The 50,850-nt window shown below is 42.8% G+C and carries 56 protein-coding genes, 2 rRNA genes, 1 pseudogene and 1 other annotated feature (1 of these 60 cut by a window edge); of the genes and pseudogenes, 19 read left to right on the top strand and 40 right to left on the bottom strand.

Annotated features, from left to right (window positions below; genetic code table 11):
• Nucleotides 1-178: the 3' portion of a YtrH family sporulation protein gene (locus ACFQU8_RS07165; RefSeq protein ID WP_382358526.1), read on the top strand. The gene continues 155 nt to the left of window position 1, outside the view; the window shows 178 of its 333 coding nt (coding positions 156-333); the start codon falls outside the window, past its left edge; it ends in the stop codon at nt 176-178.
• Nucleotides 178-678 carry a sporulation membrane protein YtrI gene (ytrI, locus tag ACFQU8_RS07170; protein WP_382358527.1) on the top strand — a complete coding sequence of 167 codons (501 nt, stop codon included), beginning with the start codon at nt 178-180 and terminating at the stop codon, nt 676-678. The genes ACFQU8_RS07165 and ytrI overlap by 1 nt, the downstream gene beginning before the upstream one ends.
• Nucleotides 679-743: 65 nt before the next feature.
• Here the strand turns inward: ytrI and ACFQU8_RS07175 are convergent, their stop codons facing one another.
• Entirely contained in the window at nt 744-1,691 is a 948-nt protein-coding gene (locus ACFQU8_RS07175) for a DHH family phosphoesterase (RefSeq protein WP_382358528.1), read from the bottom strand.
• A gap of 133 nt (nt 1,692-1,824) precedes the next feature.
• On the opposite strand from ACFQU8_RS07175, the gene ACFQU8_RS07180 reads away from it, so the two are divergent.
• Complete coding sequence (locus ACFQU8_RS07180; protein ID WP_382358529.1) at nt 1,825-2,115, top strand: YtpI family protein; 291 nt, start codon at nt 1,825-1,827, stop codon at nt 2,113-2,115.
• A 140-nt stretch (nt 2,116-2,255) separates the two neighbouring features.
• On the opposite strand, the gene ACFQU8_RS07185 is transcribed toward ACFQU8_RS07180, so the two are convergent.
• The 6 genes from ACFQU8_RS07185 to ACFQU8_RS07210 form a co-directional block, all read right to left on the bottom strand.
• A complete protein-coding gene (locus ACFQU8_RS07185) occupies nt 2,256-3,563 on the bottom strand; it encodes a DRTGG domain-containing protein (protein ID WP_382358530.1) in 1,308 nt (435 codons plus the stop codon).
• A gap of 77 nt (nt 3,564-3,640) precedes the next feature.
• Nucleotides 3,641-3,862 carry a hypothetical protein gene (locus tag ACFQU8_RS07190; RefSeq protein WP_382358531.1) on the bottom strand — a complete coding sequence of 74 codons (222 nt, stop codon included), beginning with the start codon at nt 3,860-3,862 and terminating at the stop codon, nt 3,641-3,643.
• Nucleotides 3,863-3,925: 63 nt separating this feature from the next.
• Entirely contained in the window at nt 3,926-4,681 is a 756-nt protein-coding gene (locus tag ACFQU8_RS07195) for a prepilin peptidase (protein ID WP_382358532.1), read from the bottom strand.
• A 137-nt stretch (nt 4,682-4,818) separates the two neighbouring features.
• Nucleotides 4,819-5,499 carry a metal-dependent hydrolase gene (locus tag ACFQU8_RS07200; RefSeq protein WP_382358533.1) on the bottom strand — a complete coding sequence of 227 codons (681 nt, stop codon included), beginning with the start codon at nt 5,497-5,499 and terminating at the stop codon, nt 4,819-4,821.
• Nucleotides 5,500-5,631: 132 nt separating this feature from the next.
• Entirely contained in the window at nt 5,632-6,390 is a 759-nt protein-coding gene (locus ACFQU8_RS07205; RefSeq protein WP_382358534.1) for an SDR family oxidoreductase, read from the bottom strand.
• Nucleotides 6,391-6,528: 138 nt separating this feature from the next.
• On the bottom strand, nt 6,529-6,681 hold the full coding sequence (locus tag ACFQU8_RS07210) for a hypothetical protein (RefSeq protein ID WP_382358535.1): 153 nt from the start codon (nt 6,679-6,681) through the stop codon (nt 6,529-6,531).
• 129 nt (nt 6,682-6,810) lie between these two features.
• Between ACFQU8_RS07210 and ACFQU8_RS07215 the strand changes: the two genes are divergently transcribed.
• The gene (locus tag ACFQU8_RS07215) at nt 6,811-7,245 is read left to right on the top strand and encodes a universal stress protein (RefSeq protein WP_382358536.1); all 435 of its coding nucleotides are present in this window, start codon (nt 6,811-6,813) and stop codon (nt 7,243-7,245) included.
• A 74-nt stretch (nt 7,246-7,319) separates the two neighbouring features.
• Here the strand turns inward: ACFQU8_RS07215 and ACFQU8_RS07220 are convergent, their stop codons facing one another.
• From ACFQU8_RS07220 to ACFQU8_RS07240, 5 genes are all read right to left on the bottom strand, one after another.
• Complete coding sequence (locus ACFQU8_RS07220; protein WP_382358537.1) at nt 7,320-8,501, bottom strand: acetate kinase; 1,182 nt, start codon at nt 8,499-8,501, stop codon at nt 7,320-7,322.
• Between the two features lie 23 nt (nt 8,502-8,524).
• Complete coding sequence (locus tag ACFQU8_RS07225) at nt 8,525-9,502, bottom strand: class I SAM-dependent methyltransferase (RefSeq protein ID WP_382358538.1); 978 nt, start codon at nt 9,500-9,502, stop codon at nt 8,525-8,527.
• 115 nt (nt 9,503-9,617) lie between these two features.
• Nucleotides 9,618-10,118 (bottom strand): thiol peroxidase, encoded by a 501-nt coding sequence (gene tpx, locus ACFQU8_RS07230; RefSeq protein ID WP_382358539.1) that lies wholly within the window; start codon nt 10,116-10,118, stop codon nt 9,618-9,620.
• A 94-nt stretch (nt 10,119-10,212) separates the two neighbouring features.
• Nucleotides 10,213-10,737 (bottom strand): GerW family sporulation protein, encoded by a 525-nt coding sequence (gene ytfJ, locus ACFQU8_RS07235; protein WP_382358540.1) that lies wholly within the window; start codon nt 10,735-10,737, stop codon nt 10,213-10,215.
• A 21-nt stretch (nt 10,738-10,758) separates the two neighbouring features.
• Nucleotides 10,759-11,457 carry a DUF2953 domain-containing protein gene (locus ACFQU8_RS07240; protein ID WP_382358541.1) on the bottom strand — a complete coding sequence of 233 codons (699 nt, stop codon included), beginning with the start codon at nt 11,455-11,457 and terminating at the stop codon, nt 10,759-10,761.
• Here ACFQU8_RS07240 and ACFQU8_RS07245 point away from each other — a divergent pair.
• Entirely contained in the window at nt 11,448-12,248 is an 801-nt protein-coding gene (locus tag ACFQU8_RS07245) for an NAD kinase (protein ID WP_382358542.1), read from the top strand. The genes ACFQU8_RS07240 and ACFQU8_RS07245 overlap by 10 nt on opposite strands.
• Nucleotides 12,249-12,296: 48 nt before the next feature.
• On the opposite strand, the gene ACFQU8_RS07250 is transcribed toward ACFQU8_RS07245, so the two are convergent.
• From ACFQU8_RS07250 to refZ, 5 genes are all read right to left on the bottom strand, one after another.
• The gene (locus ACFQU8_RS07250) at nt 12,297-12,500 is read right to left on the bottom strand and encodes a small, acid-soluble spore protein, alpha/beta type (RefSeq protein WP_382358543.1); all 204 of its coding nucleotides are present in this window, start codon (nt 12,498-12,500) and stop codon (nt 12,297-12,299) included.
• An 80-nt stretch (nt 12,501-12,580) separates the two neighbouring features.
• The gene (gene thiI / locus ACFQU8_RS07255) at nt 12,581-13,783 is read right to left on the bottom strand and encodes a tRNA uracil 4-sulfurtransferase ThiI (protein WP_382358544.1); all 1,203 of its coding nucleotides are present in this window, start codon (nt 13,781-13,783) and stop codon (nt 12,581-12,583) included.
• Nucleotides 13,784-13,789: 6 nt separating this feature from the next.
• Complete coding sequence (locus tag ACFQU8_RS07260; RefSeq protein ID WP_382358545.1) at nt 13,790-14,929, bottom strand: cysteine desulfurase family protein; 1,140 nt, start codon at nt 14,927-14,929, stop codon at nt 13,790-13,792.
• 46 nt (nt 14,930-14,975) lie between these two features.
• Nucleotides 14,976-16,667 (bottom strand): septation ring formation regulator EzrA, encoded by a 1,692-nt coding sequence (gene ezrA / locus ACFQU8_RS07265; RefSeq protein ID WP_382358546.1) that lies wholly within the window; start codon nt 16,665-16,667, stop codon nt 14,976-14,978.
• A gap of 174 nt (nt 16,668-16,841) precedes the next feature.
• On the bottom strand, nt 16,842-17,465 hold the full coding sequence (gene refZ, locus ACFQU8_RS07270) for a forespore capture DNA-binding protein RefZ (RefSeq protein WP_382358547.1): 624 nt from the start codon (nt 17,463-17,465) through the stop codon (nt 16,842-16,844).
• Nucleotides 17,466-17,580: 115 nt separating this feature from the next.
• On the opposite strand from refZ, the gene ACFQU8_RS07275 reads away from it, so the two are divergent.
• Both ACFQU8_RS07275 and rpsD read left to right on the top strand, forming a co-directional pair.
• A complete protein-coding gene (locus tag ACFQU8_RS07275; RefSeq protein ID WP_382358548.1) occupies nt 17,581-18,066 on the top strand; it encodes a GAF domain-containing protein in 486 nt (161 codons plus the stop codon).
• Nucleotides 18,067-18,423: 357 nt separating this feature from the next.
• Nucleotides 18,424-19,029, top strand: coding sequence for a 30S ribosomal protein S4 (gene rpsD / locus ACFQU8_RS07280; protein ID WP_382358549.1), 606 nt, complete (start codon nt 18,424-18,426; stop codon nt 19,027-19,029).
• 136 nt (nt 19,030-19,165) lie between these two features.
• Here the strand turns inward: rpsD and tyrS are convergent, their stop codons facing one another.
• Nucleotides 19,166-20,437 carry a tyrosine--tRNA ligase gene (gene tyrS / locus ACFQU8_RS07285; protein ID WP_382358550.1) on the bottom strand — a complete coding sequence of 424 codons (1,272 nt, stop codon included), beginning with the start codon at nt 20,435-20,437 and terminating at the stop codon, nt 19,166-19,168.
• Nucleotides 20,438-20,497: 60 nt separating this feature from the next.
• Nucleotides 20,498-20,710: a binding site (T-box leader), on the bottom strand.
• Between the two features lie 126 nt (nt 20,711-20,836).
• Here tyrS and ACFQU8_RS07290 point away from each other — a divergent pair.
• The 4 genes from ACFQU8_RS07290 to ACFQU8_RS07305 all read left to right on the top strand — a co-directional run bounded on the left by ACFQU8_RS07290 (nt 20,837) and on the right by ACFQU8_RS07305 (nt 26,253).
• Nucleotides 20,837-23,653 (top strand): transglycosylase domain-containing protein, encoded by a 2,817-nt coding sequence (locus tag ACFQU8_RS07290; RefSeq protein ID WP_382358551.1) that lies wholly within the window; start codon nt 20,837-20,839, stop codon nt 23,651-23,653.
• Nucleotides 23,654-23,785: 132 nt separating this feature from the next.
• On the top strand, nt 23,786-24,406 hold the full coding sequence (locus tag ACFQU8_RS07295; RefSeq protein ID WP_382358552.1) for a GNAT family N-acetyltransferase: 621 nt from the start codon (nt 23,786-23,788) through the stop codon (nt 24,404-24,406).
• A 33-nt stretch (nt 24,407-24,439) separates the two neighbouring features.
• Nucleotides 24,440-25,090, top strand: a complete 651-nt coding sequence (locus ACFQU8_RS07300) for an acetoin utilization AcuB family protein (RefSeq protein WP_382358553.1) — start codon at nt 24,440-24,442, stop codon at nt 25,088-25,090.
• The gene (locus tag ACFQU8_RS07305) at nt 25,087-26,253 is read left to right on the top strand and encodes an acetoin utilization protein AcuC (RefSeq protein ID WP_382358554.1); all 1,167 of its coding nucleotides are present in this window, start codon (nt 25,087-25,089) and stop codon (nt 26,251-26,253) included. Before ACFQU8_RS07300 ends, ACFQU8_RS07305 begins: the two co-directional genes overlap by 4 nt.
• A 61-nt stretch (nt 26,254-26,314) precedes the next feature.
• Here ACFQU8_RS07305 and motS read toward each other — a convergent pair whose 3' ends face one another.
• The 11 genes from motS to ACFQU8_RS07360 form a co-directional block, all read right to left on the bottom strand.
• Nucleotides 26,315-27,085 carry a flagellar motor protein MotS gene (motS, locus tag ACFQU8_RS07310; RefSeq protein WP_382358555.1) on the bottom strand — a complete coding sequence of 257 codons (771 nt, stop codon included), beginning with the start codon at nt 27,083-27,085 and terminating at the stop codon, nt 26,315-26,317.
• Complete coding sequence (gene motP / locus ACFQU8_RS07315; RefSeq protein WP_382358556.1) at nt 27,075-27,893, bottom strand: flagellar motor protein MotP; 819 nt, start codon at nt 27,891-27,893, stop codon at nt 27,075-27,077. Before motP ends, motS begins: the two co-directional genes overlap by 11 nt.
• Before the next feature lie 75 nt (nt 27,894-27,968).
• The gene (ccpA, locus tag ACFQU8_RS07320; RefSeq protein WP_382358557.1) at nt 27,969-28,967 is read right to left on the bottom strand and encodes a catabolite control protein A; all 999 of its coding nucleotides are present in this window, start codon (nt 28,965-28,967) and stop codon (nt 27,969-27,971) included.
• Nucleotides 28,968-29,128: 161 nt separating this feature from the next.
• A complete protein-coding gene (locus ACFQU8_RS07325; RefSeq protein ID WP_382358558.1) occupies nt 29,129-30,214 on the bottom strand; it encodes a bifunctional 3-deoxy-7-phosphoheptulonate synthase/chorismate mutase in 1,086 nt (361 codons plus the stop codon).
• A gap of 145 nt (nt 30,215-30,359) precedes the next feature.
• Nucleotides 30,360-30,785: a YtxH domain-containing protein gene (locus ACFQU8_RS07330; RefSeq protein WP_382358559.1), complete on the bottom strand. Its 426-nt coding sequence runs from the start codon at nt 30,783-30,785 to the stop codon at nt 30,360-30,362.
• 18 nt (nt 30,786-30,803) lie between these two features.
• On the bottom strand, nt 30,804-31,211 hold the full coding sequence (locus ACFQU8_RS07335; protein ID WP_382358560.1) for a DUF948 domain-containing protein: 408 nt from the start codon (nt 31,209-31,211) through the stop codon (nt 30,804-30,806).
• A gap of 335 nt (nt 31,212-31,546) precedes the next feature.
• A complete protein-coding gene (murC, locus tag ACFQU8_RS07340) occupies nt 31,547-32,872 on the bottom strand; it encodes a UDP-N-acetylmuramate--L-alanine ligase (RefSeq protein WP_382358561.1) in 1,326 nt (441 codons plus the stop codon).
• Between the two features lie 250 nt (nt 32,873-33,122).
• Complete coding sequence (locus ACFQU8_RS07345) at nt 33,123-35,372, bottom strand: DNA translocase FtsK (RefSeq protein WP_382358562.1); 2,250 nt, start codon at nt 35,370-35,372, stop codon at nt 33,123-33,125.
• Nucleotides 35,373-35,481: 109 nt separating this feature from the next.
• Entirely contained in the window at nt 35,482-36,081 is a 600-nt protein-coding gene (gene ytpR, locus ACFQU8_RS07350) for a YtpR family tRNA-binding protein (RefSeq protein ID WP_382358563.1), read from the bottom strand.
• Between the two features lie 18 nt (nt 36,082-36,099).
• Nucleotides 36,100-36,903, bottom strand: a complete 804-nt coding sequence (locus ACFQU8_RS07355) for a DUF1444 domain-containing protein (protein WP_382358564.1) — start codon at nt 36,901-36,903, stop codon at nt 36,100-36,102.
• Nucleotides 36,904-36,919: 16 nt separating this feature from the next.
• Nucleotides 36,920-37,237, bottom strand: a complete 318-nt coding sequence (locus ACFQU8_RS07360; RefSeq protein ID WP_382358565.1) for a thioredoxin family protein — start codon at nt 37,235-37,237, stop codon at nt 36,920-36,922.
• A gap of 231 nt (nt 37,238-37,468) precedes the next feature.
• Here ACFQU8_RS07360 and ACFQU8_RS07365 point away from each other — a divergent pair, with 231 nt between their 5' ends.
• Nucleotides 37,469-37,909: a YtoQ family protein gene (locus ACFQU8_RS07365; RefSeq protein ID WP_382358566.1), complete on the top strand. Its 441-nt coding sequence runs from the start codon at nt 37,469-37,471 to the stop codon at nt 37,907-37,909.
• Between the two features lie 207 nt (nt 37,910-38,116).
• Here ACFQU8_RS07365 and ACFQU8_RS07370 read toward each other — a convergent pair whose 3' ends face one another.
• Both ACFQU8_RS07370 and ACFQU8_RS07375 read right to left on the bottom strand, forming a co-directional pair.
• The gene (locus ACFQU8_RS07370) at nt 38,117-38,623 is read right to left on the bottom strand and encodes a DUF84 family protein (protein ID WP_382358567.1); all 507 of its coding nucleotides are present in this window, start codon (nt 38,621-38,623) and stop codon (nt 38,117-38,119) included.
• Between the two features lie 11 nt (nt 38,624-38,634).
• Nucleotides 38,635-39,699 (bottom strand): M42 family metallopeptidase, encoded by a 1,065-nt coding sequence (locus tag ACFQU8_RS07375; RefSeq protein WP_382358568.1) that lies wholly within the window; start codon nt 39,697-39,699, stop codon nt 38,635-38,637.
• A gap of 194 nt (nt 39,700-39,893) precedes the next feature.
• Between ACFQU8_RS07375 and ACFQU8_RS07380 the strand changes: the two genes are divergently transcribed.
• Nucleotides 39,894-40,211, top strand: coding sequence for a PepSY domain-containing protein (locus tag ACFQU8_RS07380; protein WP_382358569.1), 318 nt, complete (start codon nt 39,894-39,896; stop codon nt 40,209-40,211).
• 44 nt (nt 40,212-40,255) lie between these two features.
• On the opposite strand, the gene ACFQU8_RS07385 is transcribed toward ACFQU8_RS07380, so the two are convergent.
• Both ACFQU8_RS07385 and trmB read right to left on the bottom strand, forming a co-directional pair.
• Nucleotides 40,256-41,116, bottom strand: a complete 861-nt coding sequence (locus tag ACFQU8_RS07385) for a YtnP family quorum-quenching lactonase (RefSeq protein WP_382358570.1) — start codon at nt 41,114-41,116, stop codon at nt 40,256-40,258.
• Between the two features lie 139 nt (nt 41,117-41,255).
• A complete protein-coding gene (gene trmB, locus ACFQU8_RS07390; RefSeq protein WP_382358571.1) occupies nt 41,256-41,894 on the bottom strand; it encodes a tRNA (guanosine(46)-N7)-methyltransferase TrmB in 639 nt (212 codons plus the stop codon).
• A gap of 68 nt (nt 41,895-41,962) precedes the next feature.
• Here trmB and ACFQU8_RS07395 point away from each other — a divergent pair, with 68 nt between their 5' ends.
• Complete coding sequence (locus ACFQU8_RS07395; RefSeq protein ID WP_382358572.1) at nt 41,963-42,250, top strand: YtzH-like family protein; 288 nt, start codon at nt 41,963-41,965, stop codon at nt 42,248-42,250.
• Here ACFQU8_RS07395 and ACFQU8_RS07400 read toward each other — a convergent pair.
• The 3 genes from ACFQU8_RS07400 to thpR form a co-directional block, all read right to left on the bottom strand.
• Complete coding sequence (locus ACFQU8_RS07400; RefSeq protein ID WP_382358573.1) at nt 42,225-43,052, bottom strand: phosphotransferase; 828 nt, start codon at nt 43,050-43,052, stop codon at nt 42,225-42,227. The genes ACFQU8_RS07395 and ACFQU8_RS07400 overlap by 26 nt on opposite strands.
• Before the next feature lie 155 nt (nt 43,053-43,207).
• A complete protein-coding gene (locus ACFQU8_RS07405; RefSeq protein WP_382358574.1) occupies nt 43,208-44,128 on the bottom strand; it encodes an NERD domain-containing protein in 921 nt (306 codons plus the stop codon).
• Nucleotide 44,129: 1 nt separating this feature from the next.
• Nucleotides 44,130-44,690 carry an RNA 2',3'-cyclic phosphodiesterase gene (gene thpR / locus ACFQU8_RS07410; protein WP_382358575.1) on the bottom strand — a complete coding sequence of 187 codons (561 nt, stop codon included), beginning with the start codon at nt 44,688-44,690 and terminating at the stop codon, nt 44,130-44,132.
• Between the two features lie 172 nt (nt 44,691-44,862).
• Here thpR and ACFQU8_RS07415 point away from each other — a divergent pair, with 172 nt between their 5' ends.
• Nucleotides 44,863-45,087: an HTH domain-containing protein gene (locus tag ACFQU8_RS07415; RefSeq protein ID WP_382358576.1), complete on the top strand. Its 225-nt coding sequence runs from the start codon at nt 44,863-44,865 to the stop codon at nt 45,085-45,087.
• Between the two features lie 23 nt (nt 45,088-45,110).
• Here the strand turns inward: ACFQU8_RS07415 and ACFQU8_RS07420 are convergent, their stop codons facing one another.
• Both ACFQU8_RS07420 and ACFQU8_RS07425 read right to left on the bottom strand, forming a co-directional pair.
• Entirely contained in the window at nt 45,111-45,836 is a 726-nt protein-coding gene (locus ACFQU8_RS07420; protein WP_382358577.1) for a pseudouridine synthase, read from the bottom strand.
• A 13-nt stretch (nt 45,837-45,849) separates the two neighbouring features.
• The gene (locus ACFQU8_RS07425; RefSeq protein WP_382358578.1) at nt 45,850-47,466 is read right to left on the bottom strand and encodes a putative polysaccharide biosynthesis protein; all 1,617 of its coding nucleotides are present in this window, start codon (nt 47,464-47,466) and stop codon (nt 45,850-45,852) included.
• Nucleotides 47,467-47,617: 151 nt separating this feature from the next.
• On the opposite strand from ACFQU8_RS07425, the gene ACFQU8_RS07430 reads away from it, so the two are divergent.
• The 4 genes and pseudogenes from ACFQU8_RS07430 (at nt 47,618) to ACFQU8_RS07445 (ending at nt 50,070) form a co-directional block, all read left to right on the top strand.
• Entirely contained in the window at nt 47,618-48,889 is a 1,272-nt protein-coding gene (locus ACFQU8_RS07430) for a BaiN/RdsA family NAD(P)/FAD-dependent oxidoreductase (protein ID WP_382358579.1), read from the top strand.
• A gap of 87 nt (nt 48,890-48,976) precedes the next feature.
• Complete coding sequence (locus ACFQU8_RS07435; protein ID WP_382358580.1) at nt 48,977-49,108, top strand: hypothetical protein; 132 nt, start codon at nt 48,977-48,979, stop codon at nt 49,106-49,108.
• A gap of 189 nt (nt 49,109-49,297) precedes the next feature.
• A pseudogene (locus ACFQU8_RS07440) lies at nt 49,298-49,492 on the top strand (transposase); the annotation flags it as partial.
• Between the two features lie 224 nt (nt 49,493-49,716).
• Nucleotides 49,717-50,070, top strand: coding sequence for a hypothetical protein (locus ACFQU8_RS07445; RefSeq protein WP_382358581.1), 354 nt, complete (start codon nt 49,717-49,719; stop codon nt 50,068-50,070).
• A gap of 334 nt (nt 50,071-50,404) precedes the next feature.
• Here ACFQU8_RS07445 and rrf read toward each other — a convergent pair.
• Nucleotides 50,405-50,520 (bottom strand): 5S ribosomal RNA (rrf, locus tag ACFQU8_RS07450).
• A 120-nt stretch (nt 50,521-50,640) separates the two neighbouring features.
• Nucleotides 50,641-50,850, bottom strand: a 23S ribosomal RNA gene (locus ACFQU8_RS07455); the annotation flags it as partial.

Raw genomic sequence — 50,850 nt, forward strand, 5'->3', positions numbered from 1 at the left:
GGCCATTGTAGCTGCCATAGGCGGGACTTTTGATGCCATAGCAAATTTTGAAAAAGGGATCCTGGATGGATCAACATTTGATCTTCTTAAACAAATTCTGTTAATTTTAACAGCTATGGGTGGTGTTAAAGCAGGCCTCGTCCTATTAAGCTGGCTGATTCAGGAGAGTATCCGTTAATGCATATTCCACCATACCACAAAAAAGCCACCTGGCAGCGTTTTTTTGTTGGCACGTTTGTCGGTGCTGTTATTGCTTATTGTTTATTCATCTATATGCACGGGACAATGTATGGCGAACTTCTGGAAGAAAACCGTGATTTAAAAGCGAACGTTTCGGAATTAAAAAATCAGAATGATGCGTTACTCGAGGATAACAAGAACCTTGATGAGCAATCCCAGGAGTCCATCAAAGTGGAAACCATTGAGATTACGATCGCAAATGAAGACGAACTGCCGGACAGTTTAATCATCCATGACATGGAAGAGTTAATCAAACATGAGATTAATCATATTGTAGGAAAAAATGTATCCATCATTTCAGAAAGCGATAGCCTGTTAAAAGCAACGATTGAAGACAGAGATTATACGGTTGATGATTTCACCTACCAATTCAGCGTTGATACCCTTGTTATTCACCAAACTGTAAAAATAACTGTTAATGCTGATATTGCTACTTAAGAGGCCGATTGAAAAAGTGATACAAGCGAGCTATCTCTCGCATGGATAGCTCGCTCTCGCTATATCTATAGATTATAAGACATGCATACGTCATCCAGATCCTTTAGAACCTGCTCTGTTTCCGACCATGTTTTAACCGAAGCTCCCGATGCCATTGGGTGGCCACCGCCATTATATTTAGCAGCTATATCATTAATGACTGGCCCTTTTGAACGGAGCCGCACTCTAATCTCGTCATCTTCCTCAATAAAAAGGACCCATGCCTTAATACCGGCAATATCTCCCAGAACGCCTACAAGCTGACCCGTCTCCATCGGGCTGACATCGTATTCCTGTAAAGTATTTTTCGTTAATTTAATCGAACTCATACCAGACCCAGTGAGCTCAAAATGCTGCAGGATATATCCTTGCAGTCTGGCGATATTGCGGCTGGTACGGTAAAGGCCATCATAAAGACCGGGACGATCAAAGTTATACGCTACAAGTTCCGCAGCATGCTGAAACGTCTTTTTAGTAGCGCTCGGGAATAAAAACCGGCCTGTATCACCTACTATACCGGCGTAAATCAGGCGCGCTGCTTCAGCATTTAATGTGAAGCCCTGATCTTTAGCAAATTGATAAATATCATAAATTATCTCGCAGGATGAACTGGCGCTCGTATCGACATATGATACATCACCATAATCATCCACAATGGGATGGTGATCGATCTTTATCAATTTCTTTCCCATATGATAGCGCTGATCACTAATACGGGCAGTATTGGCTGTATCACAAACAATGACAAGGGCGTTTTGATACATATAATCATCAATAGGATCCATTTCAGCTAAAAATTCGAGTCCTGGACCCGTTTCTCCCGTTAAGTAAACTTGTTTATCCGGAAATGAACCCGAAATTAATTCTTTGAGTCCGGCTTGAGAACCGTACGCATCAGGATCAGGTCTGACATGACGGTGAATAATAATCGTTTGATGTTCTTTAATTGCATCAACAATTGCCTGTATAGTCATAATACTCTCCTATCTGATTCACAAATTTATTACTTTTCTTTTAAAGCAAAACAAGCTACAATTAAATTATGCATTATTTTGGCATTATCATCTAAATTGGCCAATGACTTATTAAGTATAGGAGCAGATTTGCATGATTATTTTTCCTATTATAATTGTTTTGTCAGTCGTTTTCTGGATTTATTACAAAGTAGCTATCCTAAAAAGTGACGATGGGCTGACACAAGCTTACTTTAATGCCAAATCACGTATTTGTCTTGGCAGTCTCCTGTTCTTTTTTGCGATTAATCAATATATCTTTTACCAGACAAAGCTGGCATTATTTATCGGCATCGTTTTTTTATTTTTCGGTGTGGTGCATTTATATTCAGGTATGAAAGAAGCGAAGCACTACCGGAAAGAATGGAGACGTTTGAATACCTGAGAGCAATTATCATTAAGCCATAAGCGCTCTTATGTACCGCGATCTGGCAAAAAGTCCAACCAAACTCTTGCCAGACTTTTCTGCGGGGCAACAATCGATCCTTTCAAATAAACGTGTTGATAGCACATCCGCCACAGCCGTTACCTATCGATCAGGTGAGTCATCAGCAAACCTTTCCCAACCATATTATTACCGCTGAACATTTCCACATCCACTTTAGCATAAATGCGTCCAGCTTCGAGTATTTTTGGCTTAATCGTTACCTTACTGTCAATGGGCACCGGCTTTAAAAAGTATACTGTTAGATTCTCCACAACAAGATCACCTTTTTTTTGACGGCTTAAGGCCCGGCTGCTCGCTTCCGTCATAAGGGATGTGCACACCCCATCCGACAGCGTCCCGATTTGATTCGTCATCTGCGGCGTCACCTGTGTGTGGAAAGCCATTTCATCGCTTTCCGGGGAGGACAGCTGCCGTCCAACAATATCATCGATGGTTTCCCCTACTTGTGGCTGCCGCTGAATTTGCTGCAGAGCTTGCAAAACATCCTGCCGGGAAACAACGCCTTTCAGTTTGCTGGAAGGATCAACAACCGGCACGACTTCAATTCCCTCCCATACCATCATATGAGCCACATACGCGAGCGACGTTTTTTCCTGGACAACGATTGGATTCCGGGACATAATTTTGTCAATACGTATCTGCCTGTCTTTTCCGATAATATCCTTTGAACTAAGCATACCAGCGACGCGCCCTTTGTCATCAACAACAGGATATCTGGTGTGAGTTGATTGCTCGTTTAACGCATACCAGCGTTCTAAGGTATCTGTCATATACAAACGCAACGATTGTTCCTGCGGTGTATAAATATCATCGACAAATATGACTTCCTTTTTAATCAATTGGTCATAAATAGCTCGGTTAATCATAGTTGCTACCGTGAACGTGTCATAACTGGTCGTCATAATCGGCAGCTGCTTTTCATCGGCCAGCTTTTTCATAGTCTCATTTGTATCAAAACCGCCCGTAATTAAAACAGCTGCCCCTTCGTTCAGTGCCATTTCATGAGCTTCTACACGGTTGCCGACAATCAACAATGATCCTGCTTCCGTATAGCGCTTCATGGGATCAAGCTGCATAGCCCCTATAACAAATTTATTCAAGGTCTTATGCAGTCCCTGATGGCCTCCAAGCGCTTGTCCATCGACAATTTTTATAACCTCGGCATACGTCAGTTTATCAAAATTATCTTTACTTTTTCGTTCAATCCGAATAGTTCCCACACGTTCAATGGTGCTGACAATCCCCTGATTTTCTGCCTCTTTAATAGCTCGGTAAGCTGTTCCTTCACTCACGTTCAACGTTTTGGCAATCTGCCTGACTGAAATTTTATAACCAATTTCCAGCGATAAAATATGCTGTAAAATCTGTTCATGCTTTGTTGCCAACTGGACACCTGCTTTCAACTGTACTAATCTTTTTGTCTCATTTCAATTATACAGTTGATACAGCCGAACCTCAATAGTTAAGCCCTTTCTTGGAGAAGCTCCCTATCCTGTTCCATTACAGGTGGGTCGGTTATTTGTAAAAGTGAGGCCAGATTAGATCCAATAACCAATAACAGAAAACCCAGCCATAGCCCCCAAAATAAAATGGCTTCCTGCGTTATCGCCTCTGGAATTGCAGGCCAGGCAATGTAAAGAAAGAAACCTCCTAAAAGTAAACGCAATATGGCATAGTAACGCATAATTCTCACCTCTTTTCATTTCTATTAATTTATGAAAAAGAAAGGTGAAACAGAACGGCCGTTTTAAATCAGATTATGTAAATACCACGCCAATAAAAAATCTCCCTGGAAGTAGCTTATAAGGGATCCCATTACAATAAAAGGCCCAAATGGAATTGGCTGTTTACGATTAATACGTTTCAGCCCCAATAATACACCTCCAATGAGCGCACCTATGACACTGGAAAGAAGCAAAGCCAATAATGTCTTTTGAAAACCTAAAACAATCCCCAGTAAAGCGAACAGCTTCATGTCACCACCTCCCATACCGCCACGACTTATGAGAATAATAAGCGCAATTATTATAACCCCCATCAATGCTCCCACTGCAGAAGACCACCAGGGGTCAAGCGGCTGTATGACACGCGTTATAACCAAAAACGGCAAAAAGAAGCCTAACAGCCGATTGGGAATAAGCATGTACCTGATATCAGAAACAAACACAATGAGAAGGAGAGTTACAGTCAGCAATGCGACTGGTAATTCCCAGCTTAACCCTGTCTTAATGTAACTCAGCGCGAAAAGCAAAGCAGCAGAAAGTTCTATAACAGGATATAAAATCGAGATATGTCTTTGGCATTGATTACATTTCCCCCGCTGAACGGCGTAGGACAACAGAGGTATCAACTCATACCAAGCCAATAGATGTCCGCAATCCGGACACATCGAACGTTCGTTGGCAAAAGGCTGCTTTTGGGGCATGCGCAGACCGACAACATTAAAAAATGAACCGAAGATCAAACCTAAGAGGAAAAATAGCAGGATTAGCACATCATTCATAACGGGGCTCCTTATCGCAGTATACAAAATAGGAAAATGCGAGGTTTTTTCAGATATTTACAATTATAGTATAGCCTGACGGGATTAAAATATCAATTAAAAAAACGTGAGCAAAACACTCACGTTTTTTTAACAGTTTACAACTCTACGGAGTCACCGGCTTTCATGGCCAGACCTTTACCAGTTTTCACTTTGCTGACAAAGGCATCTGGATCCTGTTCAATAACAGGGAATGTGTTGTAATGCACGGGCACGACCGTCTTGGCATTGATCCAGTCTGCGGCAACTAAAGCATCATCAGGCCCCATGGTGAAATTGTCGCCAATTGGCACAAACGCGATATCAATATCGTTCATTTCACCAATCAATTTCAAATCGCTAAATAAGCCAGTATCACCAACGTGATAAATTGTTTTACCATCAATAGTCAGCAGGATCCCTGCAGGCATTCCTGTATAGACAACATTTCCGCCCTCGCTCGTATAAGAGGAACTGTGAAATGCCTGTGTATACTTAACATTGCCAAAGTCAAAATCATGGGAACCGCCAATATTCATTCCATGTGCGCTAAAACCTTTTTCACCTAGATAAACGGCCAGTTCATTTGGAGCTACAATGAATGCATTATTACGCTTAGCAATTTGCTCTGTATCACCGACATGATCATCATGTCCGTGTGTCAGAAGAATTACATCTGTTTCAACTGTATCTGCATCAAGATCACAAATGTCATTTCCCGAAATAAATGGATCGATCAAGATTGTATGTTTATCTGTTTTAACTCGTACTACTGAATGGCCATGGAAAGATACTTGCATGTAAATCGCTCCTTTTCTCAGATTACCTTATACCTTCTATTTTCCATAGATTCCTTTTATAACTTTACCCGTTTTTATCTCTTTTTAATCATCAGAGTTTGTGTTCACAGGTGAATTGGACAGCAGATTCGTTTAGCGATATTGGCTGATAACGTCAATGCCGCCAGTGACGTCTACAACCGCTCCTGTTATCATATCGGAATCCTGATCACATAAGTATAAAATTGTCCGAGCAATATCCTCACCTGTTCCTGGTCGGCCAATCGGCGTTTCATCATTAGGCCTGTGCCGGCTTTCTTCAATACTTGCTTCTTTCATTTCGCCAGCAATATTGCCCGGACATACCATATTAGATGTAATATGATGATTCGCCTCTTCAAAGGCTATCGTCTTAGTCAGTGAAACAAGACCGCTTTTAGCGGCAGCGAACGCCGAGCGATACATCCAGCCGGGGGCACTGTCGGCTCCCTGGTAGCCATAGTTAATAATACGGCCAAACTGCTGCTCCCGCATATGTGGAATTGTCTGTTTCAGTAAATAAAAAGCAGCGTTCAGATTGCCATTTATCAGATTATGCCACTCATCATCAGAATAGTCGAGTAACTTTTTGCGTTCAAAAACAAATGGACCAGCATTATTAATCAGATAATCAACACCTCCAAAATGTTTCACAGCGCTATCTACCAGTCTGGAGATATCTTGTTTATTGGTAATATCTGCTTGTTCAGTATGTAATAGGTGCTTATATAGAGACAGTTCTTCCTCCGTTTGGCGTGCTTTCTCAGGATGATTGTGATAAGTAGTCGTAACACAATGCCCAGCTTCCAAAAATTTTTGCACCACTTGTCTGCCTAATCCGGACGTCCCAGCTGTTATAAGAGCATGACCCATCGCTTCATCCTCCTTTCCTTATAGTTACCATAACATGAGATGCCAGCCAAGTCAGTTTTGAAATCGTCTCATACATACAGGGACTGGGACAAAAGAGACGCTTATTAGGCGTCTTTTGTCCCAGCCTCTGTTTATTTGTTAATTCTTTTGGTTATTATACGTGTGAATACCGCGGTTATTGGCCAGCTTGTCCTGGTCTTCAATAACACCTTTTTGATAACTTTCAACTAATTGATTTTTGACTGCATCGATGCCTTTTTCTTCTTCTGATTTGTTGTCTTTTTTAGCCATTCTTATCACCTCCACGTTTAGTATGTTCACATTTAAGCTTCAAACAACCGCAGACTATTTCCAATTCTGTTGGAAAACGATTGCAACAGTGTTAAAAATGGTGTTAGATTTAAAAAAGGAGGAGATAAAATGGACGCGGATTATAAGCAAATTGTGGTTGCCGTGGATGGATCGGAAGCTTCTGAAAAAGCATTCAACAAAGCAGTGGCTATTGTTAAGCGCAACGATGCCAGGATGGTTTTGGCACATGTGGTCGATTCTAAAACATTCGCTACCGCTGAAGCCTATGACAGAACGCTGGCAGAACGCTCAGAGGAATATGCCAAAGATCTCGTCGACGGCTATGCACAAACGGCGAAAAAAGCAGGATTAACGGATATAGAGAGATCTATTGAATTCGGCTCGCCGAAAGTTAAAATTGCAAAAGATATTGCAGAAACATTCCAAGCTGATTTAATTATTTGCGGGGCAACAGGAATGGGCGCTGTTGAACGTTTTCTGATCGGAAGTGTATCCGAGAATATTACCAGATACGCAACGTGCGATGTCCTCGTTGTACGCTGATACATCTAAAACGGCCGGGCAAGCAGCGGGGCCTGCCTGGCTTCCATTTAGATTCCCTTTGACGCTTAAACGCACTAGCCGATGAGACGAACCGTATCGCGCGCTATCATCACTTCTTCGTTGGTTGGAATGACCATAACCTTCACCGGCGAATACGGATAATTGATAAATGCCTCTTCACCACGTATACGATTTCGGGCAGGATCCCAATAAATCCCCATAAATTCCAGCCCGGACAGCACCTTTTCCCGGATAACATCACTGTTCTCGCCGACACCTGCTGTAAAAATAATGGCATCAACACCGGACATTCGTGCTGCATACGACCCCAAATACTTATGGATCCGTTCTGCAAAGACTTCCAAAGCTAATTCGGCCCGGTCATCGCTATCAGCGTTCTGCTCAATATCCCGGAGGTCACTGGAAAATCCGGACAGTGCCAGCATGCCGCTTTCTTTATTCAGCACGTTAATAACCTCATCAGCATCTTTGCCCGTTTTATCCATAAGGTAAGGTATGAGGGCCGGGTCTATATTGCCTGACCGCGTTCCCATTGTCACACCAGCAAGGGGCGTAAAACCCATGGATGTATCAATCGATTCACCTTTATCAATCGCGGTAATACTGGCACCATTACCTAAATGACATGAAATGAGACGCAGCTGGTCAAGCGGGAGATCAAGCATTTCCGATGCTCGATGGGCAACATACTTATGCGATGTCCCGTGAAAACCATATTTCCGAATACCATAGTCCTCATAATACGAATACGGGAGACTATATAAATAGGATTTTTCCGGCATTGTCTGATGAAAAGCCGTATCGAATACAGCAACCATCGGCACATCAGGCAAAATTTCCCGAAACACCCGGATACCTGTCAGGTTAGCCGGGTTATGCAATGGTGCCAGCTCCGAAACTTCTTCTATCGCTTTAATCACGTCATCTGTAATAAGAACTGAATCATCAAACTTTTCTCCGCCATGGACGACCCGATGACCGACCCCATCGATGTCACTCATAGACTGGATCACACCGCTTGATAAGAGCTTCTCCAGCAAGTGATTAACCGCCGTTTCATGATCCGGTATCTCCAGAACGCTTTTCTCTTTATTATTAACTTCAAACGACAACACCGATTCGGGCAGTCCGATTCGTTCCATAAGTCCTTTTGCCAGAACTGTCTCGTCGGGCATACGAAACAGTTGAAATTTTAACGAAGAACTGCCGGCATTGATTGCCAGTACATTCGACATGCTGTTCAACCCCCTTCATGCTGTTATTTAGTCATATTCTCGGAAAACCAGCTATTTATTTGTGACAAAATATCACTCATAGCTCGTGTATTCTTAAATGACGGAACTTGAGCAAGCAGCGGCTGTTTGACAGCAGTTGTGTCCGGTCCCTTCTTTTGCAGAATCATAATGCTTTTATGATTTTTTTCTGACTTGAACACGGTTTCCGGCAATTGCAGAACACCTACAATATGGACCTGTTCCTGAAGATAGGCATGCAATTTATCAGATTGATCGCTGTCAAAAAGAAATTCAGGAATAACAAAGATTAAATAGCCGCCTGCCTTTGTATATTTTATACTCTGTTCAATAAACAGATGGTGTGAATAAGAATGACCCTCATCAGCCTTTAATTCAAAATCGTCAGCTTGAATATCATCGGGATAGTAACCGACTGGTAAATCACTGACAACAAGATCAACCGGATCCAGTAAAAATGGCCCTAGACTGTCCTGATGGAAAAACTCAATTTCCTTCTGCTGCAAGTTGGCATTTAAAGCAGCCAGCCTAATAAGGGTTGGATCAACTTCACTTGCAAACACAGCCTCAAGTTTCTCGAGCTGTTCCGTAACGGTCGTCAACAAGTTCCCTGTGCCGCTCGCCGGATCAAACAGGCGTATATGTTCCCGGCCTTCGGTCACTTTTGAAGCCAGATACCCGACAAACAACGCAATCGCTTCAGGCGTCATTAGATGCTGTTCTTGTGTAGCACCTTTCATGCCTTTTAAAGTTGCCATCTGAACAGCTTTGCGGATATCCTCAATTTCATAAGCAGATGCATCCGGAATAGCCGGGAGATTTTGTTTGATACTTTCATCGAGCTCTTCTGGCAGACTTGCGTTAAATACAGCCTCCATTGTGGTAATCAAACTATCCAGATACGTTTGATTCGTAGACTGCTGCAGACTTTCCGTCAACTTATCGATTGGTTCATACAATAATTCCACATTTGATTGATCCATGTCACAATCCTCCGATCAATGGTCTCAGAACGTCTATATTGTAACAGACAGCACATATTCCCTAAAACAAAAAATCTCCTGTCAGGGTAACCCTGACAGGAGAGCTTCTGTTGATCTACTCGGCTTTGCGTGCAGCCTCAAGTGCTTGTTGATAGTCGGGTTCATTCGTTACCTCACTTACGTATTCCACATAAGTAACGTTATCATTAGAATCAACAACAAAAATTGACCGTGCCAACAAACGAAGTTCCTGCATTAAAACGCCATATTTTTCACCGAAATCAGCATCGCGGTGATCTGATAACGTATCCAGATTTTCAATGCCATTAGCGGCGCACCAGCGCTGCTGAGCAAATGGCAGATCCATGCTGATGGTCAGGACTTGTACATTGTCCAATTGCGCAGCCTCTTCGTTGAATCGCCGCGTTTCCTGTGAACAGACATCTGTATCAACAGACGGCACAGCAGCAATCAATTTGACTTTACCTTTATAATCGTCCAAGGAGACTTCCTGAAGGTCATTTGACAAAACTGTGAAATTCGGCGCTTTGTCCCCGACTTTCATTTCCTGCCCCTTCAGTGTGACTGGATCCTGATTAAATGTCACTTGTACCATTGAATCATCCTCCCATAGCAATCATTTTCCTTTAATTCATTATGAAGGAAGGCGCAGGTTGTGTCCAATGATTCGGCCTGCAATACAAACAGGGCTAGTCAGACTCATCTTCATCGTCTGATTCGTCATCCTGATCCTGTTTTGACCGGCGTTTCTTTTCCTGACGGCTGTTCTGGTTTTCTTGATTGCCGCTTTGTTTTGTTTGCTGCTTCATCATTTCCGGCAAACCCGATTCCTTAAGCAATTGCTGAATTTTTTCGACCGCTTTAGGAGCAAAGTCCATCATTTTTTCATAAATATGGGTACTCTCATCTAAATGAATCATTTTCACGCCTTTAGAATTAATGATTAAAAAGGCGATTGGCGTAACGGATACACCACCACCGCTGCCGCCCCCGAAAGGGTATGAATCACTGCTGCTGGAATCACTGGATTGCTGACCGCCGGTAAACTCACTCCCGCCGGCAGCAAATCCGAAACCTAATTTCGATACAGGGATGATCATGCTGCCGTCTGGTGATTCAACAGGATCACCAATAATCGTATTAACATCTATCATATCCTGTAAATTTTCCATTGCTGTTGTCATTAAACCTTGTATTGGATGGTCATCATTCATGTATAATCCTCCTTTAAAATATTAAATAGCAGCTTGCCGTCTGGCAGGCAGTTTCCATATGATTTTGAGTAATGCATAAATAGCTTGCCCCAGCCTTATCGCTATCATGCAGTCAGCCACTGAATTAAGCTGCTTTTGGTTAAAAGAGGGTGTAACAGCAAGTGATGGCTCGCATTGGAACTGACTTTTAGAAGCAATCAACCCGACAATTGTCCCTTTTGCTCCCCATAAACCGCCGCCAGCTATACCGGTTGTATGCGCTTCACCTGTGCCAATATGAGTGTGCCAATACCATTTTTTGAATCGAAGGCGGCTCAAAATGATGGTTGCTGCCTCATTAAAATCGCTTACCTTGCGCGGAAGATCATGACTTGTCTTATGTATCATTGATAAAATATCTTGCAGCGAATGTTTTTCATCAGTTTCCTCGTTCATTAGGTCAATGGACCGCTTAAACAGACAAATACGATAAAAATATACTTTAATGTCAACCGTTTGTGTATGTAAATTAACGGCAGCTGAACCATTAATATAGATGTTGGAGCAGAGAAGAACCATACAAACAACCAGCAGACTTATGACGACGATGCCAATAACCATAATCACACCCCTTTTGAGGTTAGTATGCAACAAAACAGCATTCTTACACATCACAATTAAAACGTGGTAAACTATGTCTGAGGAAAACTTCTTGAGTGGGAGGTTTAGAGATGTTTTCACGAAACAACCTGTATTTTTACTACCCGGCTAATCATGAGCCGAATGTTCAATTAGAGCCTTTGTTTAAACTGGCACGTGACAATGGTTTTCAAATCGTCAGCGATGCAAAAGATGCAAATGTCATCATAAGCATTGGCGGGGATGGGGCATTTTTGCAGGCCGTCCGGCAAACCGGTTTTCGGCAGAATTGTTTATATACCGGTATCACACAAGGAAATGAATCAGGCCTTTATTGTGATTTCAATCTGGACAGCTTTGAAGAAATGCTGCGTTCAATGGTTCATGAAGAAATGGAAGTACGGCGTTTTCCGGTTATCAATGTCTCGGTAAATGGGGACACCACCTTTCAGTGTTTAAATGAGGTCAGTATTCGCTCCAACATTATTAAATCTATAGTCATTGATGTGTCGATTGACGACTTGCATTTTGAAAGGTTTCGCGGTGACGGGCTGATTGTGGCCACGCCTACCGGAAGCACGGGCTACAACAAATCAACACAAGGCGCTGTTGTTGATCCTAAGATCCCGTCGTTTCAAGTATCTGAAATAGCATCACTCAACAACAACCGCTACCGAACGCTTGGTTCCTCATTTATATTAAGCGAAGACCGGACTTTAACACTGGATGTTGTTCAAGATGGAAATGACCATCCACTGATAGGTATGGATAATGAAGCCTACTCGATACGCAACATTGAAAATCTGACGGTTAGTTTAAGCAATAAAGTGGTCAAAACCGTTAAACTTAAACACAATTCTTATTGGGATCGCGTCAAACGAACCTTTCTATAATAATGGGGCTATCCCAAAAAGGATAGCCCCAGCCATTTTATTTAGTTGTTATTGTGGCATATTGCCGTCAAACTGCTGCTGCGCCGTTTGCACAAGACGCTTTGTGATCTCCCCGCCGACAGATCCATTACCGCGGGAAGTTGTATCAGCACCAAGCTGAACATTGAAATCCTGTGCAATTTCCGTTTTCATTTGGTCAAGTGCTTGTTCTGCACCTGGTACAACTAATTGATTTGAGTTGTTGCTTGCCATGTTAAATCACCTCCTTGTTACGCTTATGGTGTGCACTGGAGGTGGATTTTAAAACTGGTAGTTGTTGTTAACGCAACCAGTCAGAACAACTCATCAAATTCTTCTTCTACATCAGATTCGCCGGTCAGCGTTACGACATTAACACCTGCAACGGCTTCATCAATCAGTTCTGAAAAGTCTGTGTGTTCCTCAAGTTCATTAATTTTATCACGGCGAGGCCTTGTTTTGGGCGATTTGGGCACAAAAATCGTACAGCAATCTTCATAAGGACGAATGGAGATATCATACGTGTCAATTTGCTTGGAAATAGCCGTGATGTCATTCTTATCCATTGCTACTAAAGGGCGTAAAATGGGATAATTTGTCACTTCATTAATCGCATTCATACTTTCCATCGTCTGACTGGCAACCTGTCCCAGACTCTCCCCTGTCGTTATTGATAAAATGGATTCCTGTCTGCAGACTTGTTCACTTATACGCATCATTACCCGGCGCATAACAGTCATCGCATAACTTTCAGGGATTTCCTGAAAAATATGCTGCTGAACCTTGGTGAATGGCACTACATGAACCCGAATCTGACTGCCGTACTGGCTTAATTTGTCGGCCAGATCGAACACTTTTTGCTTTGCCCGGTCACTTGTAAATGGCGGGGAGTGAAAATGAACAGCTTCTACTTGCACGCCGCGTTTCATGGCCAAAAACCCTGCAACTGGGCTATCAATCCCACCGGAGAGCATCAAAAGTGTTTTACCTGACGAGCCCACCGGCAAACCGCCAGGACCATATACGACGTCTGACGTTATATACGTGGCTTCATGTCTGATTTCCACATTCAATTTCAAATCCGGATTATGAACATCAACTTCACAACCAGCGGTATTTGTTAACAAATGCTTTCCCAGAACCTGATTCATTTCCTGTGACTGAATCGGGAATGTTTTATCCACACGCCTCACCGAGACTTTAAACGTCTGGACATCCGGACGATTCTGCAACGCCCACAGGGCAGCTTCTTTGATCTTTTCTTCCTCATTATGAACTTTGATGGCCAGACTAAGGCTCTGAATCCCAAATACATACTGGCATTTTTCCATAACTGGTTCTGGATCATGCCCGTTCAATAAGATAAACATGCGTCCCTGTGTTCGTTTGATCGTTACATCCGGATATGATTTTAATTGTTCATAAAGATTATCCTGCAGCTGCAACGTGAAATTTTTTCGATTTTTTCCTTTTAAGGCGAGTTCTCCATAACGAATTAATATATGGTCATATTGCATCAAGATCTACTCCATTACTGCTTTTAATTGATCAATGGATTCCGCCAGCGCATCTGCAAATGTGTGAATTTCCGTTTCAGTGGTATCATAAGCCAGACTGATACGGAGTGCAGAGGCTGTGCGGTCCCTGCTATAGCCGCACTCTGAAAGAATTTTACTTTCATCGCTCTGTTTCGAGGAACAAGCCGATTTCGTGGAAATATAAATACCCTTCTCACCGAGTGCGTGTATAAGAATTTCCGGCTTAAAGCCCGGAACGGAAACATTTATTATGTGCGGCGCTGCATCATACGGTGTGTTCACCTTAACAGCTTCCATGGCGGTTAATTTTTTTCGCAATAGTGACTGCAGCTCCTGCATATGCCTGATACCGCTCGTCTCTTTTTCTTTAATCAGCCTGATAGCTTTAACAAGGGAGACAGCACCAGCAAGATTTTCCGTTCCAGAACGTAAAGCATCTTCCTGGCCACCGCCGTGGAGAAGTGGAAAAAGTGTTGTCCCTTGTTTAACATAGAGTATCCCGGTACCTTTTAATCCATGAATTTTATGACCGGAAATCGTACATAAATCAATGCCGCTATCCGTAAGCTTTAGTGGCACTTTTCCCATACCCTGGACATGATCCACATGGAAAACCACCTTTGGATGGTCTTTAGCGACTTCACCAATTTCCTGAACAGGCTGAACCGAGCCAAGTTCATTATTAACATGCATCATGCTGATCAGTATCGTATCTTCCCTGATGGCATCCTTGACTGCCTGGACGGATACCACACCATTTTCGTCGACAGGTAAGTACGTGACATCAAATCCAAGCTGTTCCAGACCTCCACAGGCTTCTGACACCGAAGCATGCTCAACTGCGGTAGTAATTATGTGGCAGCCGCGCTGCTGGTGCTTCAGAGCCGTTCCTTTAATAGCGAGATTATTTCCTTCTGTCCCGCCAGAGGTGAAGATAATTTCATTATGGCTGACATGCATCAGGTCTGCCGCCTGTTGTCTTGCACGTGTCAACAGCTTTTCCGACTCCCCCCCAAACTGATGGATACTGGCAGGGTTTGCAAAAAAACGTTCCGCTGCCTGCTGATAACTTTGCAGGACAGCTGGATCGGGTTTTGTTGTGGCACTATTATCCAAATAAATCATTAGCATGACTCCCCGATTTGTTGATTCTGAATCATTTAGAGAACGGTTAGTTGGCCGTTTTCTGAAATTCTTCAATATGTTTTAAGGCACCTGGTTCAATTTGCTCAACAGCCTTTGCTGCATGCTCCAATGACATTTCATATTCATATGAGCGGAATAGACGTTCAGCTTCCGACAGTTTAGCAGCAAGCTCTGGATTTTGACTGCGGTAACGATTGGCATACTGAATCACTTGTTCTGTCAAATGGGCCTGATCAAGCATCGTCTCCGTCTGTTCTGCAACATCATCAACAGCTGTTTTCGCTTTTGATAATGCATCCTGAACCTCTGTCATGTCAAGCGGCTGCTTTTCCAGCGTCGAAAAAACTTGATTGTTTTTTTGCACAGCTTCATCCATCTTATTCCAAATATAAGACGGTACACCTGGAACGTTACTTTTCGTCAAGCGTCGTTTCACCTCATACAGCTGTTCACGTTTCGCTTCTAAACTCTCTTTTGCTTCCATTTCGTCTTCACGCAAATTATCGATTCGCTTTTTAAAAGCATCATGTTTCTGCTGTAAGGTCTCCAGGTCATTAAAACCATACTCAAGGTCATCTCGCAAATCGGAATGAGCCGTTTCATCATCATTCAGCTTGTGCGTCATTTCTTCCAGATGGTTTCTTAACTGCGTAATTGATTTATCCAATGACAAATATTTTTCCATGTCACTATCCTCAAAATAGTAGCTTTGCTGCAGTTGTGTCACTTCTTCTTTGGTCATGGCAAACGTATGTTCAAATGCACCCAGTGACTCCTCAAAAGATGGAAAGTTTGTATCGACATAATTTTTAGCAATTGCTTCCTTTTCCAGCAGCTGGTACATGTCAGCCAGGCGCTCTTCCACTTCCGATATGACAGCATTCGCCTGTGATGTATCACCTGTCTCCAATTCCTCCATACATGCCTCAAGCTGACGTTTATAATGGTGAATTTCTTTTTCAAAGCCAAGATGCCTGACCCGGTAGCCATCGTTTTCCATTTGTTTGAAACCCCTGTGCAGCTCATCGAGTTCTTTCGGCAATTCATATTTGCATTTTCGATAAACAGCTGGAAAGGCGTCCATTTCACCTGAGAGAGCATCCACTTGCTCCTTCAGGTTTTCCACAAGTTCCCTGGCTTCTAAATAATCCCCGTCAGCCGTCAACTCATGATACTTGTTCAGTTTTTCTTCCAGTTCATCAATGGCTTTTTCGAAACTTTCATCCGCTTTGCCGAATTGGATTCTATTCTGTGAGAGCGTCTTACGCATTGCTTTTAAACGCGGCTGAATCTTTTCGATTTCATGACGACTCGATTCTTCTGAATTCATTAGATTGTCCAGATCAGACAGCATGTCCTCAATTTTTTGTTCAATTGTCTGGAGCTCCTGGTCTGCCTGGCGCAATACTTTTTTTGCGCTGGGAAAGCGGTAATGGTCAGCCGCTGCCTCGGCATCAAACAAATATTCCTCGATATCCGGCAAATCATTGGCCACAATGTGTTCCCATTGTTCTTTCCACGCCTCAAATTTTTCTTGCGTTTCACCGGATAAATTCAAATTTTTAATTCGCGAAAGTTCACCAGCAATGTTGCGATTCATAATCGTCATTTTCCAGGATTCAAGACGATCAACATCGTCATAGATCCTCTTGCGCATGATGAGTCCTGTAATTATGATTGCAACCAGTACTAAAACCCCGCCAATCAGGTATGCCATAAAATGCCTCCTAAACTTCGTCCTATATAAGAGGTTCTTCCTGTATGCAAGGTATTACAGGAAGCCACGTATTCATTATCGATATTACTAATAATATCATGTTAATGGCATTTTTGGCTAAAAAAATTCAAATAAATTAATGATTCGACAGGATTTTCCCGGTTATCTCACTGTTTATTGTGTCGAGTGAAAGTTTTGTTCAACAACATAATCAAGCCACTTTCCAATTGCTTTTGTATAATTCCGGACAAACTGCTGATGGGAAAATTCACCCATAACCTGATTTCTCCATTCATGCTGCATGAAATAAGGTGTGATTAGCATCCCCTTAAACTGCATCAATAAAAATTGATTATCCTGATGATTTCTCATATACGTTGATAAAATTGTATCAAAAACATGACTGATAATGTAATTCTCTTTTGCTAAATAAGTCACAGTCATTTCACGGACAAATACGGAATCCAGTGACAGTTCCCGCTGAATAAAACAGGATAATTGATAATGGTGCTGTTTATATTGTATAATTGTTTCCGCTAAATTCTTTAAATTTTCCAGTGCCGTCCGTGTTTCATTCCCTGCCTGAGATCTCTCTATTGTTTCAAGATATGCTTCATAGTATTGGGTTACAGCATATTCAAGCAGCCCTTGCTTGCTTTTGAAATAATAGCTGATCAGGGAAACATTGACTGCAGCTTTGTCAGCTATATCCCTGACAGATGTACCGTCAAAGCCATTCTGAAAAAATAAGAGCGATGCAGCATCAATAACTTTCTGTTTCGTCGGATTGACTGTCATAAACGATGCCTCCCTTGTCGTTCTTTTACGACGAACTGAGCGAAAATCCTGCAATCTTCCTTCGACAATTGTTACCGCAATTTGTTGAAATATAAAATGAAAGGAATGAATCAGCATGTCACAGTTAACCGCTCATTCAACCGAAAAAGCACATTCCTATGAGCAATTATTAAAACAGCTAACAGCACTATGCGAAGACGAAACCGATCGATTAGCGAATTTATCGAATGCTTCTGCTTTATTAAACCAATCCCTCGGTGACATTAATTGGATCGGATTTTATTTATGGAAAGACAGTGAATTAGTACTTGGACCTTTCCAGGGTTTACCGGCATGCATCAGAATACCATACGGCAAAGGGGTCTGCGGAACAGCCATTCAAGAAGGAAAAACACAGCGAGTGGACGACGTGATGGCTTTTCCAGGTCACATCGCCTGTGACAGCGCCAGTAAATCAGAAATTGTTATGCCGCTGTATACAGGTCAGGATATCTATGGCGTTCTTGATATTGACAGTCCGATTAACAGCCGCTTCGATGAAACCGATCAGCTCTATCTCGAAAAATTTGCAAAAGAAATCGAGCGTCTGATACAAAAATAAGTTTTGCCAGCTGGTAACCATACCAGCTGTTTTTTTATTAAACTGTCTGCCAGTTCGATGAAATGGCTTCCTGAGGACAGATAATCATCAGAAAGGGTTGACTTCCGGTCTCATAACGGCTATACTATTCCTTGTGTAAAATAAAAAGGTAGCCTATGTGAACCGGCATTGCCGCCATTTTGTTCCTCTTATGACAGAACTGGATGAAGTTGAACCTGACTTTTGACTAATATAAAAGAGGTGTATCAGGTAACTCTCTGCTGCTGGGGCGATGGTACATGAAAACAAAATGGACAGTGACCAGGAACACGGTCGTTTATTTTATGCCAAATAGACAAATAAAGGAGGAAATGTCCAATGGCACGATTTACCGGATCAGAATGGAAAAAATCACGCCGACTCGGCATTTCACTAACTGGAACAGGCAAAGAATTGAATCGGCGTCCTTACCCGCCGGGACAGCATGGACCTACTCAGCGCAGGAAAATGTCTGAATATGGTCTTCAGCTTCAGGAGAAACAAAAATTACGTTACACATACGGATTGAACGAACGTCAATTCCGTAATTTGTTTAACCAAGCAGGCAAAATGAGAGGCGTTCATGGTACAAACTTCATGATTCTTCTTGAATCCCGGTTGGACAACCTAGTTTATCGCCTTGGTTTAGCCCGTACACGTCCTCAGGCCCGGCAGCTGGTAAACCATGGTCACGTAAAAGTGGACGGCGGACGTGTTGATATTCCATCCTATCGTGTCCTTCCTGGCCAGGTGATTAGTTTGCGTGAAAAATCGCAAAACCTTGACATAATCCAGGAAGCCATCGAAGTGAATAACTTTGTCCCGGATTATGTTACATTTGACGCGGATAAAAGAGAAGGAACCTATTCACGTTATCCTGAACGGTCGGAACTGCCGGCTGAAATAAATGAAGCACTTATCGTTGAGTACTACTCACGTCAATAAAGCTGCTTAACAACGTATGTAAAAGATCCATCCTTCAATTATAGAAGGATGGATCTTTTTTATCTGTATTTACAGCACGATCGCTGGTTTATGGATTAGCGTCAATGCTTCTGCCAGTTGCTGCAGCGTTTCAGTTTCAGCTGAAATGAATAAGAAAGTAGTTTTTCTTGCCACGGCGTATAACGGAAAACTGATCCTCAATCCGATCATTCTTAGTCACAACGTGCTGTAAATCCTGCTTGCGTTCCCCATTAATATAGATAGCACCATTTTGAATATCCTCTCGTGCCTGACGTTTGGACGATGCAATGGACGCATCCACGAGTAAATCAATTAAACCTGTGTCTTCTTTAGCTGTTTCATAAGTCGGAACATCTTTAAAGCCTTCTTCAATATCCTGGGCAGACAGATCTTTTAAATCACCGCTAAAAAGAGATGCCGTTATCTTTTGTGCCTGTTCCAATGCTTCGCGGCTATGCACCATCATAGTCATTTCTTCCGCAAGACGTTTCTGAGCCTGTCGGTTCTCCGGATGATTATCAAGTTCAGTTTGCAGCTCAGCCAGTTCGTCTTCTTCTAAAAATGTAAAATAATGCAGGAATTTCATGACATCTCGATCATCTGTATTAATCCAGAACTGATAAAACTCATAAGGTGTTGTTTTCTCCGGATCAAGCCAGATAGCTCCCCCTGCAGTTTTACCAAATTTGCTGCCGTCAGCTTTTGTGATCAGCGGGAGTGTTAAACCAAATATTTGAACATCTCGCTCTTCATCCTCACGGGAACGGCGTATAAGTTCCATACCCGCAGTGATATTGCCCCATTGGTCACTGCCGCCTATCTGCAGCGTACAGTTCTCCTCTTCATACAGCCTCATAAAATCAAGTGACTGCAGGATCATATAACTGAACTCTGTATAGGAAATCCCTTGCTCAATGCGAGCCGAAACAGACTCTTTATCAAGCATATAATTAATACTAAAATGTTTGCCAGCATCCCGGAGAAAATCAATCACCGTCATTTGGCCAAGCCAGTCATGATTATTGCGGGCCACTGCAGCGTTCGATCCCTGGTCAAACTCAAGCAGTCTGGTTAATTGCTGTTTCACCTTTTCACTATAATCATGAACGACTGAGCTTTCATTCAGAGACCGCTCAGATGACCGGCCACTCGGGTCACCAATCATACCGGTGCCTCCACCAATCAGCGCAATCGGCTTATGTCCTGCACGCTGAAATCGCTTCAGCATAATAATTGGCAATAAGTGGCCAATATGCAAACTATCAGCCGTTGGATCAAAACCGCAATATAACGTTACCTGATGATCATTTAAATGCTGCTCTAAAGCCTCGCGGTCTGTAGTCTGTTGAATAAGACCACGCTTTTCTAAATCCTGTAAAATAGTCATCGTCGTCACTCCATTTCAGATATAATGCCTCAACAAATAAAAAAACCGCCCCCTTTAAAAATAAGGGACGAGTTCAGTTCGCGGTACCACCCTTGTTGCACGAATGCCACTTGGGACTCTTTAACGGTTGTTCAACCGTCTTCTTTCACCAATTTCCTGTAAAAGAAGATGCTCCGGATTGTAATTCGTCTGCAATTATTACTGGCTCGCACCCACCGCCAGCTCTCTGAATAAGGAATTTGCAAGACTACTGCGACCCTTCCACGCATTTAAAATGACTATGTTTTCCCATTTATTCTTATCATAACTAAATGGCAAATGCAATATAAAAACACAGATTTCCATTCAACCTGGAAATGGACTGTGCTATAATGTATGTAATTCAGGGGGAGATTGTACGTGGATTTTAATACCATATTCAGTCGATCAATCCGCAAGATAAAATTGTTCTGGAAGACGTTCAGAACACATCGTTATATTAAAAAGATAAGAGCCATCTGGGGAACAGGCAACATTCAGAAATGGTCCCGCATCAGCTATGATGTGTCTTGGAACGTCCTGCTAGGCTTATTGCTTATAACAGTTGTCGGCGCTGTCTTTGCAGGTGGCATAGGAATGGGTTATTTTGCTTCACTCGTCAAAGATGAACCAGTGCGTGACTATGACAGCATGCAGCAGGATATTCATAACTATGCCGAAACATCATCACTTTACTTCGCCAATAATGAACCTATTGGCGATTTACGATCAGATATCTACCGTGAGGACATCTCGCTGGAAAACGTGTCGGGGCTGCTGAAAGATGCGGTTATAGCCACGGAAGATGAATATTTCAACGCCCATAAAGGGATTGTGCCTAAGGCCATTGTCAGGGCGCTTGTACAGCAAGCAGGCGTTGCTTCGAATCAGTCCGGCGGAAGTACACTTACTCAGCAGCTCGTTAAAAACCAGATTCTTACAAATGAAGTATCGTTTGACCGAAAAGCTACAGAAATTTTAATTGCCATGCGACTGGAACGTTTTTTTGAAAAAGACGCGATACTCGAAGCCTATTTGAATGTCGTCCCTTTTGGCCGAGATGCCTCTGGGAGCAATATTGGCGGTGTCCAGACAGCAGCTGAAGGCATTTTTGGAATTGATGCCGCAGAGGTGAATCTTCCTCAGGCAGCTTACATCGCCGGTCTGCCCCAAAGTCCCTCAGCCTACACGCCTTTCAAAAATAATGGAGGCTTAAAAAGTAAAAGCGGTATCCAGCCGGGACTTGATCGGATGCATTCCGTTTTAAAGCGGATGTATGAATCAGACTATATCGCTAAGAAGCAATATGAAAAAGCTTTAAGCTACGATATTACTGCTGATTTCACAGAAGAATCGCAGTCGCCTGTTGAACAATATCCCTATTTAACATTTGAAGCTGAAAAACGTGCCCGCAACATCATTATGAACCATTTGGCTGAAAAAGATGGGTATTCAACAGACGATCTGGAAAACGATGATGATTTAAAAAAACAATACCATGCACGCGCCGAACAGTCTTTGCGTCAGGGTGGCTATGAGATTCATACAACCATTGACAAGTCAACACACGACGCTTTTAAAGATATTGCAGCAAATTATGATCATTACGGACCTGACTGGACAGGGTTTGTGGAAGATGAGTCAGGTGAACAAACTAAAATAACCCAGTCTGTCCAAACCGGCGGCGTCCTGATTGAAAATGCCACCGGCAGAATCATCAGCTTTGTCGGCGGGCGGCATTACAGCCGCGATAACCAGCTTAATTATGCGACTACAGCCAAACGGTCCAATGGCAGTACAATGAAGCCGATTCTCGCTTATGCCCCAGCATTTGAAAAAGGTGTGATTCAGCCAGGCACCCCAGTTGCTGATGTACCCACTTCGTATGGTGACTGGTCGCCGGACAATTATGGCGGGGGCTATCACGGTCTTGTATCTGCCAGAAAAGCACTTTATAATTCGTATAATATCCCGGCAATTAATGTGTATAACCGGATTAATGACCAGGATCCCGTCAGTGAATTTCTTGAACCAATGGGTATAACCACACTGGGAAAAAATGAGTATGCCAATCTGTCTTTGAGTATTGGCGCGACAACACAAGGGGTCACTGTAGAAGATAACGTCAGTGCATTCGCCACGCTGGGCAATCAGGGTGAATCGGCCGACAGCCATATGATCGAGAAAATTACTGATCAGCAAGAAAATGTAATTTACGAGCATAAAACGAATACAACTGACGTTTTCTCACCTGAGACAGCCTATCTGACATTGGATGTTATGCGTGATGTTATCAACAAAGGCACGGGAACATACCTAAACTCGCAAATCAAACACAGAAATGTGGATTGGACTGGAAAAACCGGTACATCACAAGACTACAAAGATGCTTGGTTTGTTGGCGTCAATCCCAAAGTTTCGATGGGCGTGTGGCTAGGCTACGATATTGGGAAAAGTATACAATGCCCAACATGTGCTTTAAGTTACAGTCAGCGCACCCAAAAATTATGGGCTGAATTGATCAATAAAGCATCCGACATCCATCCGGAGCTTGTAGCACCTGATAAAAATTTTGAACGGCCAGATGGCATTGTTTCGCGAAACTACTGTGGAATTTCCGGTATGCTGCCATCCAATTTATGTCAAAAAGCCGGACTGATTAAAACCGATTTATTTAATGCCAAATATGCGCCAACTGAGAAAGATGACAGCCTGATCAGAGGCTCTTACGTCACAGTCAATGGCCAGACAGTTAAGGCCGGCCCCAATACACCAGAAGAATTCGTGGAAGGTGATGGTCTTACATTCAATCCGGCATTTTTACAGCGGAATGGCTATACCCAATTGGGTGATCTTTCCCTTCTGCTACCACGAACCAATCGCGACAAATGGTCAAAAATTGGATTACCACAAGCAGGCATCAGCCAGGAAACGGTGCAAAATGACGGTACAAATCCTGTTGCACCAAAGACCGCTAAATTGAATGGCAATACATTATCATGGCGTGAATCGGCAAGTCAGGATGTTGTTGGATACCGTATTTATCATGCCAGCAGCCCGAATAATTCATTCAGCCTTGTTGGCAATACAACAGGAACAAACCTTACTATTTCAAAAGCGACTGGTATCTATCAAGTAAGAGCCGTTGATTATTTTGGATTAGAATCACAAGCTTCATCGATCAAGACAGAATCATGAATCATTGGATGAATCAATGCAATACCTGGAACTGTTAAAATAATGCCTATTTTCACTAAACAAATGAACCATTATCATGTATCATGAATCTTATAACCGCTTTAAATGATGTCAGCAAAAGGTGGTGAAATATTGAAGCATACAAAAACCTGCCATGCAAAAACACGGATGTTATTAAATAATCAAATCGTGATTGAGGGGCCGCTGTCATCGGAGCAATTGAAACTCTATCATTTTCATGAGGATCTGGCCGTATTCAGGCCAGCTCCGAAACAGTTCGATGCCATTCTGAATATTGCAGATTTTCCAGAAGGACGGCTCATCGTTGCCAGAACAAAAGATACGATTATTGGCTATGTCACATATTTACATCCCGATCCGATGGAACGCTGGTCAGCTTTTAAAATGGAGAACTTGATGGAACTAGGAGTCGTCGAAGTCATTCCCGCCTATCGCAGTGCAAAAGTTGCTTCTGATTTGCTGACAGTTTCCATGACAGATGACTATATGGAAAACTATATCATCATCTCCACAGAGTATTACTGGCATTGGGACTTAAAGAGAGAGGGTCTGAGCGTATGGGGTTACCGCAACGTGATGGAAAAAATGATGGCAGCAGGTGGACTGCACCCTGCAGCGACCAATGATCCGGAGATTATCTCACATCCGGCTAACTGCCTGATGGTTCGGATTGGCAGGAATGTTCCGGAAGACTCTGTGAAGCAATTTGATCGGCTCCGCTTTTTACAGTGAGAGCAGCACCGTCATATGAGGGAGAGGTTATAGATGCTTGTGGAAGAAATGATGCAATCGGAAGTCGTGACACTTTCGCCAACAGCAGCCATTGCCGATGGCCTAAAACTGCGGCATATTAATCACATTAAGCATATACCCATTGTTGATGAAACAAATCAGATTATAGGCATTGTATCTGATCGTGACCTTCGCATCGCTGCACCATCCATTTTTAATGAATCGCAAGAGCAGCACGTATTATCACATGAAATTCAATCCATTATGAGCCATCCAGTTGTAACGGTTCACCCCTTGGATCTCTCGGAGGAAGTTGCCCACATATTCTACGACAAAGATATTTCCTGTCTACCAGTGGTCAGTGACAATAAACTGATTGGCATGATTACAGCCAGTGATATGCTTTACACACTCATTCAGTTAACCGGGACAAATGTGCAAAGCTCTCAGATTGAGATTAAAGTGCCCCACAAGCCAGGTGTTTTACCTGAAGCAGCTGCCGTTTTTGGAAAACGACAGACAAACATCACGTCTGTCCTGCTATATCCGTATAATGATGATCCAAACTATAAAATTCTTGTTTTCCGTATACAGACAATCAATCCTTTGCCCGTTATCCAGGATTTGCGGAAAGCCGGCTACACACTTATGTGGCCGAATAACATAGCGGGGCCCAAACAATGACTTGTCATGCTGCTTTTATTTATTCAGATCAATTTTTGAATTATCATTTTCATGCGGATCATCCATTTAATCAAAAACGGGTATTGCTGACAAAGGATCTATTAGAAAAAGGGAATTTGCTCACAAACAATGACATAATTATACCGCGAATAGCAACCGAAGAAGAAGTGAATCTTTTCCATTATAAGCCGTATATAAATGCTGTTAAGAGAGCTGGTAGCGGTTTCTTATCACCTGGTGAGGGCATGGAATATGGGATAGGTACAGAAGATACACCACTATTCGAAAATATGCACGAGGCCTCGAGTTATCTCGTTGGTGGAACGCTAGCAGCCGTTGACACCGTCTTACAAGGAAAAGCGGAACATGCACTGAACCCTGGAGGCGGATTGCATCATGGCTTCAGTCAAAAGGCAAATGGATTCTGTGTCTATAATGACGGTGCTATTGCAATTAAATATATACGGGAAAAATATGATTTAAAAGTTTTATATGTTGATACAGATGCGCATCACGGTGATGGTGTTCAATGGGCCTTTTACAATGATCCCAATGTATGTACGCTGTCCATTCATGAAACTGGACGTTATCTGTTTCCGGGAACTGGCTACATCCGGGAACGTGGCATTAAGGAAGGACACGGCTATACATTTAATATGCCGATCGATGCATTCACTGAAGATGAATCGTTTCTGTACGTTTATGAAACCGCATTCAGACAAATAGCCGAATCTTTCCAGCCTGATGTTATCATAACGCAAAATGGCGCGGATGCTCATGTGAATGATCCGCTGACGCACTTGTGTGTCACCATGCAAGCCTTTGAACAGATTCCCTTACTGGCACACGAATTAGCACATGAATACTGTGATGGGCGCTGGATAGCACTTGGAGGCGGCGGTTATGACATGTGGCGGGTTCCTCCCCGTGCCTGGGCACAAGTCTGGAGCGTGATGAAAACTGGAAGCATTCAGCAAGGGATGCTGCCGTCTGCATGGCGCACCAGCTGGCAGTCAGAAACACCACTAACGTTGCCTGAAACCTGGCATGATGCGGAACAAATTGTACCTGTCATTCCAAGAAAAGCGGAAATTACTGAAAAAAATAAACAGGTTTTGCAGAGTGCTCTGATGTATACACATTCAAGTAAAAGTCACCTCTAGGGGAACGACCAAAATAATGGACCGGAAGATGCCAAAATCACACGGGTAAAGGGAGAAACATCTAGTCATCTCCCTTCTTTCCCTCTTTTTCAGATGATTCATTCTCTTTGATGACGATCTCAACACGTCTGTTTTGCCGCCAGTCTACTTTAGAATTATTTTTAACAACTGGTCTTGTATCGCCATAACCAATTGATGAAAATCGTGATTCATCAAAATCATAGGTATCTAGCCAATATCGGATCACACCACTCGCTCTTGCACCAGATAACTCCCAATTAGATGGATATTTGTAACTCGAAATGGGACGATCGTCAGTATGCCCTTCAACTCTTACATTGTTTGGCAGATCAGACAGCATCTCTCCGATTTTATCCAGTACAGGTTTTCCTGCATCCACAATAGTTGCTTTTCCTGTTTCAAACAGGATATTTTCCTGCAGCACCAGTGCTATCCCCTGATCGGTTTTATTTGCAGAAACAACATCATTTAAGTCATTCTTCTGCAAAAATTGTTTAACATGGTCTGCCAGATTATCTTGGTGGCCACCAGTATTGTCAGCAGTATCCTGCTGTGTCTGCCGTTCGAGTTCACCAGATTTTTTAGCATCCTCGTTAGCTGGCTGCTCCATAGGCGCCATCGACGAATGAAAATCCAGGATCATCCGGTTTCTAAAAGATGCCGATACATCTTCGAACTTGTCTTCATCGATTTGAGACATCGAGAATAGTAAAATAAAGAAAACAAGAATCAATGTCACTAAATCAGAATAAGTCACCATCCACTTTGGAGCACCTGAATAATGACGCTTCCTCGCCCTTCTACGCTTCATGGGTATTCTCTCCTGCACGGGCAGTTGCCGATTTGGCATGATTTTTTGAATCAAGCGGCAAAAAAGCGTTCAGTTTTTCTTCTAAAGTGCGCGGATTCTGGCCGGACTGCAGACCAATAATACCTTCAATAACGATTTGTTTAATAAACATTTCTTCCTCTGTCTTAGTTTGCAGTTTACTGGCCATAGGAATAAAAAATAGATTAGCCATAACAGTGCCGTACAAGGTTGTCAGCAGAGCTACTGCCATTTTGGGTCCAAGCGTCGCTGGATCAGTCAAACTGTTAAGCATTAAGACAAGTCCAACCAGTGTCCCAATCATGCCCCAGGCAGGCGCATACTCACCAGCCTTTTCCAGAATAGCCCGTCCTTGATAATGACGTTCTTCCATTGCTGTTATTTCAGAGTTCATAATATCAGAAATAACCTCAGGTTCAATCCCATCTACTGCAAGCAGCACTCCTTTTCTAATATAGGGATCTTCCATGTCGTCTATTTCATCTTCAAGAGCAAGAATACCTTCCCGGCGGGCACGCCCAGCCAGCCTGACAAACATACTGATAAGATCCTCGATCCGGTGATCATTCTGATGAAAGGCTTCCTTCAGCACCGTTCCCGTAAGTTTGATCTGTTCCGTTTTAAAATTGATCAGAAGTGAAGCAGCCACGCCGCCCATTACGACAAAAATCGACGAAATATCCAGAAAAAATTTTGTTCCCTGTGTCCCACCTTTGAAAAGGATGGCCAGCATAAGCATGATAAAGCCTAAGGTAATACCGATTGGTGTCAGGACATCCCGTTTCCGCATAGAGCTATCTCCCCCAAAGATAGACTTTTCCATCCAGCCATGCATATCTAACCATTATGGTATATACCGGCAGTCTTATAAGTTTGTTGAATCTCTTTCAACAATCCGGTGCGGCAGGATAACCTCTTTCTCATCAACCTCTTCTTTATTCATATATTTTGTCAGCAAGCGCATCGCAACTGCTCCAATATCATACATAGGCTGTACAATCGTTGACAGCGTTGGCCGGACCATTGTTGCGAGTCTTGTATTATCAAAACCAAACACTTCCATGTCATTCGGAATTTGATAACCATTGTCCTGTAGCCGGTGGATAACACCAAGCGCCATTTCGTCAGATGCTACAAACACAGCAGTCGGTATTTCCGTCAGTTGCAACAGCTGATCAACTGCTTCCAGTCCGGAATCATAGGAATAATCACCTTTCAGGATATACTCATCTTTAAGGTTTATCCCCTTCTCATCAAAAGCACGAGCGTAGCCATCATATTTTCGCTGATTAATCAGCGTATTATCCACGCCCGAGATAAACGCAATTTTTTCATTTCCTTTATCCATCAGATAAGATGTTGCGTCAAATGAAGCCGCTTCATAATCAATATTAACAGACGGGATAACATTGGATTCATCATAGGTCGCTGCCAGCACAACCGGAACAGATGATGACCGGAACTGTTCCACATGGTCGTTTGTAATATCGCCCCCCATAAATAGGATGCCATCCACTTGTTTCTCCAGCATAGCATCAATTAATTGCAATTCCTTATCCTTATTCTGATCCGAGTTACTCAGTATCATATTATACTTGTACATGGTGGCAATATCTTCAATGCCTCTTGCCAGCTCAGCGAAAAAGATACTTGAAATATCCGGAATAATCGTTCCCACTGTCGTGGTTTTTTTGCTTGCAAGACCTCTTGCAACAGCATTCGGACGGTAGCCCAGTTCCTGAATCGTTGTCAAAACTTTTTTTCGCGTTACCGGTTTAACATTTGGGTTTCCGTTAACAACACGAGAAACGGTCGCCATTGATACATTTGCTTCTCTTGCAACATCGTATATTGTGACTGTCATTTCAAATCTACCTCCATCATAATAAGCAAAACGTCTTCTTTTCCATTATAATACGCTAACACGTTTCAAAACACAATTAAAGGCTGATCCTTTATTAGATCAGCCTTTAAATATAGAACATTTATTCTGGCCGTTAATTTTAAACCAGTACAGTATCCGTTTTAATCCTGCTGCATGCCTTTACGAGGTGCGAATGCGTCAAGTTCTTTCATAAACTGGTCAAAGGTGGGAATATCCATTTGCTGCGCTGAGTCCGACAATGCAACGGCAGGATCAGGATGCACTTCAGCCATAATGCCATCTGCACCAATCGCAGCGCCTGCCTTAGCAGCTGGAAGCAACAGGTCTCTGCGGCCGGTGGAATGCGTAACATCAACCATCACTGGCAGGTGCGTTTCCTGCTTCAGAATGGGAACTGAGGAAATATCAAGTGTATTGCGCGTTGCTTTTTCGTAAGTTCGTATGCCCCGTTCACATAAAATTATGCGGCCATTGCCCCGTGATATAATATATTCAGCTGCATTAATAAATTCGGAAATCGTCGCGGACATACCACGTTTTAACAGTACAGGCTTATCGGTCTCACCCGCTGCCTTCAGTAACTCAAAGTTTTGCATATTGCGTGCGCCGATTTGGATAACATCTACATAATCAAGTGCCTGAGCGATATGTGCCGGGTTAACAATCTCACTGACAACTGCCAGGCCGTATTCATCAGCAGCCCTTTTCAAAATCTGCAAGCCTTCCAGACCGAGGCCCTGGAAATCATAAGGTGATGTTCTGGGTTTAAATGCGCCGCCACGCAAAAAGTTAATACCATTGCGCTTAACTGCCTCAGCTACCTGCGCCACCTGATCATAACTTTCAACAGAACACGGTCCCATTACGTGCTGAAAACCGCCGTTTCCAATTTTATCGCCTTTAATATCAATAACAGTATTATCAGGTTGCTTTTTTCGTGATACAAGCAGTGCTTTGCGATGATCATCATGCTGAAGTTCAAGACTGGCTTTGAAAATTTCTTTGAAGAGATATTCAATCGTCGAATTCTCAAAAGGGCCTTCATTCTGTTGCGTCAATTCAGTCAGCATATCACGCTCTCTGACTGGATCAAACCGATTAATGCCCTGCTTTTCCTTAACTGCTCCAATCTGCTGAACAATTTCAGCACGTTGATTAATCAGTTTTAAAAGATCCATATTAACGCCGTCAAGCTGTTGGCGCAGTTGTTCTAATTCATTATCCAATCGAATCCCTCCTGTTCCATTATTAATTATAAGATTATTAAGTAATTAGACATAATTATACCGAAAAATAACGCATTTGTCATCAGTTATAAGCTGTTTCATTAAGAAAAAAACCAGTGATAATTCACTGGTTAATTCAGGCGACTTAAGGGTTGTCTGTCGTTTTCTTGTCATCATCATCTGCTGATTCAGCTGCGTTGCTGTCGATATTCAATTTATCCTGCACATTTGTCGCTACTTCCTTCGTTTTTTGCTGTGTCTTTTTTGATAGATCTATCGTAGAGTCGACAGCCTTTGTCCGCAAATCTGACCCCTTTAAATACGCCTTTTCTTTCAGTTCTGAACCTTTCTGATAGGCTGTTCCAGTTAACTCAGATCCTTTGTCATAGGCTATATCTTTCCAATCGCTGGCACGGTTCCGCAGCTGTGCAGCATTACGATTGAGATCGCTTCGCAGTTCCCGACCGGATTTTGGAGCCCACAGAAGGGCAATGACTGCACCCGTTACAGCACCAATGAGTGTTCCGAGCAGGACGTTCTGACTGTCCAAATCAGGCTTATTTTCTTCCACTTTATCTCCTCACCTTCATTAATAGTTTTTTTTCTTTTTAAAGGAATCAATAATTGAATTACCCCATTTAAGGGCTTCAGCCACTTTTTCCTGATTCTTAGAGGCAGCCGCTGAAATTTGGGCTGATAGCTTCCTTACCGACTGATTCAATCCATCGGCTGTCTCACCTACCCCTTTCAACCCTTCAAACAGGGCATTCAGCTTGTCCGACTTCTGGTTTACATCATCAGCAAGATGGTTTGTTTTTTGCAGTAATTCAGTCGTTTCACTGGTAATTCCCTGCATCTGTGAATCCATATTCGCCAGTGTATCAGCAGCATTATTCAATGTTCGCTGGGCTGCTTTTAATGTAGTAACCAAATAAACAATGAGGACAACCAATGCAGCTGCAGCAACAATGGCGGCAACATACAATAATACATCCATTGACTGATCAACTCCTTTCTATAAGACTAACACACAGAGCAAACGCTACCGAAGCTGCAGCATATCAAAAAGTGCACCGGCAGCCAAACATCGCCAAACTTTTCTGCCAGCGGCTGTCGAGCTGCCATGTGTTCGTCCTTTGGTTTAAAGGATTTCAGAGGATCTATACCCTAAAAATCAGTTGACTAAACGGTACATTATACGTTTACTGCTTATTACTATAAACAACCTGAGCAAATTACTCTCAGCTCTGAAAGTATGTCCGTAATCGAATGTGAGACAAAATTAACGGCCAGCAGAATAACCGATAAAGACGGAAATGTATGTCTGCTTCATTAAGCTTGTTTTTTGTGCTGAGAGGCTGTTGTATCAAACTGATTTTCATAAGCCTCCTGGAACTTTTGAATATCGCCAGCGCCCATAAATAGCAAGACACTGTCAGAATGCTGCAGCAGCACTTCTGTACTGTTCAGATCAAGAATTTCGCAATTAGCAATGTGCTCCTGCAGATCTTGTATTGTCAGTTTACCGCTTTCTTCTCGCGCTGAGCCAAAAATGTCGCACAGATAAACGGTATCAGCAGCATTTAAACTGTCAGCAAACGCCTGCAGAAACGTTCGTGTTCGTGTGAATGTATGCGGCTGAAATATGGCAACAATCGGTTTGTTTGGATATTTTTTGCGCGCAGTCTCTATCGTTGCAGTTATCTCACGCGGGTGATGAGCATAATCGTCAACCAGCACTTGATTTCCTGCTTTTTTTTCTGTGAATCGCCGCTTCACACCTGTGAAATGGCTTAGCATCTTCATTGTACTGGTTTTGATATCCTCATAATGGCATATCGCAATAACCGATAAAGCATTCAGCACGTGATGATCCCCATACATAGGGATAGAGAATGTATCATAATAAGTATTGCGCACAAACACATCAAACTCAGTGCCGTATTCTGTTTCGGTGATATTTTGTGCCTGAAAATCATTTGTACTGGAAAAACCGTACGTAATAACCGGTACTTTTGCTTGTATTTGCTGCAATTGTTCATCATCACCGCAGGCAATAATTCCTTTTTTGACTTGATTAGCCATAGACTGAAACGCTTCAAATACATCGTCAATACTTGTGAAGTAATCAGGATGGTCAAAATCAATATTGGTCATAATAGCGTAGTCCGGCTGATAGCTCAGGAAATGACGCCGGTATTCACACGCTTCAAACACGAAATAATTGCTATCGACGTGACCCTTGCCAGTTCCATCACCAATTAGATAGGAAATCGGATAAGTCTGATTAAGAACATATGCCAAAAGTCCCGTGGTGGATGTTTTGCCATGCGTGCCTGTAACGGCGATACTTGTATACTGCTTCAGCCACTCGCCCAAGAATTCATGGTAACGATAAAACGTCAGGCCCAATTCTCTGGCCTTTTCGATTTCAGGATGGCTATCTGAAAAAGCATTACCTGCTATAATCGTGTAACCCTCTTCAATATTTTTTTCCGAAAAAGGGGAAATAGGAATGTTTTTTTCCTCTAGTGCTTTTTGTGTAAAAAAACGTTTCTCAACATCAGACCCTTGCACGTTCTCACCAGAATCATGAAGTATATGAGCAAGGGCGCTCATTCCGGTTCCCTTAATACCAATAAAATGGTAAGTCGTCATAAAAAGAACCTCCAACTTTATGTCTAAGCCTAGTCATCAGCTATAACTTTACAACTATTTTGCTATTATAGCAAATGATGGTCAAGAGTTAAATAAGAAACGTTACCTGCATGTTTCACAGGTGGCATGCTGCTTCTATGCTGTGAATCTAAATCACCCGAAGAATAATCAGCCATTTTCACTACATTATATACATGTGAAGCTGCAAATGTTCTTCTGGACAAAATGGGTTTTCATTAAGTCTTAAGACCTAATTCTCGAACTGTGCAGCGGAGACCAGAACTTCTCGCGGCTTACTCCCGTTCTGCTCTGCAATAATTCCCCGCTCCTCCATCGCATCCATCAATCGGGCTGCCCGGTTATAGCCAATTTTAAACTGCCGCTGCAACAGAGACGTGCTGGCACTATTGTGTTCAACAACAAACATAATCGCATCATTAAGCAGTTCATCTGCCTCATCCTCTTCAGAAGCATGCTGCAGAAGCTCTTCCTGTTCAAATTGATAATCCGGTTCAGCAACTGAACGTGCATAATCCGTTACGCGGTCAATTTCTTCATCGGATACAAACGCCCCCTGCAGTCGGACACTTTTGCCGGCACCATTTTCCGTGAACAGCATATCTCCTTTTCCTAAAAGCTTCTCAGCTCCGCCGGTATCAAGAATTGTCTTGGAATCAACCTGTGATGATACACTGAAAGCAATCCGTGTTGGGATGTTGGCTTTAATCAAACCGGTAATGACATCCACGGATGGCCTCTGTGTAGCAAGGAGCAAATGAATACCGCAGGCACGGGCTTTTTGAGCAATTCGGCTAATTGAATCTTCAACATCCTGCGGTGCTATCATCATTAAATCAGCAAGTTCGTCAATCACTATCACCATATATGGCATTTTTTCGCCGGGGCGATTTTGCTGTGTCATCTTCTTATTGAATCGCTCAACATCCCGGACATTTTCCCGGACAAATGCCTCATAGCGTTCTTCCATTTGCCGAACAGCCCATTTCAGCGCCGCAGTGGCTGCTTTAACATCTGTAATGACCGGCGAAATCAGATGCGGTATACCATTGTACGGGGCGAGTTCAACCATTTTTGGATCAATCAGCATAAATTTCACATCTTCATGACTGGCATTATAAATCAGACTGATAAGGATTGTATTAATACAAACACTTTTACCTGATCCCGTAGCCCCGGCAATTAAGCCATGCGGCATTTTTTGAATATTTGTAAGCCGCGGCTCACCCTCAATGCTCAGTCCCAAGCCAACTGTCAGCGGGGACGTATTTGTCTGGAAGGCTTGATCTGTAAAGATTTCCTGCAGACTGACCGTACGTGGATGCTGGTTTGGAATTTCAATCCCGATTGTATTTTTGCCAGGAATCGGGGCTTCAATCCGAATATCTTTGGCAGCCATATTCAGCTTAAGATCATCACTTAAGTTTTTAATTTTACTTACCTTGACACCTAATTCCGGCTGAACTTCAAACCTGGTTACTGATGGTCCCTGCGTTGTATTGACCACATCAGCACGGACATGAAAATATTTTAGCGTTTTTTCCAGTAACTGCCGTTCGTCTTCCATCCACAACTGATCCTGATCTGTCCCTGGCTCGGGGTCATCCAGTAAATGGATAGGCATCTCATATTGCGTGACATCCCGCGTTTCAGATGTCTGGGACCGCTTGTTTCGACGACGTTCTGAATAGCTGCGTTTATCATTAGCTGACATTAAAACATTAAATGGCGGCGTCTCCGTGTTAGGCTGACTTTTGCCAGGCTCTTTGGAACGCTGCTTGTTTGGTTGAGGACTGGCCGTTTCACGTGTTTCAGCTGTTTCAGGCTCAGACGGTTTGCTATATGAAAGTGCGTCATCGGATTTGCTCTGAGCAGCCGTTTCGTCATGAACAGATTCCACGTCGGATGCATCATCCTGTTCGGCCATGGTCGATCCATCATCACTAACGCTCTCAGAATATCCGGACACTTCCTCATCGTTATTCAATTCCTCGATGGCTGCAGCTGTCTCCTCTTTCGCTTCATCTCGAGGCCGTTCAGAATATGTGTCTTCCCTTGCTGCTGATTTCCGCTGAAAAGCTGGTACATTATCAAAACCGTCAGTATTATACGACCTCTGGAAACCATGAATGGGGGACGGTACATCGCTTGGTTTAAAGGGTTCATCGTATTCGGGCTCAATTTTTTTCCGTACCGGTTCGTTTTCTTCTTCTTCCTGTTTAACCGGCTGTTCATCTTCAGGAGCAGCCTGATGTTGTCTGCGCTGAAAAGCTGGTGTATCAGATTGATCATTTCCATTTTTCTCATCAGGAATAACAGGAAAGCGAAATGGCTTTTCTTTAGGATATTGATACGTCATGCGTGTTTGGATATCCTGATTTCGTTTAGGTAATTTATTAGTGGGCTCAGATGGTTTTTCATTTTCATTTTCCTGTTCTTCAAAAAGAAAATGGCGGATTTTTCTTTTCCATTGATCAAACATAGATTTTCACTCATTTCTACTAAATAACACTAATGTCAGTTTAACAGGTTCAGCAGCAAACGGTCATTAAAAAACAACCCTTGTCCAGCGACTCAGGTTGTTAAAAACATTAAAGTTCAAATGGTTCACCTATTGTAAAGGCGTTATCAAGGACATAAATTCCTTTTTCTTCAGAAGCATCAGGCAGCCCTAATTCTTTCTGGGAACAGATCATACCGTTTGACGGGACACCGCGCAGTTCTGTTGGTTTTATCACCATACCGCTTGGCATCACTGCGCCCATTTTCGCGACAACCACTTTTTGACCGGCCTCAACATTCGGCGCTCCACACACGATCTGGTGTGTCGCTTCCCCTGTATTGACCTGGCAAACGCTTAATTTATCAGCATTCTCATGCGGTGATTTGTCAGTGACATAGCCAACAACAAATTTGGGGCTTACATCAAAATCCAGCGGGTCATTCAGACTATTTTTTCTGAACGCCTCCTTCATTTGCTGTAATAAGGGTTCTGTCATCGTTATTTTCCCCGCTGTGTGCAAATCAAAGTACACAGATGCACGGAAAATATTATAACCCGCAACAGATCCTTCCCAGTCCGTTATGCGTGTTATGTCACCATAGTTTTGGGACGTATCATAGTGATCAACGTCTTTCAGTGGAACAATCAGGACATCCCCAATCCCATTCTGATTGTAATACACATCCATAAACGACATTCCTTTCTCTTATTTTTCCGGTCGTTGTTTCGCCAGAATAAAGATCGGTTCCAGTGTTTTATTTTCATAAATAAACGGCAGTGATGTGATCGGTATTTGACCTTCCGCAAAAAATTTCATGGTCATTTGTGCTAAAATGTCATAACCTTGTTTAGTTTGAATATCAGCAAAAATGAGTACATCCTGATGCGGCACGGCCACAGCAAGTTCCCCTTTTGCATTAATCAGCATTTCCTCCAGAAACGCCTCATTCAAAATCCGGCTGGCATCGTAGCCGTCCTGTTTCGCCACAAAGTAAAAATCGTTATCAGCCACACGATCTTTGGTGCAGTCATTGTTGAGCGAACGAACGTTAAACATAGCCATTTCATCAATCCGTTCCTGGGTCCATCCTTCTCCTTCCAGCATCGACTCATCAATCAGCTGATAGGATTTCCCCAGATCCAGAGCATAAAAGACACGGGTCTCAGCTGTATGCTCTTTGGTAATAAGCTTATTGCCATTTTTCGTCTCTGTGGGGAAAGATGTAGCACGAATCACCGGATAAATTTGCTGTTCTTTTCCGGATAACTGATGATTTTCATTCATAATTCTCAGTGCCTCTGTCACGTGCGCTTCGAGATCGTCAATGGCCGAATCACCGCGTTCATTGTACTTAGAAATAACATTGGGCAACGTGATCGTTATGCCTTGACCAGTATCCTTCCATTCTATCCGGTAAGTGTCCTGGTCACGATTATAAGATGTTTTAAATGCGTCACTTCCCAATCGGTCATCGAGAAGCTTTTTCATTTTGAGACTTGTCATTTTCATTAGCTGTCACCTCTTTTCAACCGCTTACTCTGTCCATAAAAGCCATAACTTCTTCTTTTGTCTTGCGGTCTTTACTGACAAAACGGCCAGTCTCAGCACCGTTTTTAAATGCAACAAAACTCGGGATTCCGAAGATATCATATTCCTGACAAAGATCAATGAATTGATCACGGTCTATTGAGATAAATGTAACATTCGGATATGCCTCTTCAATTTCCGGCATAGCTGGCTCAATCACACGACAATCAGGGCACCAGTCAGCTGAAAAGAATGCTACAGCCTGATCATTGTTTATTAAGTCATGCAATTGCGTTTCGGATTCAAGTGTTATCATAACATCAACCTCCATTATAACTATCATATCGATGATTTTAGCTGGAATCAATTAGTCATGTGAAAAAATACGCTTCTATCAGCATTAAACTGCAACAGAAACGATTTTCGCAATCTATGATATCAGGAATCGTTCGTTTGACAAACAAATTGTTTGAAGCCATTTTTGTTTACGTTTCAGCTTAAGATCGATACGATATCCTTATAATCTTATTGGATGGAGGGGTTTATAATGGAATTAACAGTTTACTTGGCAGGTCAGATTCACGATGACTGGCGGGAAGATCTGCAGGCAAAAGCCACGCAGAAAAACTTACCGCTCACCTTTGTCGCTCCACAAACAAATCATGACCGTTCTGATAACGTAGGTGATGACATACTGGGTGAGCAGCCCGGAAAGGTGTACAAAGACGATGCTGCTTCAAGCATTAATAACCTGCGGACACAGATACTCATGCAAAAGTCAGACGTTGTCATCGCCCTGTTTGGCGAACACTATAAACAATGGAATACAGCAATGGATGCAAGTGCTGCCATGACCATGAATAAGCCCACGATCCTGGTGCGTCCAGAATCACTGATTCATCCGTTAAAAGAACTCGCCAACAAAGCAAATGTAACAGTCGAAACAATTGACCAGGCTCTCGATGTACTGAACTACATTTATGAATAAGAGACTGGGACAAATGTGAACACACTTGCGTGACTAAATCGCTTCGGAAAGAGACGTCGCTTTCCGCAGGTGGCTGGTGAGCCTCATCGCACGAACGCACTCCGAGGGCTCACCTGTGCCCCTTGTTCGCGGAGGCGTCTTCATTTCCCCTTCTGTTAAATGACATACGTCTGTGGAATTCGTGACGTCGCTTTAACCCAGCCTCTTTTAACGTTCCTGTCCAAACGCCCATTGACCATACAGGAGATTTATAACCTGGCTGAACATATCTTGACGCGAGAGGTGTTCGTTCGTGAAAACGCCAATCGCTCCTTCCTTTTGCCGAACATTCTGCCGTTCAGCATAGTCATCCATAACATCACCAAGTTCACGACCGTTTATCAATTCTTTTTCAATGTGTTCTGGCAGCAAGATTCTGGCGCCACTGGCGGTGAATGTCCGGTTTTCCTTTGTAACCAACGCACCCCAATTACATAAGTACAGGCTGTCTCCAACATACATAACACCGCCTTCGAGCCCGATGGCAGCATCCGCAGAAGTTTGTTTAATACTATTAGCCGCACGATTCAACGCCCCTTCTCGCGTTTCGGCGTCAGAAAATGGCTGATCATTAACGAAGGAAGGCACGTCCGCTGCCGAAACATCTGCCTGTGTGAAATTTTCTTCGACCGCTGCAATTTTAGCAGAATTTTTTGAACCAATTACAATTTTCAATTTGCGACCCCTTAAGTTGTTTTAATTGTATCAACAGCAGACTGATCAGTCGATTTGACCAATTTCACCAGCAGCTCTTTAGCCGCTTGATAGTCGTCAACGTGAATGATAGATGAGGACGTATGGATATAACGTGAACAAATACCAATAACCGATGATGGCACCCCGCTGTTTGCAAGATGAACATTGCCGGCGTCCGTCCCGCCCTGTGAAACAAAATACTGATACGGGATGTCATTGGATTCGGCGGTGTCCAGAACAAATTCCCGCATGCCGTGATGCGTAATCATTGTTTTATCAAAGATGCGCAGTAACGCCCCTTTGCCCAGCTGACCAAATGCTTCGTCATCACCGGCCATATCATTGGCTGGCGAAGCGTCAAGCGCATAGAAAATGTCCGGCTGAATCATATTAGCAGCTACTTTAGCGCCTCTTGCTCCTACTTCTTCCTGCACCGTCGCGCCTGAATACAGCTCGTTTGGCAGTGTTTCGCCCTGCAATTCTTTCAGAAGCTCGATTGAGAGTCCACAGCCATACCGATTATCCCATGATTTAGCCATGATTTTCTTTTCATTGGCCATTGGTGTAAACGGACAAACCGGTACAATTGCCTGACCTGGCTGGATGCCAATGGTTTCAGCGTCTTTTTTATCGTCTGCACCTATATCGATCAGCATATCTTTCGTATCCATTGGCTTCTTCTTTTGTTCAGGTGTTAAATTGTGGGGTGGTATCGAGCCAATCACACCGATCACAGGACCATTGTCAGTCATAATTTGCACACGCTGTGCCAACAATACCTGATTCCACCAGCCGCCCAATGTCTGGAAGCGAATCATGCCCTTTTTCGTGATTTGAGTAACCATAAACCCTACTTCATCCATATGCCCAGCAACCATCACACGTGGGCCACTTCCTCTCTTGACACCAAAAATTCCGCCAAGATTATCCTGAACGATGTCATCCGTGTACTTCTCTAATTCACTGCGCATAAAATTGCGCACAGCATGTTCATTCCCAGGAACGCCCTGCAATTCCGTCAGGTTTTTAAATAGATCCATTGTTTCCGGGTTCATAGCATTCCTCCATTCTTAATATGTATAACACAAGTATAACGGACATTGGTAGCATATTGCCACAATTCAGTTGTTTTAATTTTAATCGTGAACAACATGCTGTTTTACTTTATCGGTTTTTATTTTTGGGTATTTCCGTTATAATGGTATTTATAAGATAAAAAGCGTCTATTAACTATACAGAGGTGACAAAAATGAAAGCAAGAAATGCAATCATTGGTGCCAGTGCAGGTATTGCAACAGGTTTTTTGGTCAAACGACAGCTTGACCGCTATCAAACAATCACACCCGAAAAGGCCCTGAAGCAAGCTAAAGAGTCATTTAAAAAAGAAGGACCTATCAGCGGTTCCTGGATTTATATGAAGCCGGAAGAAATCGAAAAAGACGGATTAATGTATAATACTTATCGCGGTGGGGTCACACGTAACATTGATGGTGCCAGCCAACAGTACGAATTTTATATTGACATTGACACCGGGGCTATTATTGACTCGATCGAAACCGCATCATAAACATAAAGCCATCTGCTTCAAACATAAAGCAGATGGCTGTTTTTTTAATGATCTGGATAAGCATAACGTTCACGGTCCACGTAATGAATCGCTTCACCCGATTCATTAAATTGAATCGCGCGGTAATAGGCATCGTGATAAAATGTGTACCATGCCTGGCGCTGATACCCAAAATTCATCCACTTTTCTTTCTGATGGACAGACGTGACCGGATAATCATCATAGGCCAGTGCCCACAGCTTGTTTTGATGGGCGTGTGTCGGCATGATATCGGCCATATGAATCCACGTAACATCACCATCTTCAAACACTAAAATTGCGTGTCCATCGCTGTGACCGCCAGTGTGAATCATCCTCAGTCCATCCGTAATCGTCAGCTCCTCGGCAAACGGCTGGACTTGATGCTGGACTTGTTTCCAGTTCATTTCCCAATATGTATTGGCTGATCGAATATTAGGCTGGCGCATTTCGTCCCACTCCACCTGTGAAACATAAATCACCGCATTCGGAAAGACAGACACATAATCATCCGATACAGGATATGTCAGTCCGCACGCATGGTCAAAATGCAAGTGTGTCATTAGCATGGCGTCGATATCTTCCGGCCGCAGTCCCAATTCAGCCAGAGACTGGACAATTGACGACTCTTCCTTCACACCAAAGTTCCGGACTTGCTTAGCTGTCAGTTTGCCATTTCCCATACCGGAATCGATAATAAAATTCTGACCGTCCAGCTGCACTAATATTGGATCCGTCCGCAATTCAATCTGATTTTTGTCGTTATAGGAGTATTTTTTGCTCCATAAAGCTTTGGGAACAACCCCAAACATCGCACCACCGTCGAGAAAATTAACACCGCCATTCAACCAGGTCAGTTTTGCCCGGCCAATCTGCATCGTTTCCACTAAAAGCGCCCCCTCTTCCCTAAATCTCAGTTAATTGTTCCGCTTGTTTAACAAGATGAACGACTATAATCAGTTTAGCGAATTCCAGCCGTTATGTAAACGATTCCATAATAATGAAAAAAATCCCCATTAAGGGGACCTAGACAAATTGAGCCTTGCAACGATAAATTGGCTGGCCCTTCGCGGCAAAACGTTCTTCGTATTCTGTCATGACATTTTCAGGAGCGTCACTGTTGTGAAGATCGAGATTCACGTCATTCAATACCAAACCATATTGGGAAAAACTTACGAGTGAATAGGCAAATAAGTTTTGATTATCGGTTTTAAGGACAATTTCACCCTTTGGCTGCAGAAGATGTTGGTATTGTTTGAGAAATGTATAATATGTAAGCCGTCGTTTAGCATGGCGTTTTTTCGGCCATGGATCAGAAAAGTTTAAGTAAATGGCCGCAATTTCATTTTCAGTAAACAAGTCATCCAGCACTGTGGCGTTTGTCAGTATCAGCAATACATTTTCACAACCAGCATCCCTTACCTTGCTGCCAGCTGTAGCAATAATACTCTTGCCCTGATCAATACCGATGAAATTAATTTCCGGGTACTGTGACGCCATAGTCGCAATAAACTGGCCCTTGCCAGTTCCAATTTCCAGGTGAATCGGCCGATCGTTGCCAAATTGAGTCTGCCACTTACCTTTAATGTCTTGTGGATTCGATATAACTAAATCTGTTGCATCTTTTAGAAAGTCTTCTGCCCATGGCTTATGGCGTTGTCGCATGGTTATGTCTCCTTTATCCTTTAGCATAAAAGTTGCGAAATGGTTAAAACTATCAATGAGGTGATCACATGACATTAACAACTCATAATCAATTACAATTATTGTATGATATTTTGACAGAGCAAAAAGAGGAGTGCTCTGGGAGCATTTCTGAATATCAGCTCATCAAACGGCAGGTACAAGCGGTCATGGCCAATGACAGTGTCAGGAACGAACAGCTTCTTCGGCTGTTGCCCGAGATCTATAATTATGGACGTCAGGGAGAGGTCGCCCAAAATGATGAAGAACACATCGTAACAAACGCGGAAAATATTAATAAATGGCTCAATGCTATCGATCAGACCAGCTCAGAATAGTATGGCTGATGTGATCGTTTAAACTGCGCAAATCCGCAAGACGGTTTTGTATTTTTTCCATATCCCGGCGCTGCCAATGCCAAGTTACGTACTGCAGGACATCCAGGAGCACATACCAGTATATCCGCTCAAATAACTGCGGGCTGCTGTTCACACCATAGCGGGTAAGCCAAGCCTCCCAGTCTTCTTCCGGTACATACCATTTTAATATAAAGCCAAAGTCCATTGCAGGATCAGCTATCATCGCATTGTCCCAGTCAACCAGATAAAGCTGGCTGCTTGTCGTCAGGATGAGATTATTATGATGCAGATCACAATGGCATACAGCATACTGCTGGCCGCGCGTGGCAGGCAATAGCAGCCATAGGTGTTTCAAAGTTTGCTGGATTTCCAGGTGAGCACTGACCAAGCCGTCTTCCTCTAATTGATCTGTAATAGCTTGAAACCGTTCATCAGGTGTCACCGGTTGTTTGCCCAGCCGCATCAGCATATAAAGAAGTTCAGAAGACTCATGTATCTTGCGCAGCAAATCAGCCACACGATATTGCTGCATTTCTTCTGATCTTAGCTCTCTTCCACTCAGCCATTCCTGACCTGTGATCACATCACCGTTTTCCATTCGCTTTGTGAACACAAGCTTTGGTACGATGTCTTCTGCCGACAGAACCGCCAAAAATGGCGAGGAATTCCGCTTCAGAAACAAACGCCGATCATCCTTTGCGGCAATGTAGGCATCACCGGTCAAACCACCTGCAGGCGTAATATCCCATTCTTTTCCCACCGCTTTCTGGAACCAATTCAACTGGCATACCTCAAATCATCTTAGATTGCCTTGTTGTGCCTGCTTAAAACATTAACACTTCTGCTAATGGCATGCAGCAGTCATCAAACCGTCCTGATAAAACAGACATGTCATAAGGTTACCCGAAATTGACGCTGTTTTCAACTCATTAACATTTATTGGTCATTATAATCGTTTGTAAAAGCAGCATCCTTCGCTTCCCATTCCGGTCGTTTCACAGAAGTTGTACGGCACATGCTCAATAATAAGCCCGCAGCTTTAAGCTGTTGATTTTTTAAAGGCGAAACAACCCTCCGCTTATTATGAAACCAATTCTCATACTCCAGTTTGCCGATTAAGTGTGTATTATACGGTTTATCATGAAAGATAAGATTGCTGGACGGGGCCAGAACAACCCTTGTCACAGGCAAAGATGTATCCCCCCGCTTAAGAATACTCTTAACAATTTGCTCGGTACGTTTCAAAGCGAAAAGCGGATTCAGCATTTTTGTCTGCTGCTTATTTTGGTTTTGAATTGTCCAAGTCCGTTCCTGTTCAGCCCATATCGTTGTTCCAGCCGCTGTATCAGCTAGATAGATAATGTCGATTCCGGTAGGACCAATTACAATAATTTCGCCATCAACAGGTGCTTGTCTGATATTAAAAACGGGATAATACATCACTAAATACGTATCGGAAAATCGCTGCAGAAAGAATTTTAACCATGTATCCGCTTCATATGCCTGTTTGGTAAATGACACCTCCGCTACGGTTGAGGAGGCCCATTGCAATTGCAGCGGAAATAATTTATCTAAAAAGTAATGTTTCAAATCTTCTTTTGTTTCTGGCAGGCGGCTGTCTTCGCTGAACGTCTTCTCAAACGTTTCACGATTTTTCATTCCCAGAAGTTCTTTCCACTTGGACCAGACTGAAACAGGCTCTGATTCAGTTGTCGTTTCCTGCATAGAGCCGTTTTGCCATAACTGCAGAAGATTTTTCCAATTCTCTTGTTTCATCCGGATAAATTGTCCCGGATAACGGTAAATATTCCGTTCATACCGTGATATATAATCTTCAAGCTTAATCAGCTGTGCCAATTCAAGTCCCTTCTTCCGTCAAATGATAAGCAGAAGTTTTGTGATACTTCGGGCTTTTTTCCGGATAGATGCGGTAAATGACCACGTTATTAACGTTGAACGTCTGCCCTTCCATATCACATGTATTCAATTTGGAGAGATCTCTGGCTCCGCCGGCCCATTTTTTGGCCAACGTAATATGAGGCGTATAAGTGCGTTTTTCCCGCTGAAAGCCTGCCTGTTCTGTCAGATGCGCCACTGTTTGCTGCAGATTCAGCAGTGCATCCTGCTTTTGGACACCTGTCCATAAGACACGTGGTTTATCAGGATCGCCAAACGTTCCCAACATACGCGTCTTTAACGTGAACGCCTCAGTCCTTTGAAGACTTTCCAGCATGCTGGATAAAATCTGATATTGCCCCGGAGAAACAGGACCCAAAAATTTCAGCGTTATATGCAGATCATCGGGATGGGTCCATTGTTTATAAAGCAAATGTTCTTTTAGCATTACCTGCCAGCTGGCAACTTGTTCTTTGATAAAATCCGGCAGGGGGACGGCAATAAAATAATGTGGCAGATTCATAAATTTCCCTCATTTTTTTACAATTGTCAGCGTATACTTCAATTAATTTGGGCTACTTTTTTGACAAAAAGCAAACTTACACTTTAATCCAAAGCAGAATAGCGTTAAAATTAAAATTAACTACACAGATGATGACATCATTGAGCCTAAAATTTTTAGGGAGAGTGATTGTTTGAGTCATTCAACATCGCGCATGCTAACAAGAGTGAAAGCCGTTTACCTCTACATCAGAGAACAGGGGACCGTATCAACCCAAAAAATCGCTGAAGAGTTCGGGACAACGAGACGGACGGTACAGCGCGATCTAAGCATTCTTACATATAATGGCCTCGTACAAAGCCCTAATAAAGGAAACTGGAAAATCACAAATAAACGCGTTAAGATTCCTGATGCTTGATAAGGAGACGCTGACATCTTCTGTCAGCGCTTTTTTTGCTCAGCTGGTTGCAGGCTCAACTCCTCTGCTTCAGTCAGTTCCCGGTATTCTCCAGGCTGTAATTGATTATCCAGTGTCAGCGTCCCCATTCTGATTCGTTCAAGAAACATGACTTTTTTGCCAAGTCCTTCAACCATTCGTTTCACCTGGTGAAATTTCCCTTCTGTAACCGTGATATAGACTTCGGACAAATCCCCCGCCTCAATGATTTCCAGCACAGCGGGCTTGGTCATATAACCGTCATCAAGCTCAATACCGCGCCGGAACTGGCTGACATCATCATCCGTTACATGCCCGTCGATCTGGGCATAATACACTTTCTCCACAGCTTTCTTCGGTGACGTTAATTGATGTCCCAGTTCACCATCATTTGTCATCAGCAGCAGTCCTTGTGTATCCTTATCGAGCCTCCCGACAGGAAATGGCTTAAACCGCTGATAATCAGCCGTCAGAAGGTCGACAACCGTCATTGTCTGACCATCGGCAGTCGCCGATATAAAGCCAGACGGTTTATTCAGCATGATGTAGATATAATCTTGATAGTGCACTTCTTCCTGATCGACAAGGACACGATCATAATCAGGATGTACCTGCAAATCACTCGATCTCACCAATTGTCCATTAACACTTACATGTTTCTTTTTTATCAGCGTTTTGACATCTTTCCGACTGCCGTAACCTGTATTGGCCAACAATTTATCAAGACGCATCCAAATCCTCCCGTCACCTGTGGAATAACCGATCCAATATATGGACCCGTTCGCCTAAAACTCGTTCAAGCAATGTTGACTGATAGCTGAACCAGACATAGACAAGACCGCCAATTGCTACACCAGCAACCAGCATCATAGCAGCTGAAAAGCGAAATGTTTCATAATCTAAAAACATGCCGAACAGACCTTTAACTATAGCAATTGCTATGACCATGAAAACAGAAAAGATGCAAATAAGCAAAAAACGTTTGAATGTCTGCTGGAAAGAAAAGTTAATTGACGTTTTAATGCGCCATAAATTCAGAGCGACTGCCGTACCCGAAGCAAGCACTGTTCCAAAAATCGCCCCTTTAGCACCGAACGTATGGATGAGCTGTATATTTAATAACACTTTAACTAACACACCTGCACTCAAGCTGATAACCGCAAATTGCTGCCGATTAATTCCCTGTAATACAGATGATGTCACAGTAAAGAGTGCAAACATTAGAGCAGCCGGCGCATACCAGGCTAAGAGTCCACCTCGGAAATCAATGTTACCCATACCAAATAAAGCGCCGTAAGCCTCATGTGACAGAACAACCAGACCCACGACTGCCGGAACAACGAGAACAAGCACAATCTGCAGTGCCTGATTGATCTGCTGATGCAGTAATGATCGATTATTTTGCATATACGTCTCTGTCATGGCTGGAACAATCGTGAGCGACATGCCTGTTGCTATGGTAACCGGGATGATCACCAGTTTATGACCGTAGTAATTAATGGTCGAATAAGCCGCATCGAACAAATCATACTGACCAATCGCGGTCATTGCCCGTGCCATCGTAAACTGATCCACCAGCTGATATAACGGAACAGCCACACCCACCATCACAAATGGACCAGCATAACGGAATAACTCGGCAAATAAACTCCTGAGCGGTATATCATACGTTTTTTTCTGCTGTTGAATAGTGCTGCGAATGCCAGACTTGTGTTTCTGCCAGAATATGAACAATACAATACAAGAGGCAAGTGCACCAATGAAGGCAGCAAACGTTGCAAATCCGACCGCTGTAACGATACTGCCATCAAGAATCTTCACAACAGTGAATGAGGCAATCAGTATAAAGCTAATTCGTACAATTTGTTCCACGACCTGTGAAATAGCGGTCGGCTCCATCGATTGATGCCCCTGAAAAAAACCGCGTACAATACTCATTGATGGAATGATTAAGAGCGCAAAACTGACCATGCGTATAACCATCGTTATATCGTCTACCGCAATGCCGTTATCTTCATCAGTGATCATAAAGCCTGCCAGCCATTCCGCCCCTATAAACAGTCCTAAAAATGCCAATATTCCCGTTACAGCCATTAACATAATGCCTGCTTTAAACATCCGCATGCCTGTCTCATAATCTCCAAGCGCATTATATTTGGATACAAATTTTGAAACTGCAAGCGGAACGCCGATTGTGGAAATACTGATTAAAATACTGTAAGGGTTATAAGCGAAGGCAAACAGTGTCCCACCGGTTTCACCCACTACTTCATTAAAGGGAATAACATATATCATCCCCAGAAATTTTGATAAAAAAGTTGCACCAGTAAGTATCATGGTGCCTTTAACAATATTCGACATTATTTCACCTGCATCTAAGTTTAAAAATCACATGTAAATGTTATTTTATCATATATACGACAAATGCAAGTTTAAAGGAAACTCAGGAAATAGGAATGCTTTTGCAGACCTTCAAAAGATGGTATGCTATGTGTGAAAGGACTGAAGAATTTTGACTTATGATGTCGTTGTAATCGGCGGTGGACCTTCTGGCTTAATGGCTTCTATCGCTGCCGCGGAACACAATGCCGAAACATTGCTGCTTGAAAAAGGCAGAAAACTGGGCACGAAACTTGCCATCTCCGGTGGTGGCCGCTGTAATGTAACGAATCGGGTGCCAGCCGAAGAAGTGATTAAACACATCCCAGGAAATGGAAAGTTTTTATACAGTCCATTTACGGTTTTTAGTAATTACGATATTATCAATTTTTTTAATGGCTTAGGTGTCGAACTTAAAGAAGAAGATCACGGACGGATGTTTCCAGTTACAAATTCATCAAAAACGGTCATCAATGCATTGGTCAACAAATTGCATGACCTTAACATTGAAATCCGCATGAAAACACCGGTAAAATCCGTCGATTACGGTGAAAATGAACATACCATCATACTTGAAGATGACTCAAAAATACTAACGAAATCGTTAATCATTGCTGTGGGCGGCAAAGCTGTTCCACACACTGGCTCAACTGGAGACGGCTATCCCTGGGCCCAAAAAGCCGGCCACACAATCACTGACTTATATCCAACTGAAGTCGCAATCACATCTGATGAGGCATTCATACAAAATAAACGGCTTCAGGGACTATCGCTGCGCAATGTTGCCCTCTCGGTATTAAACAAAAAATCGAAACCTATGATCACACATCAAATGGATATGATCTTTACACATTTTGGTATTTCTGGCCCAGCTGTATTACGTTGCTCGCAATTTGTTGTTAAGGAACTCAAAAAAGGACGTGAAGAAGTGCCGATGCTGCTTGATGTGTTACCAGACAAAACGGAGGACCAGCTTGTGACAGAGGTTTTGAAGTCAGCGGCAGATAATCCGAAAAAATCTGTCAGGAACTTACTGAAAGGCCTTATTCCCGAAAGACTGCTCGATTATATACTGTCAATTTGGAATATTAATCAGGAACAAAAAGCAGCGGAAACCTCCAAAGAAAGCTTTCGGCACGTTGTTCATGAGCTAAAGCAGTTCCACTTCACTGTTAACGGCAGTTTGCCACTAAAAAAAGCTTTTGTTACTGGCGGAGGGGTTTCTTTAAAAGAAATCGTCCCTAAAACCCTGCAATCCAAACAGATGCATGGTCTCTATTTTTGCGGGGAAATTTTAGATATTCATGGCTATACGGGTGGATATAATATAACCTCAGCTTTAGTAACCGGACGTCTGGCGGGGATGAATGCTGCCAGTGAATCGATTCGTGAAGATGGCAGTTGATACCTGTTATAGGCTGGTGCATTTAAGCCAAACTAATCAATGTTGGGGACTTAGAAAGGACTGAAGGATTTGCAGAATAATAATAGCATGTGGTTACCCCTGATTGCCTCTGTTGGTGTTGGAGCAGCAACGTATTACAGTATGACACGCAGTAACCAGTTCAGCCAGGCTATGCAACAGATGATTCCGTTTGTTTCTAGAATGAATAATGAACAATAAACAAATTGTCAGCACGTGATTTAAAAAGGGGCTGGGGCATAACTAGTGCCAGTCAGTATAAAAAAGGATCCAAGCATCAATTTTTATGCTTGGATCCTTTTTGGTCTGGATGATTATCACCATCCACATTTAGATCTGTGTTCGTGGCGGTATACTTTCTCAAGTTCACCGCCATGAACGCAAATCCTAATTCATTTCACGCGTTTCTCCTGGCGGTATTGCAAGGAGCGCGGGATCCGCCTAAGTGGCCCGAAACTTGGCAGACCATTGAAAGACGAACAGCTTAACGCAACACACAAACAAATGGAGCAACAGGATGCCTCCGAACGTAATGCGATCGAAGGTGAATTTGGGGAAGGCAAGCGCCGATATGGGATGGGCCTGTGTTTAAACATTCCTTTCATTTTGTTAATGCCTTTAACTTTATATCTATTTATGATAAATTAGAAACAATATTTTGATATTTTAAAAAGGGGAGCGTTGTTCATTTTGTCCCTAAACAAAAAATTGTAACAATTTCTGTTATGTCTGCTTGATTAGTCACCACAGTTGGCACAACAACTATCTGTGCTAAACCAACAGATTCCAATTCATCCATACAACCCATGATGTTAGTTTATCATGTAGATAAACCTATTCATGCATCTGGTTATATGACCAACAATGAATTATGGGAATTAATAGATAAAAGAAACCAAAATATTACTTGGTTTAGCATTGCTTCTACGATAGTTTATGGTGGGTTTGGAGCTATGGGTTTAGTAGGTTCAGGTACTGCTGGAATGGTTCCAGGTTTAGAAGGTGGACTCATGTCCTTATCTGAAACTAATATGGAACAAGCTGCTCGTGAAGGAAAAATGTTGTCTTGGGTTGAGGTTTACGCGGATGGCGTTGAAGGAAGCCTAAGTAAACAGGCGTATACTGTATATAGCGATCCTCCTGTAAAATTTGTGGAATATTAAAGGTACTTTTATGTCAAAAAAATTCATCGGTTATGATAGTAATGACCGCACTCAAAAAAGGCGTTATTGGATACTTATGCCACCGTCTTTTATTACGATGATAGTATTAGTCTTCACTTTACCAGACCTATATAAAGGCTTATCTATTATTGTTATATTTTTATCTTGGACAATCTTAACAATCTGGAATTACCTGTCAAAAAAAGGGTAGTTTAAATAACCCCAACTTGGGAGGTTATAGATTGAATATACCATGATATGTCACTTTTGTGTCTAACTTAATTTTATAACCTAGGTACAATAAAAACGGAAGCTTTATACTTCCGTTTTCACTGCCTGGCAACGTCCTACTCTTGCAGGGGTCAAACCCCAACTACCATCGGCGCTGGAGAGCTTAACTGCTGTGTTCGGCATGGAAACAGGTGTGTCCTCTCCGCCATCGTCACCAGACTTTATATTGATTTTGAAATCACAGAAACCATTATAAGCATTTTTAACTCAAAATGCAAGAGGTTTTTTAAACCTTTGCACCCTGAAAACTAAATAAGAGAACCATCAAGCTACATCCTGTTAGTTAAGTCCTCGATCGATTAGTATCCGTCAGCTTCACGTGTCGCCACGCTTCCACCCCGGACCTATCAACCTCATCGTCTTTAAGGGATCTTACTCACTGGATGTGATGGGAAGTTTCATCTTGAGGGGGGCTTCATGCTTAGATGCTTTCAGCACTTATCCTGACCACACGTAGCTACCCAGCCGTGCTCCTGGCGGAACAACTGG

It is taken from the genome of Lentibacillus kimchii, from assembly GCF_042666895.1.
Taxonomy (GTDB): Bacteria; Bacillota; Bacilli; order Bacillales; family Amphibacillaceae; genus Lentibacillus; species Lentibacillus kimchii.

Coding starts and splice junctions, on each gene's coding strand:
- ytrI (WP_382358527.1), top strand. CDS start 178: ATGCATATTCCACCATACCACAAAAAAGCCACCTGGCAGCGTTTTTTT.
- ACFQU8_RS07175 (WP_382358528.1), bottom strand. CDS start 1,691: ATGACTATACAGGCAATTGTTGATGCAATTAAAGAACATCAAACGATT.
- ACFQU8_RS07180 (WP_382358529.1), top strand. CDS start 1,825: ATGATTATTTTTCCTATTATAATTGTTTTGTCAGTCGTTTTCTGGATT.
- ACFQU8_RS07190 (WP_382358531.1), bottom strand. CDS start 3,862: ATGCGTTACTATGCCATATTGCGTTTACTTTTAGGAGGTTTCTTTCTT.
- ACFQU8_RS07195 (WP_382358532.1), bottom strand. CDS start 4,681: ATGAATGATGTGCTAATCCTGCTATTTTTCCTCTTAGGTTTGATCTTC.
- ACFQU8_RS07200 (WP_382358533.1), bottom strand. CDS start 5,499: ATGCAAGTATCTTTCCATGGCCATTCAGTAGTACGAGTTAAAACAGAT.
- ACFQU8_RS07205 (WP_382358534.1), bottom strand. CDS start 6,390: ATGGGTCATGCTCTTATAACAGCTGGGACGTCCGGATTAGGCAGACAA.
- ACFQU8_RS07210 (WP_382358535.1), bottom strand. CDS start 6,681: ATGGCTAAAAAAGACAACAAATCAGAAGAAGAAAAAGGCATCGATGCA.
- ACFQU8_RS07215 (WP_382358536.1), top strand. CDS start 6,811: ATGGACGCGGATTATAAGCAAATTGTGGTTGCCGTGGATGGATCGGAA.
- ACFQU8_RS07220 (WP_382358537.1), bottom strand. CDS start 8,501: ATGTCGAATGTACTGGCAATCAATGCCGGCAGTTCTTCGTTAAAATTT.
- ACFQU8_RS07225 (WP_382358538.1), bottom strand. CDS start 9,502: ATGGATCAATCAAATGTGGAATTATTGTATGAACCAATCGATAAGTTG.
- tpx (WP_382358539.1), bottom strand. CDS start 10,118: ATGGTACAAGTGACATTTAATCAGGATCCAGTCACACTGAAGGGGCAG.
- ytfJ (WP_382358540.1), bottom strand. CDS start 10,737: ATGAATGATGACCATCCAATACAAGGTTTAATGACAACAGCAATGGAA.
- ACFQU8_RS07245 (WP_382358542.1), top strand. CDS start 11,448: ATGTTTTCACGAAACAACCTGTATTTTTACTACCCGGCTAATCATGAG.
- ACFQU8_RS07250 (WP_382358543.1), bottom strand. CDS start 12,500: ATGGCAAGCAACAACTCAAATCAATTAGTTGTACCAGGTGCAGAACAA.
- thiI (WP_382358544.1), bottom strand. CDS start 13,783: ATGCAATATGACCATATATTAATTCGTTATGGAGAACTCGCCTTAAAA.
- ACFQU8_RS07260 (WP_382358545.1), bottom strand. CDS start 14,929: ATGATTTATTTGGATAATAGTGCCACAACAAAACCCGATCCAGCTGTC.
- ezrA (WP_382358546.1), bottom strand. CDS start 16,667: ATGGCATACCTGATTGGCGGGGTTTTAGTACTGGTTGCAATCATAATT.
- refZ (WP_382358547.1), bottom strand. CDS start 17,465: ATGACAGTCAATCCGACGAAACAGAAAGTTATTGATGCTGCATCGCTC.
- ACFQU8_RS07275 (WP_382358548.1), top strand. CDS start 17,581: ATGTCACAGTTAACCGCTCATTCAACCGAAAAAGCACATTCCTATGAG.
- rpsD (WP_382358549.1), top strand. CDS start 18,424: ATGGCACGATTTACCGGATCAGAATGGAAAAAATCACGCCGACTCGGC.
- tyrS (WP_382358550.1), bottom strand. CDS start 20,437: ATGACTATTTTACAGGATTTAGAAAAGCGTGGTCTTATTCAACAGACT.
- ACFQU8_RS07300 (WP_382358553.1), top strand. CDS start 24,440: ATGCTTGTGGAAGAAATGATGCAATCGGAAGTCGTGACACTTTCGCCA.
- ACFQU8_RS07305 (WP_382358554.1), top strand. CDS start 25,087: ATGACTTGTCATGCTGCTTTTATTTATTCAGATCAATTTTTGAATTAT.
- motS (WP_382358555.1), bottom strand. CDS start 27,085: ATGAAGCGTAGAAGGGCGAGGAAGCGTCATTATTCAGGTGCTCCAAAG.
- motP (WP_382358556.1), bottom strand. CDS start 27,893: ATGCGGAAACGGGATGTCCTGACACCAATCGGTATTACCTTAGGCTTT.
- ccpA (WP_382358557.1), bottom strand. CDS start 28,967: ATGACAGTCACAATATACGATGTTGCAAGAGAAGCAAATGTATCAATG.
- ACFQU8_RS07335 (WP_382358560.1), bottom strand. CDS start 31,211: ATGGATGTATTATTGTATGTTGCCGCCATTGTTGCTGCAGCTGCATTG.
- murC (WP_382358561.1), bottom strand. CDS start 32,872: ATGACGACTTACCATTTTATTGGTATTAAGGGAACCGGAATGAGCGCC.
- ACFQU8_RS07345 (WP_382358562.1), bottom strand. CDS start 35,372: ATGTTTGATCAATGGAAAAGAAAAATCCGCCATTTTCTTTTTGAAGAA.
- ytpR (WP_382358563.1), bottom strand. CDS start 36,081: ATGGATGTGTATTACAATCAGAATGGGATTGGGGATGTCCTGATTGTT.
- ACFQU8_RS07355 (WP_382358564.1), bottom strand. CDS start 36,903: ATGAAAATGACAAGTCTCAAAATGAAAAAGCTTCTCGATGACCGATTG.
- ACFQU8_RS07360 (WP_382358565.1), bottom strand. CDS start 37,237: ATGATAACACTTGAATCCGAAACGCAATTGCATGACTTAATAAACAAT.
- ACFQU8_RS07365 (WP_382358566.1), top strand. CDS start 37,469: ATGGAATTAACAGTTTACTTGGCAGGTCAGATTCACGATGACTGGCGG.
- ACFQU8_RS07375 (WP_382358568.1), bottom strand. CDS start 39,699: ATGAACCCGGAAACAATGGATCTATTTAAAAACCTGACGGAATTGCAG.
- ACFQU8_RS07380 (WP_382358569.1), top strand. CDS start 39,894: ATGAAAGCAAGAAATGCAATCATTGGTGCCAGTGCAGGTATTGCAACA.
- trmB (WP_382358571.1), bottom strand. CDS start 41,894: ATGCGACAACGCCATAAGCCATGGGCAGAAGACTTTCTAAAAGATGCA.
- ACFQU8_RS07395 (WP_382358572.1), top strand. CDS start 41,963: ATGACATTAACAACTCATAATCAATTACAATTATTGTATGATATTTTG.
- thpR (WP_382358575.1), bottom strand. CDS start 44,690: ATGAATCTGCCACATTATTTTATTGCCGTCCCCCTGCCGGATTTTATC.
- ACFQU8_RS07420 (WP_382358577.1), bottom strand. CDS start 45,836: ATGCGTCTTGATAAATTGTTGGCCAATACAGGTTACGGCAGTCGGAAA.
- ACFQU8_RS07425 (WP_382358578.1), bottom strand. CDS start 47,466: ATGTCGAATATTGTTAAAGGCACCATGATACTTACTGGTGCAACTTTT.
- ACFQU8_RS07435 (WP_382358580.1), top strand. CDS start 48,977: ATGTGGTTACCCCTGATTGCCTCTGTTGGTGTTGGAGCAGCAACGTAT.
- ACFQU8_RS07445 (WP_382358581.1), top strand. CDS start 49,717: ATGTTAGTTTATCATGTAGATAAACCTATTCATGCATCTGGTTATATG.